General features: G+C 35.8%; 44 protein-coding genes and 1 tRNA gene (1 of these 45 cut by a window edge). 26 read left to right on the top strand and 19 right to left on the bottom strand.

Going from position 1 to position 57,671, the window contains the following annotated elements; translation table 11 throughout:
* The 4 genes from AC1RNE_RS17485 to AC1RNE_RS17500 all read right to left on the bottom strand — a co-directional run.
* Positions 1-1,003, bottom strand: partial view of a hypothetical protein gene (locus AC1RNE_RS17485; protein ID WP_492802630.1) — the 5' portion only. The gene continues 347 nt to the left of window position 1, outside the view; 1,003 of the gene's 1,350 nt are visible here — the first part of the coding sequence; it begins with the start codon at positions 1,001-1,003; the stop codon falls past the left edge of the window.
* A 95-nt stretch (positions 1,004-1,098) separates the two neighbouring features.
* A complete protein-coding gene (locus AC1RNE_RS17490) occupies positions 1,099-1,842 on the bottom strand; it encodes a phosphatase PAP2 family protein (RefSeq protein ID WP_492802631.1) in 744 nt (247 codons plus the stop codon).
* Between the two features lie 108 nt (positions 1,843-1,950).
* A complete protein-coding gene (locus AC1RNE_RS17495) occupies positions 1,951-6,030 on the bottom strand; it encodes a hybrid sensor histidine kinase/response regulator (RefSeq protein ID WP_492802633.1) in 4,080 nt (1,359 codons plus the stop codon).
* A gap of 52 nt (positions 6,031-6,082) precedes the next feature.
* Entirely contained in the window at positions 6,083-6,724 is a 642-nt protein-coding gene (locus AC1RNE_RS17500) for a hypothetical protein (RefSeq protein WP_492802634.1), read from the bottom strand.
* A gap of 240 nt (positions 6,725-6,964) precedes the next feature.
* Between AC1RNE_RS17500 and AC1RNE_RS17505 the strand changes: the two genes are divergently transcribed.
* Entirely contained in the window at positions 6,965-7,471 is a 507-nt protein-coding gene (locus AC1RNE_RS17505) for a metallophosphoesterase family protein (RefSeq protein WP_492802635.1), read from the top strand.
* A 298-nt stretch (positions 7,472-7,769) separates the two neighbouring features.
* On the opposite strand, the gene AC1RNE_RS17510 is transcribed toward AC1RNE_RS17505, so the two are convergent.
* Positions 7,770-8,684 (bottom strand): sugar phosphate isomerase/epimerase family protein, encoded by a 915-nt coding sequence (locus AC1RNE_RS17510; protein ID WP_492802637.1) that lies wholly within the window; start codon positions 8,682-8,684, stop codon positions 7,770-7,772.
* Positions 8,685-9,009: 325 nt separating this feature from the next.
* Here AC1RNE_RS17510 and AC1RNE_RS17515 point away from each other — a divergent pair, with 325 nt between their 5' ends.
* Positions 9,010-9,648, top strand: coding sequence for an NAD(P)-dependent oxidoreductase (locus AC1RNE_RS17515; protein ID WP_492802639.1), 639 nt, complete (start codon positions 9,010-9,012; stop codon positions 9,646-9,648).
* Between the two features lie 36 nt (positions 9,649-9,684).
* Here the strand turns inward: AC1RNE_RS17515 and AC1RNE_RS17520 are convergent, their stop codons facing one another.
* Positions 9,685-10,641, bottom strand: coding sequence for a sulfite exporter TauE/SafE family protein (locus tag AC1RNE_RS17520; RefSeq protein ID WP_492802640.1), 957 nt, complete (start codon positions 10,639-10,641; stop codon positions 9,685-9,687).
* A 136-nt stretch (positions 10,642-10,777) separates the two neighbouring features.
* Between AC1RNE_RS17520 and AC1RNE_RS17525 the strand changes: the two genes are divergently transcribed.
* Entirely contained in the window at positions 10,778-11,641 is an 864-nt protein-coding gene (locus tag AC1RNE_RS17525; protein ID WP_492802641.1) for a chromate resistance protein ChrB domain-containing protein, read from the top strand.
* A gap of 64 nt (positions 11,642-11,705) precedes the next feature.
* A complete protein-coding gene (locus AC1RNE_RS17530) occupies positions 11,706-12,221 on the top strand; it encodes a hypothetical protein (protein ID WP_492802643.1) in 516 nt (171 codons plus the stop codon).
* Positions 12,222-12,284: 63 nt separating this feature from the next.
* Here AC1RNE_RS17530 and AC1RNE_RS17535 read toward each other — a convergent pair whose 3' ends face one another.
* A complete protein-coding gene (locus AC1RNE_RS17535) occupies positions 12,285-12,875 on the bottom strand; it encodes a DUF4202 domain-containing protein (RefSeq protein ID WP_492802645.1) in 591 nt (196 codons plus the stop codon).
* Positions 12,876-13,232: 357 nt separating this feature from the next.
* Here AC1RNE_RS17535 and AC1RNE_RS17540 point away from each other — a divergent pair, with 357 nt between their 5' ends.
* The 4 genes from AC1RNE_RS17540 (at position 13,233) to AC1RNE_RS17555 (ending at position 21,125) form a co-directional block, all read left to right on the top strand.
* Positions 13,233-15,812: a PAS domain-containing protein gene (locus AC1RNE_RS17540; protein WP_492802646.1), complete on the top strand. Its 2,580-nt coding sequence runs from the start codon at positions 13,233-13,235 to the stop codon at positions 15,810-15,812.
* Positions 15,809-16,210, top strand: coding sequence for a response regulator (locus tag AC1RNE_RS17545; RefSeq protein WP_492802648.1), 402 nt, complete (start codon positions 15,809-15,811; stop codon positions 16,208-16,210). Before AC1RNE_RS17540 ends, AC1RNE_RS17545 begins: the two co-directional genes overlap by 4 nt.
* Before the next feature lie 574 nt (positions 16,211-16,784).
* Complete coding sequence (locus tag AC1RNE_RS17550) at positions 16,785-17,147, top strand: hypothetical protein (RefSeq protein WP_492802649.1); 363 nt, start codon at positions 16,785-16,787, stop codon at positions 17,145-17,147.
* 540 nt (positions 17,148-17,687) lie between these two features.
* Positions 17,688-21,125 (top strand): sensor histidine kinase, encoded by a 3,438-nt coding sequence (locus tag AC1RNE_RS17555; RefSeq protein ID WP_492802650.1) that lies wholly within the window; start codon positions 17,688-17,690, stop codon positions 21,123-21,125.
* 83 nt (positions 21,126-21,208) lie between these two features.
* Here the strand turns inward: AC1RNE_RS17555 and AC1RNE_RS17560 are convergent, their stop codons facing one another.
* Both AC1RNE_RS17560 and AC1RNE_RS17565 read right to left on the bottom strand, forming a co-directional pair.
* A complete protein-coding gene (locus AC1RNE_RS17560; RefSeq protein WP_492802652.1) occupies positions 21,209-22,423 on the bottom strand; it encodes an MFS transporter in 1,215 nt (404 codons plus the stop codon).
* Positions 22,424-22,501: 78 nt separating this feature from the next.
* Positions 22,502-23,155, bottom strand: a complete 654-nt coding sequence (locus tag AC1RNE_RS17565) for a FadR/GntR family transcriptional regulator (RefSeq protein ID WP_492802654.1) — start codon at positions 23,153-23,155, stop codon at positions 22,502-22,504.
* Positions 23,156-23,380: 225 nt separating this feature from the next.
* Between AC1RNE_RS17565 and AC1RNE_RS17570 the strand changes: the two genes are divergently transcribed.
* From AC1RNE_RS17570 to AC1RNE_RS17600, 7 genes are all read left to right on the top strand, one after another.
* Entirely contained in the window at positions 23,381-23,731 is a 351-nt protein-coding gene (locus AC1RNE_RS17570) for a VOC family protein (RefSeq protein ID WP_492802655.1), read from the top strand.
* A gap of 541 nt (positions 23,732-24,272) precedes the next feature.
* On the top strand, positions 24,273-24,848 hold the full coding sequence (locus AC1RNE_RS17575; RefSeq protein WP_492802657.1) for an RNA polymerase sigma factor: 576 nt from the start codon (positions 24,273-24,275) through the stop codon (positions 24,846-24,848).
* Positions 24,849-24,855: 7 nt separating this feature from the next.
* Positions 24,856-25,152 (top strand): hypothetical protein, encoded by a 297-nt coding sequence (locus AC1RNE_RS17580; protein WP_492802659.1) that lies wholly within the window; start codon positions 24,856-24,858, stop codon positions 25,150-25,152.
* A complete protein-coding gene (locus AC1RNE_RS17585; protein WP_492802660.1) occupies positions 25,149-25,634 on the top strand; it encodes a hypothetical protein in 486 nt (161 codons plus the stop codon). Before AC1RNE_RS17580 ends, AC1RNE_RS17585 begins: the two co-directional genes overlap by 4 nt.
* A 21-nt stretch (positions 25,635-25,655) precedes the next feature.
* Positions 25,656-26,402, top strand: coding sequence for a YHYH protein (locus tag AC1RNE_RS17590; protein ID WP_492802661.1), 747 nt, complete (start codon positions 25,656-25,658; stop codon positions 26,400-26,402).
* Between the two features lie 39 nt (positions 26,403-26,441).
* Positions 26,442-26,999, top strand: coding sequence for a toxin-antitoxin system YwqK family antitoxin (locus AC1RNE_RS17595; RefSeq protein WP_492802662.1), 558 nt, complete (start codon positions 26,442-26,444; stop codon positions 26,997-26,999).
* The gene (locus AC1RNE_RS17600; protein ID WP_492802664.1) at positions 26,989-27,615 is read left to right on the top strand and encodes an SCO family protein; all 627 of its coding nucleotides are present in this window, start codon (positions 26,989-26,991) and stop codon (positions 27,613-27,615) included. Before AC1RNE_RS17595 ends, AC1RNE_RS17600 begins: the two co-directional genes overlap by 11 nt.
* Positions 27,616-27,714: 99 nt before the next feature.
* On the opposite strand, the gene AC1RNE_RS17605 is transcribed toward AC1RNE_RS17600, so the two are convergent.
* From AC1RNE_RS17605 to AC1RNE_RS17615, 3 genes are all read right to left on the bottom strand, one after another.
* Complete coding sequence (locus AC1RNE_RS17605) at positions 27,715-28,392, bottom strand: hypothetical protein (RefSeq protein ID WP_492802665.1); 678 nt, start codon at positions 28,390-28,392, stop codon at positions 27,715-27,717.
* 12 nt (positions 28,393-28,404) lie between these two features.
* The gene (locus tag AC1RNE_RS17610; RefSeq protein WP_492802667.1) at positions 28,405-29,043 is read right to left on the bottom strand and encodes a hypothetical protein; all 639 of its coding nucleotides are present in this window, start codon (positions 29,041-29,043) and stop codon (positions 28,405-28,407) included.
* A 256-nt stretch (positions 29,044-29,299) separates the two neighbouring features.
* Complete coding sequence (locus tag AC1RNE_RS17615) at positions 29,300-30,265, bottom strand: hypothetical protein (protein ID WP_492802668.1); 966 nt, start codon at positions 30,263-30,265, stop codon at positions 29,300-29,302.
* Positions 30,266-30,691: 426 nt separating this feature from the next.
* On the opposite strand from AC1RNE_RS17615, the gene AC1RNE_RS17620 reads away from it, so the two are divergent.
* The 3 genes from AC1RNE_RS17620 (at position 30,692) to AC1RNE_RS17630 (ending at position 34,398) form a co-directional block, all read left to right on the top strand.
* Positions 30,692-31,915: a TCR/Tet family MFS transporter gene (locus AC1RNE_RS17620; protein ID WP_492802669.1), complete on the top strand. Its 1,224-nt coding sequence runs from the start codon at positions 30,692-30,694 to the stop codon at positions 31,913-31,915.
* Positions 31,916-32,508: 593 nt separating this feature from the next.
* Positions 32,509-33,243 carry an outer membrane lipoprotein-sorting protein gene (locus tag AC1RNE_RS17625; RefSeq protein ID WP_492802671.1) on the top strand — a complete coding sequence of 245 codons (735 nt, stop codon included), beginning with the start codon at positions 32,509-32,511 and terminating at the stop codon, positions 33,241-33,243.
* Between the two features lie 129 nt (positions 33,244-33,372).
* A complete protein-coding gene (locus AC1RNE_RS17630; protein WP_492802673.1) occupies positions 33,373-34,398 on the top strand; it encodes a quinone-dependent dihydroorotate dehydrogenase in 1,026 nt (341 codons plus the stop codon).
* Between the two features lie 34 nt (positions 34,399-34,432).
* Here AC1RNE_RS17630 and AC1RNE_RS17635 read toward each other — a convergent pair whose 3' ends face one another.
* The 5 genes from AC1RNE_RS17635 to AC1RNE_RS17655 form a co-directional block, all read right to left on the bottom strand.
* Entirely contained in the window at positions 34,433-35,407 is a 975-nt protein-coding gene (locus AC1RNE_RS17635) for a hypothetical protein (protein ID WP_492802675.1), read from the bottom strand.
* Positions 35,408-35,423: 16 nt separating this feature from the next.
* Entirely contained in the window at positions 35,424-36,440 is a 1,017-nt protein-coding gene (locus AC1RNE_RS17640) for a glycosyltransferase family 2 protein (protein WP_492802677.1), read from the bottom strand.
* A gap of 129 nt (positions 36,441-36,569) precedes the next feature.
* Positions 36,570-36,641: transfer RNA gene (locus AC1RNE_RS17645), tRNA-Arg, on the bottom strand.
* A 100-nt stretch (positions 36,642-36,741) separates the two neighbouring features.
* Positions 36,742-38,004 carry a GTPase HflX gene (gene hflX / locus AC1RNE_RS17650; RefSeq protein WP_492802678.1) on the bottom strand — a complete coding sequence of 421 codons (1,263 nt, stop codon included), beginning with the start codon at positions 38,002-38,004 and terminating at the stop codon, positions 36,742-36,744.
* Between the two features lie 529 nt (positions 38,005-38,533).
* On the bottom strand, positions 38,534-39,370 hold the full coding sequence (locus tag AC1RNE_RS17655; RefSeq protein ID WP_492802679.1) for a DUF2911 domain-containing protein: 837 nt from the start codon (positions 39,368-39,370) through the stop codon (positions 38,534-38,536).
* A 253-nt stretch (positions 39,371-39,623) separates the two neighbouring features.
* Between AC1RNE_RS17655 and AC1RNE_RS17660 the strand changes: the two genes are divergently transcribed.
* Positions 39,624-40,490 (top strand): Rpn family recombination-promoting nuclease/putative transposase, encoded by an 867-nt coding sequence (locus AC1RNE_RS17660; RefSeq protein WP_492802681.1) that lies wholly within the window; start codon positions 39,624-39,626, stop codon positions 40,488-40,490.
* A gap of 65 nt (positions 40,491-40,555) precedes the next feature.
* Here the strand turns inward: AC1RNE_RS17660 and atpG are convergent, their stop codons facing one another.
* Both atpG and atpA read right to left on the bottom strand, forming a co-directional pair.
* Positions 40,556-41,440 (bottom strand): ATP synthase F1 subunit gamma, encoded by an 885-nt coding sequence (atpG, locus tag AC1RNE_RS17665; RefSeq protein WP_492802682.1) that lies wholly within the window; start codon positions 41,438-41,440, stop codon positions 40,556-40,558.
* Positions 41,441-41,542: 102 nt separating this feature from the next.
* Positions 41,543-43,120, bottom strand: coding sequence for a F0F1 ATP synthase subunit alpha (atpA, locus tag AC1RNE_RS17670; protein ID WP_323252552.1), 1,578 nt, complete (start codon positions 43,118-43,120; stop codon positions 41,543-41,545).
* 442 nt (positions 43,121-43,562) lie between these two features.
* Between atpA and AC1RNE_RS17675 the strand changes: the two genes are divergently transcribed.
* From AC1RNE_RS17675 to AC1RNE_RS17705, 7 genes are all read left to right on the top strand, one after another.
* On the top strand, positions 43,563-45,056 hold the full coding sequence (locus tag AC1RNE_RS17675) for a catalase (protein ID WP_492802684.1): 1,494 nt from the start codon (positions 43,563-43,565) through the stop codon (positions 45,054-45,056).
* 233 nt (positions 45,057-45,289) lie between these two features.
* Positions 45,290-47,716, top strand: a complete 2,427-nt coding sequence (locus AC1RNE_RS17680) for a TonB-dependent receptor (protein ID WP_492802686.1) — start codon at positions 45,290-45,292, stop codon at positions 47,714-47,716.
* Positions 47,717-47,761: 45 nt separating this feature from the next.
* Positions 47,762-48,898 carry a DUF4249 domain-containing protein gene (locus tag AC1RNE_RS17685; protein WP_492802687.1) on the top strand — a complete coding sequence of 379 codons (1,137 nt, stop codon included), beginning with the start codon at positions 47,762-47,764 and terminating at the stop codon, positions 48,896-48,898.
* A gap of 138 nt (positions 48,899-49,036) precedes the next feature.
* Positions 49,037-50,101, top strand: coding sequence for a ferrochelatase (hemH, locus tag AC1RNE_RS17690; protein WP_492802689.1), 1,065 nt, complete (start codon positions 49,037-49,039; stop codon positions 50,099-50,101).
* A 485-nt stretch (positions 50,102-50,586) separates the two neighbouring features.
* The gene (locus AC1RNE_RS17695) at positions 50,587-51,480 is read left to right on the top strand and encodes an EamA/RhaT family transporter (protein WP_492802691.1); all 894 of its coding nucleotides are present in this window, start codon (positions 50,587-50,589) and stop codon (positions 51,478-51,480) included.
* A 165-nt stretch (positions 51,481-51,645) separates the two neighbouring features.
* The gene (locus AC1RNE_RS17700; protein WP_492802693.1) at positions 51,646-53,118 is read left to right on the top strand and encodes a M28 family metallopeptidase; all 1,473 of its coding nucleotides are present in this window, start codon (positions 51,646-51,648) and stop codon (positions 53,116-53,118) included.
* A gap of 983 nt (positions 53,119-54,101) precedes the next feature.
* Positions 54,102-57,596 (top strand): amidohydrolase family protein, encoded by a 3,495-nt coding sequence (locus AC1RNE_RS17705; protein WP_492802695.1) that lies wholly within the window; start codon positions 54,102-54,104, stop codon positions 57,594-57,596.
* The last annotated feature ends 75 nt before the right edge of the window (positions 57,597-57,671 follow it).

Consider the following 57,671-nt stretch of genomic DNA (forward strand, 5'->3'; position numbering starts at 1 on the left):
TTACTACTTCTTCTGATTCAAAAAGACTCTTATCAATTCTTTTATAGACAAATTCTACGAAACGATTAATCGTTGCTTCAACATCAGAACCATCTATTTCTTGGACTTTGATAAATGGGAAAGTGACTACTTCTGAATAATCCTTTACTTGTCTGATTGATTTCATCAGTTCAATCGGTAGGGTCATTAAGCAGTTTGCCCGAATACTTTTGATACTTTCAGCATTTTCAATGATGATTTCCCTTCTTCTTTCTGCCGTTGTTGTTTTTTCCAATCCATCAACAATAAACAAAATATCACGAGCCTCAGAATGGTCACGAAGCCATCTAGCAGCATCTTCTACGAAAATGTTAAATTCTTGTGCAAAATCTATAAAGCGATTCCGAAATACTTTTCTAACAGAATCAGCTCTTTCTTTTGAGCCTGTTACTCCGCCTTTTAACTTGCCAACTAACGATAAAAGCCAAGGAAGTCCCCATTTTCCTTCTAATTCTATTTCAATACTCGCAGATTTTTCGATGGAACTATTAATCTCTAACGTTCTTTCCTCGAACCATTTGCTAAGTGACTTTACAACATTCTTATCTAATTGTAAACCTTTCTCTTGTGCTTTCTTGATAAGATTTTCAATCTGACAAATCAAAATGTCCATGTACTCAACATGGTCCATATTCAGTTCAATGTCTATATTACAAACTACACAGAAAAAACCATCTTTATGTTCAATTTCCTCAACAATACGTGCCAATTCCGTGGTTTTACCACTTCCACGCATGCCAGCCAAAAAAACCTTTAGTTTGTTAAATTGATTTGCCTCGTAATTATATGTAAGGTTTGAAGGGTTTAGATTAAGGGTTCTATAAAGCTTTTTTTCTTTAAAGTCGCCTCTTAACCCTGTAAAGTCAGTATAAAAAGGATGTTCTTTTCCTGGTAGAGGTGCATTGAATTGTAATACACTATCTATCTCGTCTAACTTTATCGCTTTTTTATTGGGTAAATTCATTCTCTACTCTTTTTATCAAAAATAGTCTATTTTGAAAGAATATTAAAATAGAAGGTTCAAATGTTTATTTAATCATAAGCTTTTTAACTATCATCTTAAAACCCAATCACCAAATTCCCTCCAACAACCCTACCATCATACATCGGCGTAAAAGCCATTTTGGACGGACTATCACTTGGCTTTTTTCCTAATTTTTGTTTCAACCAAGGATAGATTACATAAGCCGCTTTCGCAGATAGAATCCCGACACCAGCACCTACGATTACATCTGAAAACCAATGTCTGTTATTCAATACTCTCATCGTTCCAGTAGCCGTAGCAATGGTATAAGCCCCCACACCATACCAAATACTTTCGTCATTATATTCCTCCGCTAAAACAGCTGCACCAAAAAAAGCATTGGCAGTATGGCCCGACGGAAAAGAATCTTGCCCAGAAAGATCAGGACGAAGCACTTTAGTAGTATGTTTTAAGGTAAACACCGTTCCCGACATGATAGTGGCGCCAATCAATAAAACACCAACACGGTCACCCACAGTATGTTTTGCTTTAATGCCCATTAAATCTAACCCGAACACTGCTACATAAGGCGTATATTGAATGATATCATCTACGTGTGTACTAAAGTTGCTATAGTATTTACCATGCCATTCTAATTGTTCTTGCTTTAAACTAAAACTTTTCAACGTATAGCCTCCAGCAAGTAGGGCGGTAGGAACAATCAGTTGTTTGATGGTTAATTTACGAAAGGTAGAATCTCTTTGTTGCGTAAAAGCAGTAGGACATATACTTAGGTAAAGTAAAAAAGACACTAAAAAACTTTTTTTAATATTCATCATCAGACGGAAATGTTAAGTGCTTACGCACAAATTTATCGTAATAGTATTGGTTTGGCACAACCAAGATACCTAATAAATCTGAAGGAAACTTGAAGATAGTTATAGATATTATAGTGGCGTTTTTTCTAAGTATTCAGATGGCGATTTACCAAACTCCTTTTTAAATATTCTAGTGAAATAAGAAGGATCATTAAAACCAACCTTATAAGCAATCTCTGCAATGGTAAAGCTATCGGTTTCAAGTAATTGAATAGCCTTTTTCAAGCGAACATTTTTGATAAACTCGTTTCCTGAAAAGTTGGTTAAGCTTTTTAGTTTTCGATACAACTGCATCGTACTCATGTTCAACTCTCTTTCTAAAAAAGCAATATCCAACGAAGTATTCATCATATTTTCCTCTACAATCCTAACTGCTTTTTCTAGAAAATGTTCATCTGAAGAATTTAAAGTAATTTCCTTTGCATTTACTTTGACTTCTTTACTAAACCTTTCTCTGAGTTTTCTTCTGCTTTCCAATAGGTTCTTAACCCTCGCTTCCAACAAGCTAGCATTAAAAGGCTTGGTAATATAATCATCAGCACCAATTTCTAGTCCTGCTAATTTACTTTCGTTACTACTTCTAGAGGTCAAGATAATTACAGGAATATGGCTCGTACCTTCTTTGGTTTTGACATGCTCGCAAAGCTCACCACCAGTCATTTCAGGCATAATCCAGTCTGAAATGATTAAATCAGGCACTTGTTCTATGGCAATATCAAGGGCTTTCTGACCATTGTTTGCTTCGATGATATTGAAATTTTCAACGAAAATCTCTTTGATATAATTGCGTAAATCGTCGTTATCTTCTGCAATTAATAAAAGCGGAACATTCTTTTTAGGATGTTCGTTTTTATGAGGCTCAATCAAATTATCATGAACATTAATCGGAGGAAGTTCTAGGGCAATCGCATTATCCCGAATCCAATTACTATCGTAGGCATCTTTGTTAATAGGCAAGTGAATGGTAAAGGTACTTCCTTTGCCCAATCGACTACTAACTAGAATCTCTCCTCTGTGTAACTCTATCAACTCTTTACACAGCGCTAACCCTACACCAGTACCTACCACATGTTTCTGAGGGTCTTTCCCATGAATCTGGTAAAAACGATTGAATACGTTTTGTAAATTTTTACTGTCAATCCCAATACCCGTATCGCTTACGGCAATAATAATTCTTTGATTATCGGCTGGATTTACCGATACTTTTACCACAATTTCGCCATCATTGTCTGAGAATTTGAAGGCATTGGAAAGTAAGTTAGTAACAATTTTCTCTAGAATATCTGTATCAAAATAAGCCAATAAATAAGGGGTCGATGGTTTGAAAAGAAGGCTGATATTCTTTTGTTCAGCCAATCCTCTAAACGATTCTGTAATCTGTTGAACAAAATCAATTACATCGTTTTGCGTAATTTCTGGCGATAATTTGCCTGCTTCTAATTTAGATAAATCAAGTAATTGATTAATCAGTTTTTGCAATTGCTTTGCATTTCTATAAATAGATTCCGTCCTTTTGCGTTGAGAGTCTGGAATGTCTTTGCTGTCGGCTAAATATTTTTCTAATGGACTGATAATCAACGTAAGAGGTGTCCTGAATTCATGAGAAATATTAGTAAAGAAATTAGTTTTTAGTCGGTCTAATTCCTGTACTTGTTCTTTTTCTCTTTCTTGTAATTGTACATCCAATTTCAAACGTTCACGAATGAGCACGACTCTTCTGGTGAAATAAAGCCCAATACCCACAATAATTAAATAAAAGAAATACGCCCACCAAGTTCTGTACCAAGGGGGTAATATCGTAATGCGTAGCATGGCTTCCCTTTGATTCCAAACGCCATCATTATTGGTCGCTTTTACCCTGAACAGATAGCTTCCTGCATTCAAGTTGGTATAGTTGGCTGTTCTTTGTGTGCCTACATAGTTCCACTCTTTATCAAAGCCTTGGAGCACATAAGCATATTGATTATTCTTGAACTGTTGGAAATCTAAGGCAGTGAAATCAATTGAAAATACATTCTGATCTGATTCTAGTACTAATTCCTCTGTTTGTGAAATATCTTGTTGCAAAGGTGAGCCAGGCTGTCCCACTACCACGTGCTTATTGAACAATTTTAAGCCAGTAAGGTATACATTGGGTACTATATTACTTTCTATCAGACTGTCTGGATGAAAAATGTTGAGTCCTTCTGTACCACCAAAAAATATTTCACCACGATTATTTTGAGCATAAGCATTCAGCAAAAACTCTGAGCCCTGAAGCCCATCAGCTTTTGTATAGTTCTTGAATGAATTGCTATAGGTAATGAATTGTGAAATACCTTGATTGGTCGATAACCACAAATGATAATGACGGTCTTCAACAATACCCTTAATCGTGTTATTGGGTAATCCATCTTCTGTTCTCCAAACTTTAAAAGTTCGTGTAGCTGGTTGGTAAAGGTTCAGTCCATCACCATTCGTGCCTATCCAGATTTGTTTGCGGGAATCCTGAAATATTTTATTGATTTGATTAGCACTTAATCCATCCGAACGATTTGATTTGCGGATATGCACAATTTGCCTTTTCTTTTGATTATAACAATAAATACCATTGTTGTAAGTACCAATCCAAAGTGTGCCGTTTTCTTCTTCTAAGATAGAATTAATGTGCATCCCCAATAACACACCTTTACGGTTGAGGTCTGGAACAGGGCTGAATTCGCCCGTTTGTTTGTTGAATAACAAAATGCCTTCCTCTTGTGTACCTATCCACAAATGTTTTGGTTTTCTGGCAGGGCTCAAACAGGTAAGGTGTGTAGTATTGCTACCATCATCATAAGGATAGAGTGTAAAAGAGCTACTACCTTTTTTCATAATCCTAAGCCCAATTTCCCACGTTAACACCGATAGGTCTCCATCACGATCATAATATAAATTATTGATGTCATTTGTACTCGTAGTAGCATGAGAAGGGCTGATAAAATAATGTGAAAAGGTATTTTTAGCCCTGTCAAATAATGTCAGTCCATTATTACTACCAATCCAAACTCGGTTAGGGTCGTTTTCACAAGCAATGGCTGTTACTTTATCACGTAATAAATTTTGTGTAGAGTTTACCTTATGACGGTATAATTTGAAGTTATTCCGATGTCTGTAATGTACGTTCAATCCTGCTTCCCAAGTACTAATCCACACATTATTATCTCGGTCTACAAAAATACATTGAATCGCATGCGAACTTAACCCTGTTTCAGAATCAGGATTGGACTCTATATAACTAAGCTGGGAATAATTGTTATTTTTTACGAGAAAAACTCCATTGTCCGTACCAATCCAAAGCGTACCATCTTTGTCATACACCAAATCTGTAATCAAATTAGCTCGATTATTCTGATTAGGACTGTATAGCACCTGAGTAAATACATTCGTTTGTGGGTTCAGTCTATACAAACCATTACCACGTGTTCCTACTAGAATATTTCCTTGTGGGTCTTCCACCAAACAAGTGATTTGATTTTTACGAGGAGGAAGATTGCTCTGAAGGCGAACAGTATTCGCATGGTTGTTTTTATCAATATGGGTTATTACGCCATAATGCCCACCCAACCAAAGCGTATTCTTTTTATCTTGAAAAACCAATGAAATATCATTAGTTGTCAGCAACTCAGATTCCACCAAACGCCATTTGATGGTTTTTTGTTGGTTATCAAAACAAAGCAAGCCATAACCATAAGTAGAAACCCATATTTTATTATCGGGCGATGCAATGATAGACGAAATACTAAGCCCGCCGATATTAGTTTTATCGTCCGCTTGTTTGAAATGAATAAAATTTCCTGTGGTTTTGTCGAGTTTATTTACGCCACCATCAAAAGTACCTACCCAAAGGTTGCCTTCTTGGTCTTCGGTAATACATGAAATCGTACTACTACTGATAGAATTGGGGTCGTTAGAGATATGTCGATAAACGGTGAACTGATAGCCGTCGTATTTATTAAGGCCGTCTTTCGTAGCAAACCAAATAAATCCTTTTTTATCTTGAAAGATTTGCCCTACCGTACTTTGCGATAAGCCTCTTTGTGTACTAATACGGCTGAATTTCAGTTGTGCCACCAAAGGTGTAAGCCAACTGTTACAGAACAACAATATGAGTACAATGCGTAATTTCATCAAAAAAATAATCTTCCTTATGCAATTTAGGAAAATTTCAATAAAAGCTGGTTTAATTCACAGAATGGTATAACAGAAAACTTAGTAATCTTTCGTAAGTAAGTAGTTCATCAGGACTAGAACCATTGCTCGTCAAAATATCTCGGTGTTTGTTCGATAAATCTAAAAAGTGTTTATCGTGTGTCAATTTTGCGGTGATGATGCCCTTATAACTACGATGTAATTGATTGTATAAGTATTTACAAGGCTTAGAAAGATGTAGATTAAAAATATTATTTAATGCTGGTAAGCTATCCGACTCATTCATAAAATGAAAACCTCTTTGTTCCAGAAACTCTTTCACGATTTCACAAACATCATCCAAATCGTTTTCATCCAAAATCTTATATCTAAAATATTTGGCATCGTTAAATTTCCCAATTGAGATGACTAAAGTATTAGAATCTGACCAGAAATCACGCGTATTCCCCAGAAACTGTTGGGCTATCTGTTCTACTTGGTTGTTTCTACAGCCAATATTTACTTCTAGCCAAGTTTCATTGTCATAAGGAGTTGCCGTAAAAATTACGTTCTGAAAGCCTGTTGGGGTAATTTTTCGAAATTGTTTTTTATCTGCCAACAGCACAAAATTGTGCATACTGAAAAACGGTTTAAGTTTTTCATAAAGGGTAGTTTCAAATGGTTTCACTGGCATAAAGCAACAAATTAGCTGGTTTATTTTTCTATTTTTCTCAAGTAAATCTCGAAATACTTACTTGGCAGTCTTTTGATTTAAAAACATTTATACAATGTATATTCCACTATTTTTGTTCAATCTTTGCGAAAGAATTTATGTATGCAAATATACATATTCAAGAGATTTAATCTTTAATAATCAATATTCCTCTATGTTTCCTTTAATGAAAACGGAAGATTTGGCGACTTAGTGAAAATTATGCAAAAAATTTTAATTATTTCCGATACTCATAGTTTTCTTGACGAACGTCTTTTCCCTCATATCGACTGGTGCGACCATATTTGGCATGCGGGCGATTGGGGTATCGTAGCGGTTTCGGATACCCTTGAGGCCTTAAAGCCCATCCAAGGCGTATATGGCAATATTGATGATGCTACGGTGAGGCAAATCTATCCAAAAATAAATCATTTTACTTGCGAAGAACTCAATATTGGTATGACGCACATCGCAGGCGCACCATCAAGTTATAAGCCTGATGCATTGGAATGTTTTAGGATAAAAACACCTGATATTTTTGTGTGCGGACATTCGCATATTCTTCAAGTAAAAAGAGATTTGCATAGAAATGGAATGCTTTTTATCAACCCCGGAGCAGCAGGAACGCATGGTTTTCATAAAGTGCAAACAGCAGTGAGGCTAAAGATAGAGGGCAAAAGAATCTTTGATGTAGAAGTGATAGAGATGAGTAGGAAGGTGAAGGAGTAAAGTGGATATAAGTAGTTGATAATCAGTGTTTTTTCACTAGCGAGGGACTTAAGTTCCTCGCTAGTGAAAATGGTTGAAAGCTCATCTTTCCCCGTGTTCTGTGGCACACAGAACACAAAGCTAATTTTGATATTAGGATAGTCAAGTAAGTCAAGTATGGTGGTCTGTGTGCCACAGACCGCGGTTTAGGAACACCAATAACTTAAAATCCTTACTATTAGCGGGTGACTTAAGTCACCCGCTAATAGTAAGGATTGGAACTTAACAACGCTGATTACTATAAGAGACAATCAAAAAGCTAAATCTTAAATCCGATTTTATCTTTTAAAAATGCTTTGCTGATTTCTGCTGATTGTAATGGAGTACGTGTTTTTTCAGGTACGCCATCCAATTCTACAATCGCCCATTTTTTATAATTTATCTTTTGAAGATTATCGAATACTGCTTTCAAGTCGACATTCCCTTGTCCTAATTCTACAAACTTATACGCTTTAGGCTCGTTTGGCTTATCAGCTAGAGGACTTTTCACATCCTTGATGTGCAATGCCCCGATGATGTCTTTGTATTGTAATACCGCTTTGGCAGGTATGCCACCTCCTTGATGATAATGGGCTACGTCCAATAATAACTTCATGTATTTCGGATTCATATCCTGAACGATGATATCTACTTCTTCTGGCGTTTCGCCCAATTGGTGCATGTGGTTATGATACACAGCCTGAATGCCCAAATCAGCAGTTTGTTTACCAATTTCGTTCATTACGAACGCCAAACGTTTTAATTCTTCCGTACTTGGTAATCTGTCTTTCGGACGAACCGAATTGGTTAATTGAATAGAAGTGCCACCTAACGCCTTTACAAAACTGGCATGAGCCACGTGATAATCTATCGTACTAGCTTCTTTCGCTGGGTCAATTTCAACATTACCACTTGAAAACATCGGTAGAACTAAACCATTAGCTGCAATAATATCTTTTAATTCTTGCACTTTAGTTTTGTACGTATCATAAGCATTGGCACGCAACTGTACCCCTTTGAAACCCAATGATGAAATATCTTTCATCGCATCAAGGTCTTTGCCTCCCCACGTAATAGCAGAATAGGCTAATTGAAGATTAGGAACTTTAGCAGCCAAACTTTCAAAAGAAAACAAAGAAGCAGAAGCTAGTAAACCTGCTTGATAAAGGAAATCACGACGAGATATTTCAGACATTTTCTTAGTTTATTATAAAGGTTTTAATACGTTTTCTTCAAAAGAACAAAGCTATGTTAAACTACTGTGATTCGCTTGAAAATTTGTATTACTTCATCGAAAATTTATTCATTTGCTTTCACTAAACAAACCTGCTAAAATGTTGTGTTTAAAATTTTACACATAAACTTTGTCACATTATCACGCTATTTTACTAATTTCACGTATTAGACTCTTTGTTTAAAATATTGATTTAAACCCTCGCCTTACAAAAACGTAAGCGAACAGATTGTTTTCTTTTGAAGACAGTCTGAATTTATATTTTCAATTTTTAATAAAGAGTAATATGCAACAGTCTATAAAACTTGCCATCATCGGTGGTACAGGTAAATCAGGAAAATACCTTGTTCAAGCGTTATTAAATCAAGGTTTTCATTTCAAAATACTGCTTAGAAATCCTGATAATTTTCATATCCAGAGTGCTCAAATTGAAATCATCAAAGGCGATGCCCGCGACTATCATGCTATTTTGAACCTTGTTGAAGGCTGTCAAGCTGTCATCAGTACCATAGGGCAACCAGTGGGTGAAAGCTCTATTTTTGGAGATGCTACCAGCAACGTATTGCAGGCAATGAAGGAATGTAATATCAAAAGGTATATCGTTACAACAGGCTTAAACGTTGATACGCCGTTTGATAAAAAAAGTCCTAAAACCAAATTTGGGACAGACTGGATGAAGCAAAATTATCCGAAAACTACTGCCGACAAACAGAAAGAATACGAAATGTTGGTAGATAGTGATGTCGATTGGACGCTGATAAGATTGCCATTAATAGAACAAACAGACGCTAGAGGCAATACTGATGTCAGTTTGGAAGATTGTACAGGAGATAAAATAAGTGCCACCGATTTAGCTGATTTTATCATCAAACAATTGTTTGAAAATCAGTATGTTCGAGCGGCACCTTTTATTACTAATATCTAAAAACTAATGAGGTAACTTAGTTAAGTTTGAAGGAAATTATCCAATAAGTTTCTTCAAACTTGCTAAGATTACTACAATACCCACCATAATCATCAACGCTTTTACTGGCAATTTACTTGATAAGCGAGCCGCAATTGGTGCTGCTACGATACCTCCAAGAATCAAGCCCAGAATGACCTGCCATTGCGAAAAGCCAATCACAAAAATGAAGGTTAACGAAGACGAAAGTGAGATAAAGAACTCAGCTAAGTTTACTGAACCAATCGTATATTTTGGATGACGTCCCGAAGCAATCAATGTTGAAGAAACGATAGGTCCCCAACCGCCACCGCCGATAGAGTCCATCATACCACCAAACCATGCTAATGGCCCAATCATTTTGATGTTTTTCTTTTGTTGTCTTTTTACTAAGGCTTTTCGGATAATAACTATCCCCAATATTAAAGTATAAACAGAAACGGCAGGTTTTACATATTGCATATAGCTTTCGGCCAAAGTAGAAAGTGCATAAGCCCCCAATACTGCCCCGATTACTCCTGGAATTAATACAGCTTTAAACAGTTTGGAATTAACATTGCCAAATTTTAAGTGCATATAGCCCGACACGCCACTCGTAAAAATCTCAGAAGCATGAACACTCATTGAAATTACTGCTGGCGACACCCCAACGTTCGCTAGAAAAGTAGAAGCCGTAACGCCATAAGCCATTCCCAAAGCTCCGTCAATCATTTGAGCGATAAAGCCCCCCAAGATGTAATAAAGGATATCTGAATTGATTTCGTGTAAACCTGTAGTAATATTTTGAATGGTTAGATAGGTAAAAATAAAATACCCTACAATCATCAAAGCTAGTGCATTAAAGAAGTGAATGGCTACTTCATAAGGTGTTCTTTCACGTTTCCAAATCTTAATAATGGCTTCTTCAAAAGGGTTTTTGGATGACTTCTTTTTCTCAACAACTTGTTCAAGATTAGTCGGTGATTCTATTTCCATAAAAAATTAAATTCTTAGTTTCCTACAAAGTTAATAGAGTTAAATAAATCTACAAAACAAGTAGAGTATTTATTTTTGAATTTAATATTAAGAGAATAAATTCTTATTTTGGCGTCGCATCCCAAAATCGTTCATTATGAAATGGATAACCCGAGAAAAACCAAAAATTGATAGAATAGCTTGCCCGTGGTTGATTAAAAAATACATTGACTCAGAGGCAGAATTTATTTTTGTTCCTTTTGATGCCGTAATTCAGCAAGCGGAAGCAATAGGAGCTATACCTTTTGATGTTCCGAACGTAGAATTATCCCATAAATTGGGCTTATGTACTTTCGACTGTTTGATTGAAAAATACAATATCAATGACGAACCTGTTCATACAATGGCGGTAATAGTACGTGGTGCCGATACTGACCGACATGATATTGCACCACAATCAGCAGGATTATGGGCAATCGCCTCGGGCATGGCTCATAATATTCAAGATGACCACGAATTATTGAAACAAGGCATGGTGATTTATGATGGCTTGTATAGTTGGGCAAAATACCTGCAAGCAGTAAAACATTTTCAGAATCCTTTTGAAAACCTTTTAGTGGATGTCTTTCAGAAAGTTTTTCAGCCCACTACCAAAAGTAATCGTAAGACGCCTGTATGGGCCAAGGAATTAAAGGATATTATTCAAGACCAAATAGACACGAATCTGACTTTAAGCCTGAAAGAAATTTCAAAAGAGTTGGATGTAAATCCTGCTTATCTTTCCAGAGAATTCTCTAAATATTTTGAAAACCTATCTTTTGGAGAATACATCCGCAAACTGCGGATTGAAAAAGCGATAGAGCTATTGAGTAATACCAATCACTCATTAACAGAGATTGCCTATTTAACAGGTTTTTCAGACCAGAGCCATTTTACTAGAATCTTCAAAAAATATACAGGCGAAAATCCATCGATTTTCAAAAAAAATATCACAAAAAGTAAGTTTGATACAAAAAGTTAATTATGTGCTATTTTGAGGAGGATTATTCTTGAAATTTTGTCAGGAACAATCCTTAATTCTTACAATGAAAAACAAAATTACTTACCTCATCTTTTTACTTTCTTTGTCTTTTAGCTTTTTTGCACAACAACCTTCGCCAGAAAATACCTATCCCAAAATTGTAGGCTATATGGGCATTTTGCATCCCATTACTACTTGGTCGGCTGATGGCACGAGCACATCAAATTTTGGGTCAAGTTATACGATTGGCTTCCCGACGGGCATTAATATCCTGAAAAGTGATAAAATCGGATTCAGTTTTGAATTTGTCCCAACGATTCGTTCAGAAAATGGAGTGAGTAAGGTAAACAATTTCTTGTTCCATCCAGGTGTAATGTTTCGATTTAAGCATGGACTTACTTTAGTAACAAGAGCAGCCTTTGAAACGGGCGGAAGATACGGTTTTACGCCAGTGCTAAATAAAGTAGTTAAAAAGAATAAGCATTCCAACTACTTTATAGCTGTCCCTTTGCCTGTTCGTTTTGGTAATGATAAGCCTACCTCTTATACCATAGGTTTTCAGTTTGGAGTAGGCTTTTAAAAGCATATAAAAAATAAAGACTATTTCAAAAGGAATATTAACCTATTGAAATAGTCTGTAATATTATTCAGCCAATAATTTCAAAGCCTCCTGAATATAAGCCAGACCTTGGGGCGAATAAGTTAGGTTCAATGCAAATTGATGTCCGTGGGCATCCATTTTTAATAAAGATTTTTTCAAAATATTAATTACCTTTTCTGGTGAATATTTGGGATGAAAATCTTCATATTGGAATTGTAAAAAAACTAAGCAAAGTGCATTTTCCATTGTCTGAACCTCTGGGTCAGTTTTTATTCTTTGTTTAAGAATAATCCTCTCTACTTTCGCAATGTCTTCTGCCTCATAACCTACCTCAATTAATATTTCTTTCGCTTTTTTAGCATGAAAAAATGATAAATCCTTACGCCACGTTAAATAACCTACTCTTCCGTCTGGATATGTTTCTCGGGCAATTTCCCAGCGACCAATATGCTGGCTTCGTGAAGCGAGTAACAATGCTTCTGTAGCAATAGGGTCTAATTTCAACACCCATTGATATAATTGTAGTGCTAAAAAATACTCCTGTGGATATTCCTTTTCTTCCCACACGAAAATATTATTATCAGCTTTATTATATTCATCAAATTTTTGAAAAGCAATTTCAAGTTTTTCCATTATCTTATAAATTGATTAGTATATTGTCGCTCTTTTTTCTGTAATGTTAAGGGTAAATCTTTCAAATAAAAAATTTACTTGCCAGAAGGCTCTATGATAGAATCTTTAAATAGTTATATTTTTAATTTATTGTATTAAATAGAATTTTATGATAAAATGAACTTTTAAACAAAATTTCCATTATTTTTTTTCAATAAAAATTTACGCCTGTGCTATTAATTATGAATTTAAGTGATGAAAAATCTGCTTAAATACAATAAAGCGTATATTTTTCATTTTTTTTGATTAGTTTGCATTGAGATTGATTTGGACTTACCCTACTATTTTAGTCTTTTTAAAAACTGCTTTCAATTCGATATGAATAATTTCACTCCGCCAAATGAATTTATTACAATTCAAGTTGAAGCACTACAGGAAAACGATTTCGATTTTGTTCTTGATGTAGCTTCAAATATATTTGATTCATCCGTCATTTGTCTATCTTTTGTGGAGACAGAAAGGCAGTGGTGTAAGTCAGCTAAAAATATTCAATTTAGCTTAGATTTACCTATAAGCCCTCTTTTGCTTAAACATGAAGGAGGAGATTCAAAGGAAATTTTTACGATTAATAATCCCCAAGATGCATGGTTGTTAGCAAAAGGGATTAAGTCTATCTCAAGTATAGCACTATATCTGCCTTCAGGTCTGATGTTAGGACATATTACTTTGCTCCATCCATCTTTGGTAGAGCTTACAGAAAAGGAGCAAAAAATCTTCAAAACATTTGCTAAAAAAACGATTGAATTAATTGAACAAAATCAACTTAATTTAGACGAATTACTTTTCGAAAAAAACCAATTAAAGGTATTATTAAGTGCCACCAACGATTATATATGGTGTGTAGATAGAAATCTAAACCTGATTTCTGCTAATAAAACCTATGTTGATGCCATCAAAAAACATACTGGAAAGACGTTAAAAGTAGGAGAAAGTTTTTTGTTGAAAAACTTCTATACCGAAGAGCTAATCCAACTGTTTAAGACACAAAGCCAGAAAGCATTTTTAGGAAATGCTTTTTCAGTAGATATTTATATGCCCGCTACTGAATGGTATAATGAGCAATGGATGGATATTACTTTTCATCCGATTTATGAAGATGGCAAGGTAGAAAAACTGGTACTAAATGCCCGAAATATTACCAAAAGAAAGAAGGATAAAGAGAAAATTAAAAAAAGTAAAGAACAATATAAGTTACTCTTTCTTTCAAATCCACAGCCCATGTGGATATATGATGTTGAAACGTTTGCTTTTTTAGAAATCAACGAGGCTGCCATACAGCATTATGGATATACTAGAGAAGAGTTTTTGAAAATGACATTGTTGGATATTCGTCCCAAAGAAGATGCTTATAAATACCTCGACTATACGAACGCTGATGACGAATTTGAGGCTAATCAATACGAGTGGAGGCATATAAAAAAGAATGGAGAAACGATTAGTGTACTAATTACGACTCATAACATAAAATATAATGGCAAAAAAGCCAAACACACCCTAATCAACGATATCACTGAACAAAAACTTTACTTAAAATTACTTGAAACAGAACGGGCTAATACGGCAGCCTTAATCAATAGTACCGATGATTTGGTTTGGAGCATTGACGAAAACCAAAACTTGTTGGCAGCGAATGATGCTTACTTGAATTTTATTGACAAAATCGCAGCTTGGAAACTTGAATCTGGCGATTCAATGCATCAAAATCAGCAATTTTTAGCGGAGCTAAAGCAGCATAGACAACTTCAATATGAAAGAGTATTGTCTGGTGAAACTTTTACGGTAGAGACTTATTCCCCAGCACTTGATTCAATATGGGGGGCATGGAGTGAGACCACCTATAACCCTATCAAAGATGGGGATAAGATAAGAGGGGCGGCAATGTTTTCCAGAAATATTACCAATCGTAAAAAGATTGAATTAGCGCTGGAGACTAACCAAAGGATTTTATTAGAAACTAGCGAAGTAGCACGTGTAGGGGGATGGGAAGTAGACTTGGTAAATAATACAGTTTCTTGGTCTAAAATCACGAAAGAGATTCATGAACTTCCGCTGGATTATGATTTGAAAGTGGATGAATTATTGGATTTTTACAGAGAAGGTGAAAATAGAACTAGGATTAGAAAGCTAATCGATACGGTGATAGCAGAAGCCAAAGACTTTGATTTTGAAACCCAGATTATTACTGCAAAGGGGCATGAGAAATGGATAAGAGTAAAGGGTGGAGTAGCGACTTTAGAAGGAAAATCTGTAAGATTATATGGCATGATTCAGGATTTAGAAGACTTGAAAAAGTTTGAAATCCTGCTAAAAGAAACAAGCGAGATTGGCCGTGTAGGTGGTTGGCAATATGACCTATCGACCAAAAAAGTAACTTGGGGCTCAATCACAAAAGAAATTCATGAAGTGCCGATAGATTATGAACCTACTTTTGAAAGCAGTATGTTGTCCTATAGAGAAGGGACAAGCAGGGATGCCATTGTAGAAGCGGTAAATAAGGCAATCAATTTTGGTACTCCTTATGACCATGAAGTACAAATTGTGACAGCTAAAGGGAAAGTACGTTGGGTTAGGGCCAAAGGACGAGTAGAATTGGCACAAGGAAAACCTATTCGTATATACGGGATGATTCAAGATATTAATGATCAAAAGAAGCATCTTGGAGAAATAGAAACTCAGAACAAACAGCTCAGAGAAATTGCATGGATGCAATCGCATATCGTTAGGGCTCCCGTGGCTAGAATTATGGGAATTATCAATTTATTGAATGATTTTGATAATATTGAAATAAGTAGGGAAGAACTTCTTCAAAATATTCTTGATTCAGCTTATGAGCTCGATGGGATTATAAGAAAAATCAATAACACAATTAAAACAGACCACAATAATATTTTAATATGAAACTCAATTTATTAATTGTTGATGATGACAAGATGGTGCAAACCCTGCACTCAATAATTGCAAAAAAAAGTGGGCTTACTGATGCTCCTATCAACTTTGCTGATGGGAAGCAAGCGTTTGATTTTATTATCAATAACAATGGAGATGATGCTTATTTAATACTACTTGATATAAATATGCCTGTGATGAATGGTTGGGAGCTATTAGAAGCTTTGCAAAAACAGGCGTTGAAAAATCAAATCTACGTCGTAATGGTAAGCTCTTCGATTGACCAGCACGACCTCGACAAGGCTAGTACTTATGAACAAGTAATTTCTTATGTTTCAAAACCTCTTACCAAAGATATTCTTGAAGGCTTAAAGTCTCAACAACAAGTAAAACGTTTTTTTGAAAATTAATTATAAGTGTTTTCTCTGCAAGAATCCCGAAAAATAAATTAAGTATTAATGCTTAATTTATTTTTCGGGATTCTATGTTTTATACACCCTTAGATGCTTTATTTTAAGTAGAAATCGAGTTGTTTTAGGTTGAATTTAATACTTAAATACTTTAAAAAGTATAAATTGTTATATTTCTTCGTCTGATTTTAAACCTACTGAATAATGGTAACAATGAAAATATATTTTTTTCATGATTATACGTATTTAGGTATCAATCCGATAGTATTATTGATGAAAACCAACTATTTGCTCAAAATTAGCTTCTAATTTCATATTTATTCTTTAATAAAAACAAAATATCATTAATTTTTGCTACTAAAACTCACTCATCTCGCTCAAAATCGAACATTTGTTTGTCAAAATTTTTGTGTGCATCTTACGTTTAGAATAAAAAAGCAACACAGTTTTGAATGTAAATAATACAATTTTCTAAGGTTTTTAATAATTGAAATTGATACTAGTTATTTATACTCAATTTTTTAGAGCAAGTAAATTCTGAAACAAAACATACAAACTTAAATCACATAACATCATGAAAACAAAAGTTTTTTGGGCGACCTTGTTAACATTAGCAAGTTATGGTTCGTTCGCTCAGGAGATTACGGCAAGTGATCCTGGGTATAGCACACACAATTACAAACATCCGAATAAAGCTGCTGCGGCAGCCAAAAAAAATAAAAAGTCATTTCCTATTAGCGAAAATGTAGCTATAAACAGGAATTATAAACAACAAGCATCAAACACTGCTGAAAAAGGGTTGAGCATTATCAGAAATCAACCAAAAGAAGAGTATCTGACATGGCAAAATGCTAAAATGCCTTATACTAAAGCAGTAGTAAAAGACCAACAAATGGCTAGTGATACTGCCAAAAAGAATGATTCAGTAATTGATTAAAGTCAATCACCTTATAATTGGCTATCTCTCGTATTTTTTACAAAATATAGGAGGTAGCCAATTTTTGTAATAATTAACATATGATAAAAAAATTAAACTTAATTGATGAGGTCTTGTATTATTTTAATTTTTTTGACCGTAAACTAAAAAATGAATTATAGTTTAAATTTTATATCATAAATTCAGGTAATAAATAGTTCTACACCACCTTATAATACTGCTATTTCTTAGATTAATACACCTTAATTATCTCTACTAAAAATTTGTATTACTTTATTGAATTAAAGTAATACAAAAAAACTTCTTCGTTTTCAAAAGCAAAAAAAAAACATAACCCGTTCAGAATTGATTTATTGCACTGGTAAATTGCCAGTAAAATATTGCCGTTTTTTTGTTGTTATTATCACAAATTAAGTAATCTTTCAGGTAAATAGTATTGGTGTTAAAGATGGTATAATCTTTGATTATAAATGTTTTAGGTCGAGTAACCACTTTACTCGCAATAAAAGATGATTTGTATAGTATAACAATCAAGTACCGATGAATATATTGGAGAATGAATCAAGAGCCCCTCAAGATTTTGAAAATATAAATGATAACTTGCTGGTAGCGATGTTCCAGTTAGTGCTATCCCCTGAAGGAGATATTTCTTTTCCTTATGTCAATAAGGTAATTGAAAAGATATTTTTTAATGTTGATAAAGATATTTTTCAGAACAATCCTTTAATATACTTACAATCTATCATCAATGATGATTATGAGGGCTTTTTTACTTCACTACAAACATCTCAGAAACAACTTAATAATTGGCTTTACGAATTCAGAATATGCAAGGATGGTATTGATGTTAGATGGCTACGGGTATTTGCTAGCCCAGAAAGTAATTCGGATGGCTCAACTATTTGGCATGGTTACTTCAAGGATATTTCAATCTTAAAAGCGAAAGAAGAACTTATCATCCTAAAAGAAAATAGATTTCTATCAATTATTGAAAATTGTCATGAAGGCTATGTTTTGTTGGATAGTGATGTTAATTTTCTTGAAATAAATACTACGGGTAAAAAGATTTTAGGTTTTGATGCTGATGATAGTATCGACTTTATCAAAGATAATATCAACATACATTATGAAGACCGACAATTATTAAATCAGGCTTTTAGAAAATCGTTTACAAACCCTGATGAATTAAATAAGGTAGAGTTTTGCATCAAGCTGGCTGATAATACGGATAAATGGCTTGAAGTATCAATACATAACCTACAACATAATCAGGGAATAGAGGCTATTTTGTTGAGTTTTAGAGATATCAATGACCAAGTGATTGCTAGAAAACAAAAAGAATTTGATGCCAAAAATTTAAAATCATTAATTGATAATACCCCTGAAATTGTATGGAGTATAGATACGTCATTTCGTTTAATATCCTATAATGCTGCCTTTGAAAAACTAATATTTGATTATTGTGGGGAGAGTGTTTATACAGGAAAAAACGTGTTAGATACGCTTAGTTCTATGCCAGCCCATCTAGCTCTCTACACTGCTTATTATGAAAGAGCAATGAGAGGAGAAACCTTTACTGAACAGTATAATATCTCATATAAACAAAATTTATGGAGAGAAGTGTCATTTTATCCCATGAAAATGGAAGATAAAATTATTGGAACGGCTTGTTATGGTAAAGATATAACGGAAAGAAAGCTCAGTGAGTTTGCCCTTCAGAAAACAAATGAACAATTATTGGCTGCTCAGAATATTGCTAGATTAGGCTATTGGGAAATAGATTTAATGGAGCAAAGTAATCACTGGTCAGAAGAAATGTATACTATTTTCGAGATAGCCACTGATCAAGCACCCCTCAACCTCGACGATGCCCTAAACTATGTTCATGAAGAAGATAAGGACAAGTTAGTAGAACAACACGGCTTGATGATGAATGAGGATAAGTACTTGAATGTTGATTTTCGTATCAACATGATAGATGGTAGGATTAAATACATCGTAATGAATGCCAAACTTATCAGAGATAAAGAAGGGAAAGCAAGTCAAATAAGAATTACTTCACAGGATGTCACAGAAAAGAAACAAGCAGAAAGAGATATTATAGAAAAGGAAAAGCGTTTTAAAGCCTTGATAGAAAATAGTTTAGAAGGAATTGCGATTGTAGATATAAATAACAATATGACTGATATCAGTCCTGGAGGGAAAAAAATATTTGGTATAAGTACACTTGAAGAGTACAAAGTAAATAGTATCCATCCTGATGATTTACAAGAGCTTAGTAGAATTTATCATGAAGTATATAATAAACCAAATTATAATCCGACGGCATCTTTTAGATACACAAGACCTAATGGAGAATTATTATGGATTGAAACTCATTTTAATAACCAACTAGCAGAGCCTTCTATTAAAGGAATCGTCATGAATTTTAGGGATATTACTGAACGAAAGAAAGCAGAACAATTGCTTAAAAGTGAACAGTATTTACTCAGAACAATAGTTGATAATTTACCCTTGAACGTATATGTAAAAGATTTAGCGTCAAGAAAGACTTTAATTAACAAAGCCGAGCTTGAATACTTAGGTTTTAAAGAAGAAAAAGAAGGGCTAGGCAAAAGCGATTACGAAACTTTTACAGAAGAATATGCTAAAATATTTATAGAGGAAGATCAAACTGTATTCAAAACGGGCAATGCTATTATTAACAAAGAAACATTAATTGATGACCCTAGCAAGAAAAGAGTATGGTACTTATTATCTAAGATACCGATGGTTAACGAGCAGGGAGAAGTGGATAGATTGATAGGCATAAGTATTAACATCACCGAGCTAAAATTAGTAGAAGAACAATTGCGCGAAAGTGAATTAATGTTTAAAAACTTAGCCAAGAGTGTTCCAGGGGTTGTTTATCAGTTATGTGTTGAAGCAGACGGGTCAACTCATTTCCCTTATTTAAGCTCTAAAATGGCTGATATTTTCGGAATTGAATTTGATATTAACGAGACAGATTTATCAAAACACATCTATTATGAAGATAAAAAAGCTTTTTTATCTTCTATGTATGTAGCTGTTCAAACGCAATCTGATTGGCATTTTGAAGGAAGGATTCTGAATGAAAAGAATGAAATTAAATGGTTTGAAGGCATTTCAAGCCCTACCGCTATTGGTCAAAAAGTTATTTTTAACGGCATTCTAATCGATATTACTGAAAGAAAAAATGCAGAGGAAGCCAAAAAACAACTTCGTCAATTAGAACTTTCGTTAGAGAAGGAAAAAGAAATCAATTTACTAAAATCACGCTTTATTTCTTTTGCTTCACACGAATTTAGAACACCCCTTGCAACCATCGTTACCAGCATTGATATTTTGGGTATTTATACTAATATGCTTAATAATATCGACATTAAAGATAAAATACAACATCATCTTAATAGGGTAACGCTTCAGTCTACTCGTTTGACCGAAATGCTAAAAGATGTTCTTTTATTAGAAAAAACAGCGAATGACAAGCTCAATTTAGAATTAGAGTATATCGATATTGTAGCGTTAGTAAATGAAATCAACTCACAATATTTTTCAGATAGAAAAGACCTTAGAAAACTTGATTTATCTATACCCTTAGCAAGCAAAGTGATTTATTCAGATGCCTCTTTGTTAAATCATGCTATCAGTAATTTGGTTGATAATGCCTTTAAGTATTCAAAAGGAGCGGCTAATCCTAGTCTAGCATTGAATTTTAACGAGCATAATTTTACCATAATTATCAAAGATTATGGCATAGGTATTCCTTTAGAAGACCAGAAGAATTTATTTGAGATATTTTTCAGAGCCAATAATGTATTGGCGATAGAAGGAACAGGTTTGGGGCTGAATATTACCAAAGAATTTACCAATAAATTGGGTGGAACAATAACTTTTGAAAGCGAAGAAGGAAAAGGTACAGCATTTACATTAACCTTTCCGTATCAATATTGTTAAGTAAACATCCATCAAAAAAGCAGTCAGAAAACTAATTTCTGACTGCTTTTTTGATGGATGCGGATTATAATTCCGTTAACCCTTTATTTTACATGTGGCTTTTGGTTAGGTAATAAGCTAGTAATAATGCCCATTAACGGCAGGAATGCACATATTTTAAAGATATAGGCAATACTTGTAGAGTCTGCTAAGGCTCCTAATACCGCAGAGCCAATACCGCCCATCCCAAAAGAAAACCCAAAGAATAGTCCCGCTACCAAACCAATTTTATCTGGCATCAAGTCAGTAGCATATACTAATATTGCTGTAAAGGCTGAGGCGATGATTAGCCCGATGATTACTGCAAAAGCAATCGTCCAGAACAACGATAAATAAGGTAAGAAAAGCGTAAACGGAGCGGCACCTAATATAGACACCCAAATGATTTTCTTTCTACCATAACGGTCACCCAGTCCACCACCTAACACTGTTCCAATAGCAACAGCGCCAAGAAACATAAAAAGATATAATTGTGACTCTTTTACAGAGATATGAAATTTATCTATCAAGAAGAAGGTGAAATAATTGGTCATTGAGGCTAAATAGATGTATTTAGAAAACACAAGCGCCAATAAAATAGCGATAGAAAATATTACTTTTTTGCGAGGTAATTCTGATACTATTACTGATGAATTATCCTTAGCAATTGTTTTTCTAGCAGCAATTTTCTCTCCATACCATTTCCCAATGCGTAGCAACACAATAATACCGACGAAGGCTGCAATGGCAAAAAGACTTACATAATTTTGTCCTAAGGGAAGAATAATTAAAGCTACCAATAAAGGCCCTACAGCACTGCCAGCATTGCCACCCACTTGAAAAATAGATTGTGCTAATCCCTTCTGACCACCCGAAGCCAATTGTGCCACGCGCGATGCCTCAGGGTGAAAAACAGATGAACCCATGCCAATAAAACTAACCGATAACAGGATTAAATAGTAATGATTGGCAAAAGCCAGACAAATCAATCCTATTAATGAAAGCGTCATGCCTATGGCCAATGATTTTGGATTAGGCTTTTTATCTGTATAAATCCCCACAAAAGGTTGTAGGATAGAAGCCGTAAGCTGAAAAACTAATGTAATAACGCCTATCTGGGCGAACGTAAGTTTGAATTCACCTTTCAAGATAGGATATAACGAAGGAATGGTTGATTGAATAAGGTCATTTAAAAAATGAGTAAAGCTTATAGCAAACAATATCTGATAAACGATTTGTTTGGTAGCAGGGGAGGCTGTTTTTGTTAGCGTACTATTCATCGGTATTAAAGTTTATTTTCATCATATCATCAGATGAATTTGAATAAAATTAAAGTCAATTATTAATAAGGGTGAAAATTATAATCTTGAAATAATGCTGTTGGCAGCGGAGGCTGCTTTTTCAGGATTTTGAAGTTCAATCCATTGTAATAGGTCTTCGTGTAGTGAATGTGATTCCTTGAAGTTGTCAGTATTTTGATTAATACTTGCAAACGATTTTGTCACTTGAATACTCGCTGTTTTATAAATCTCTGTTAGTATCGGATTCCCACAAGCTTCGGCGATAGAGATATGAAAATTTACATCTGCATGAATACAATTTTGAACATCATTTTCTGTTGCAAACTTTTTTCTAAGACTTAGCCATTTACTACTTGTTTTTAATTGACTAGGCGTACGATTTAAGGCGGCTTTTTCGGCAATCTTTACTTCTAGTAAAGAGCGAACTTCAATAACATCCGCTATTTCTGCACGACCCATTTGGTCATTGAGCGACTCTTGAATTTTATCGGATGCCACAAATGTACCAACGCCCTGTTGAACAGCTAATAAGCCTTGGATAGATAAAATTTTGATAGCTTCACGAATACTAGAACGCCCGACACCAAAGAGTTTCATTAATTCAGACTCAATTGGGAGTTTATCACCAATTTTATAATTGCCCAAAGAAATTTGCTCAATTAGCCTATCGGCTACTTCTTCTGCTAATGTTTTTTTATTAATTAAGCTCATGTTATTATACATCATATCATCAGATGATTACAAAGGTAAGATTTTTAAGGTTGATACAAAAAAATATTCAATATTTTAAGCGTAGTCATAGCTATTTAAGGAAACAATAAAATAAATTCTATTATAAATAATTGAATATGAATGTTTTAAATATTTAATGGTTTCTCATGCTTAGCTATTAGTATTCTTTCTAATTTTAAATCAACAAACAACCCAACAGATACTATGAAATTTTTATCGCTTGAACCATTTGTTCCTTCGGGAAAAGAGTTTGAAAAATCAAAGCAATTTTTTCAAGAATTAGGTTTTAATATCAACTGGCAGGAATCAGATTATGCTGGTTTTGAAAGAGACGGCTGTAAGTTTATTTTACAAAGATTTGATGACATTGCTTTTGCCCAAAACTATATGTTGAGTGTGAAAATAGATAATGCAGAAGCATTTAGAATAACAGTACTAGAAAAGAAACTGCCAGAGAAATTCGGTATTAAAATAGGAGAGGTATCCAAACAACCTTATGGCATAGAAGTTAATATCATAGATATCGCAGGTGTTTGTTGGCATTTTGTAGAGTAAAATCATTGATAATATAAATTATCTCAATTTTCTCATAAAATAGCGAGTTTTTCAAGATTTCAAAGTCTTTTTGATTTATTCTCGTCCTTACTTTTTGTCTTGATACAAAAAGTAACCGCGACGGCGGACCGTAAAAAAATCAAGAATTCCTAAACTCGCTCCGCTCAAACAGTAGGAATTCGTTGTCTCTCAATCACAAAAAGCGGTCTAACAACTTATTAGACCGCTTTTTGTGATTTTAAAATTCAGGAGGACTCCTGTTTATGATTGATGAATATCGAATTCCTACTGTTTGAGCGGAGCGAGTTTAGGAATTCTTGATTTTCTTTTGTTACTTTTCTTTTATCAAGAAAAGAAAAGTAAGGACAGAACGATAATAAATATTAAACTTCTAAAACTTATTAGTCTAAAGAAAAACTCAGTATGTCTCACATTTTCGCTACAATACCTTAATTCAACTTTAATAAAATTTTTTTAAAAAAGACCGCAAGTTTTTTTTAAAAACAACATCTAAAGAATAAATGAACCTCGATTATTGCTAATGATTGAAACCGAACTGTTAGAAAAGTTAAAAAATGCTGATGAAGCAGCTTTTCGATTTTTAGTGGAAAAGTACCAAGACAAAGTATTTAATACTTGTCTGGGCTTTCTGCGGAATGTCGAAGAAGCTGAAGATTTAGCACAAGAGGTTTTTATTGAGCTTTACGAATCGATACATTCTTTTAGAGGCGAAGCCAAGGTTTCTACTTTCTTGTATAGAATTGCGGTGACTAAATCATTGGATTATCTGAGGAAACAAAAAAGGCAGAAGCGATTGAGCTTTGTTTTATCCTTATTTGGACTAGAAGACCAAATCAACACTGTAGGCAGTATCGAAACAGACCACCCTGGTGTATTGCTTGAAAATAAGGAAAGAACCAACCTAATGTTTAGTAAAATAGATGAACTGCCCGAACGCCAAAGAGTTGCGTTTTCACTTCATAAGCTTGATGGATTGAGTTATCAAGAAATTGCAGAAGTGATGGAACTGAGCGTTTCATCCATTGAGTCTTTGATTTTTAGGGCAAAACAAAGTTTGCAGAAGAAACTAAAACAATATTACGAAACTGAAAAATAAGGGCCATATGAAAAATATAGAAGAAGAAATATTCAAAACACTGGAGAGTATTGATAAGATACAACCAGTATCGTCGAATCCATATTTGTATGCCAAAATCAAAAATCGTATTAATCAGCGTCCTTTGCCAGTGATAATGCCTTGGATGAGTTATGCAAAATTAGCGGTATGTATGTTCATTGTGGGTTTTAATATAGTGACTATCAGTAAAATTTACATTAGTAATAGCCAGCCTACCATGACTAAAGAAGAATTAGGCAATTATTTAGGCATATCAGGCACTCAAAATGTGTATGAACCATGAAAAATAAATATAATTGGATAATCGGCTTCTTGGTGGTGATGAATATCATGCTATTAGGAACGGTTTGGTTTTCTCACCGAAGACCTCCACATCATGATAGACAGGAAGTCAGAAAGCTGGTAGAGAAAACCCTTCAATTTACCAAGGCTCAGAGCGAGCAGTATGATGTACTTATTAATGAACATCAACGTGACTTGAGGGCAATTAATGAGGAAATATTGCCATTGAAAAATAAGCTATTCCAAATGGTTGGTTCGCCCGAAGATACTGTAAAAACACAGGTATTATCTGAAAAAATAGCCCAGCTCATTGTCAAACAAGATTTAGTAACGGTAAATCATTTTAGGAAAGTAAGAAATACGATTTGTAATAAAGACCAAAAAATATTGCTAGACCATCTACTATCAGAGATTTTAGCAAAAATGAGCCATCAAGGTGGCCCTCCGCCACCAAGAGGTGAAGAAGGAAGAAGACCAGAATAATTAACTTAACCCATTAAAACTATGAAGTATTACTCATTAATCGTGCTTTCAATTATTTTTCTAGCTTGTAAACAAAGCGATGATACTAGCGTCACACCAACTACTACAACATCGGATGTGGATATTTCAGTCATTAAAAATAAGTTCTCGGGTGTTAGCGTTACCGCCACTGTGGAAGGAGATTATCTGGTGATTCGGAGCAATGGTATTCCAGACCATAAGAGTCCGTATTTTGCCAAAACCGATGCGCGTTATGAAGCCTATAATGGCACCAATACTAAGTTTAGTATAAATCCGAATAGCATTTCAGAGCAAGCATTGGTTTTTAAAATACCCTTACACCCAACCAAAGCTAGTGCTTCAGCAGCTACGCCTTTAGGACCAATAGGGGTTTCATTGAATGGTATTCCTTTTTTCAATCAATATGCAGGGCCAAATCAGCCTTTGACCAACGAAATAAATTCTTTTGACCAATATTTGGGACATCCCCAGCAAACGGGTCAATATCATTATCATCAAGAACCTGCTTACCTAACCACTAAAAATGGAAAAAGTGCTTTTTTAGGATTACTGCTCGATGGATTTCCTGTATATGGGCCAGTAGAAAATGGAAAAGCCGTAACCAATGCTGATTTAGATAATTTACATGGGCATTCGCATGCTACTACCGAGTTCCCCGCTGGTATTTACCACTACCATATTACCGATGCTGACCCTTATATCAATGGAACAGGCTTTTATGGAACATCTGGAACAGTGAGTAAATAAGTTTAGCAAGGCTATTAAACCGATGATTGTTTTATTTCAATGGTAAAATTTATCACTTTATTGCTTTTTATTACAGTGGCATGCCATTCATCCCAAGAGGAAATTTCTTGGGATGATAAACTATTCCATCAAAAAGAAGAATACCTGTATTATCAAGACAAGCCATTTACTGGAGCCGTTTTAAAGTTTTATACAAACCATACAATACAATCAAAACAATATTTTTCAGCAGGAAAATTAGATGGCTTGTCAGAGAAATGGTTTGAAAATGGGCAGATACAAGAGCGTAGGTACTTTACAAAAAATCATAAAACAGGCAAACATGAAGCTTGGTGGGAAAAAGGACAACAACGATTTGAATATGAATTTGATAATGACGTACCTATCAAAACACATAAAGAATGGTATCCTAATGGTCAGCTTTTTACAATAAGCAATTATGATGAAAATGGACAACCGATGGGTGTACAACAAATGTGGTTTGATGATGGCAAGATAAAAGCGAACTATGAAGTGAAAAATGGTCGACGATTTGGCTTATTGGGTGCTAAAGGCTGTATGAGTAAGAATGAAAAATCAGTTACGAATGAAAACTAGCTACATTATCGCCTTGTGTATGGCTCTAATTTGTTGGAGTTGTAAAAGCCCTAAACAAGAGCAACTGCCTTTTTATAATACGCCTGATTTTACGGCTGTTTGGAAGGCTGAGGAGGTCTCGCATAAACTTGCTCCTTTTCAATTTCAGAATCAAGACAATAAGAATATCAACGAAAAAGACTTATTAGGTAAAATCCATGTAGCCAATTTCTTCTTTACGATTTGCCCAAGTCTATGTCCAAGGTTGATGGAATCTATGCAAAAAGTATCGCAAGCTTTTCCTAATGATAGTAGCGTGTGGATAATGTCTTATAGTGTCATGCCTAATCGTGATAGTGTAAGCGTTTTAAAGAATTATGCTATAACCCATAAAATTAACACACCAAAATGGAATTTATTGACAGGCGACAAGAAAGCCATTTACCAACTTGCGAGGAAATCATATTTTGCAGATGAAAATTTAGGCGTTCAGAAACAAGAGAATGATTTCCTGCATACTGAAAACTTTATATTAGTAGACAAGCAACTGAGAATCAGAGGAATTTATAATGGAACAATTCCCTTAGATATCGAGCATTTGATTGAGGATATTAAGGTATTGAAAGGTGAGGAGTAAAATTGAGTTATTCTGAATATGTCCTTATAATAAGTTTTGTATTGATTATTATTTTCCTTTTAGGGTGCGACTTAAGTCGCACCCTAAAAGGAAAAACACTTACTTTATTACATACCTAATACCCAACCCATAAGAGAATGCAAGGCTAGGAGTAAAGCTATAATTAAATTGTTTTTGGGTGAAGTTTTCGGTGGTTCCTCCTTGAAGAGGAGATATTCTCCCGTCTGTCCACGCATAATTTAAATTAGCAACATTCAAGTTAAGTAAATTACCCGTAAATGCCCATTTATCATTTAAACGATACATTATTCCTCCATTTCCAAACAAATTTAATCCAAGACTATTAGTAGTTTGTTGGGTATAATTGACTGAACCGCTATTTTGGAGTGTTTTAGATTGCAAATTTCCATAATTTACACCTCCCATAATACGACCATAAATACCGATTTTTCCAAAGATACTTTTATAGTATTCATGCCCTTTGTTCAAACCAATATTCAGAACCTTGTTTTGAAGTGCTGAAGTTTGATAAGATTGATCCGTGTAATTGATGTTCAATGAAAGAATACGGGCTGTATTTTTAGTGCTATATTTCCCCCAGTCTACCCCAATTGCATAGGTCTTTTGTCCCGCCATATTACTGCTTGAACTCAAGGATTGATTAACATTCAATGAGCCTTGCAGAAAAGAATCGCCAGCATTAAACTGGGCTTTTGAATAAGTATTCGCTAACAATATGATAGCAAAAATGTATATAAATTGTATGTTTGATTTCATCTTAATAGGGATTTAGAATGTTTTGCCAATTGAAATAGATAATGAACTTACATTCATGATACTATTGAGCATTAAATTCGTCTGCTGTTCTGTACCTATCTTATAATGTTGTAAATTCAAATTTACCAAAGAGGTTTGCCCGTTGATAAATAGATTTTTCTTTAAGAAATAACGTGCTCCGAAGTTCACACCTGCTTCTAGCTGATAAGTATTGTAGTCATAAGTATAGGTAATATTGCCCGTTCTGAATCCATAGCCAACCTTCCCTACGATTTCTCCATAAATCGCTAATGATTTATTCAATGGCTTAAATTTATCTACAAAATAACCTGCTTTTATGGTATGAAAATAGTTGTTGTTTGTAGATGAATTACTACTAGAGTAAGTGCTTGATTGTAGGGTATAATCCAACAACCAGCCCTTTGCCAAAAAATCCTCACTGAATTTAGCTCTTTTAAAGCCAATCGCTATCGTGTGGTTTGCGTGGTCAGTAGTCAAAGATGTTGCCCCTTTAGTGTCGTTAGAGGTAATATTTCCACTGAAGGTACCCTCTACTTGCCAAAATTTAGTGTCTTTTTCATACTGGGCTTTAGAGAGGAGGCTGACCATGAGAAAAATCATTATCAGCAAAGAGGTTTTTTTATGAAACATAATTTAAGAGTTTAAGTAAGTGTTTATTATTTAATGACGAAAGTACTAGCTTGTGTTAAAACAAGCAAATAAGTGAAAATAGTCAGTATCATATTTATTTAAAGCGTATGGAAACCTTTGTTGATGTTGATAATCAACGATATAATAGTGGCTTATACGTGGCTATGACAATTGATGTTGTGATAACCCCTACAAAAAAAACGGTTGTAGTAAATAAATACTACAACCGTTTTTTAAATAAAGAAATATCCTCGCTTTACTTCTGTACTTTAATATCGAAATTAATAGTGCCTGCTACACCCGCTACGATACTATTGATTTTAATAAGCCCCTTTTTACCTCTACCATTCAAGAAGGCATATACTTTGCCTGATTCAACAGCAATAAATTGAGGAGCAGTATTAGAGATACTCAAAGCTCCCAATGCTACATCATTAGCAGTGGCAAAGTCTACAGCAGTAGGTGCTACCGCAAAATAAGTAGGTGAACCTCCGCCCGTATAAGAACCTGAACAATCAGTTGCAGTTGCTGTGGTACTTAAACTAAAGCTAGCACTTCTGGCTGGGTTAGACATCAACGTTGATTTGACAGGTGAACCCACAGATGCATACGTAATATCTACATACTTCATGTTTGAATCTAAATCACACACTTTATAAATATCGCCTGTAGCTGAAGTTACCCTTGAACCTGCTGCATTCGATTGCGCCCCCAAAGTAAGGGAAGTCCAAGAAGCAATTTGGGCTTCAGAAGAAACATTCACGACTAAGGTTCTACGCGTTACATTCGCAGAAGTACTATTGGCATCTGTTGACGTATTATCATATACATCAAAATGGATATAAACTTTTCCTGACGTTGGCGAAACAGTATAGTCAATCGTTTGTGTTTGTTCGTCTTTATTTTTCAATTTAATTTCAAACAAAGGTGTGGCATTGGCAGGACGATAATTCGCAGTAGTTTCTACAAAAACCCGAAGGATTCGAGGTTTTCCTCCTGATGCTGTTTTCTTGATTAACAACGATACGTTTACATTATCCCCATTTGCCGCTACAACCGATGATGTTGAGTTGATAGTTGGGTCTGTAAAGGTGACATCTAGTCCGCCCGTTGCAGCAGGTAAAGTATTATCCACAGTTGTTGGTTGAATATCTGGCGTAACACCACACGCCGAAACCAAAGCCACTAAAATGACTACAAATAAGTTTGATAGTTTTTTCATGTTTTTACAGAAAATAATAAGCAAGGAATTAGTTAATTATGTTTAGTTTACAGAAGCTTGAAAGGACTTACACCGCAAAACAAAAAAGGAAAATAGATTGGTTTTTAAATCTATTAGTAACAAATAATATTAGCCGATTTTCACAAAACTATGCAACCTTTAACGCTTAAACAAGCTGGGTACATCATCATGTGAGGCTAAAAAATAATGCTGACACAACATTGGTATTGAATTTCAAGCAGTTCTGGCTATCTATCAAAATGAAAAATAATGAATTGACTTACATAATTTATGATTATTACACATATAAAGGATATATTAAAATCATGCCAGTGATAGAGAGCCTTCAAAGCAAAAGGCTGTCTCTTTTACAAAAAATGCTTAACTTGCTACATAATTATTATCTGTGAATTCACTTCTTTTCTCATGTCAGCAAAACGAAACCCTGCTATTGTATTTATTTTCCTTACTATATTGATTGATGTTTTAGGAATAGGAATTATTATGCCTGTTTTACCTAAACTATTACAAGAACTTACTGGTAAAGGTCTAAGCGAAGCATCACAATACTCTGGTGTTATGATGGCTGCCTACGCTTGTATGCAATTTATTTTTTCACCCATTCTTGGTGGACTAAGTGATAAGTATGGTCGTCGTCCTATTATTTTAGGCTCACTTTTTGGCTTTGGATTAGACTACATTCTGCTGGGTTTTGCACCAACTATCGCATGGTTGTTTGTTGGGCGAATCATTGCAGGTATCACAGGGGCAAGCTTCACCACAGCCTATGCTTACATAGCTGATATTTCAGATGATGAAAACCGTTCTAAAAACTTTGGTATGATTGGCGCTGCCTTTGGGGTTGGTTTTGTAATAGGTCCAGTAATTGGGGGAGAATTAGGTGAAATAGGAGCAAGAGTTCCATTTTTTGTAGCAGCAGCTTTAACGCTTTTGAATTGGCTATATGGTTATTTTGTATTGCCTGAATCATTGAAAGTAGAAAATAGAAGAGATTTCGATTGGAAACGTGCTAATCCTATTGGTTCATTAAAAAATTTAGGACGATATCCAGTTGTATTAGGCTTGGTTGGTGCATTTTTTTGCTTGCAGTTGGCAGGACAAACACATCCAAGTACTTGGGCATACTTCACCATGAAAGAGTTTAAATGGAGTGCCGCTGAAGTAGGGCACTCACTTTCTTTTGTAGGGTTGGTTGTTGCTATCGTACAAGGCGGTTTAAATAGGATTATTAATCCAAAATTGGGTAATAGAAACTCTGTCATGGTAGGTTTATTGTTCTATGCAGCAGGCTTTGCCTTGTTTGCTTTAGCTACCAAAGGCTGGATGATGTATGCTTTTATGATTCCTTTTGGCTTAGGCGGTATTGCGGGACCAGCGTTACAAAGTATGATTTCTAAACAAGTACCTGCTAATGAACAAGGTGAATTACAGGGAGGGTTAACCAGTTTACAAAGTGTAACAACCATCTTCGGTCCATTGTTAGCGTCTAATTTATTTGCTTATTTCTCAGCAAAAAATGCACCTGTTTTCTTCCCGGGAGCAGCCTTTATGATGGCAGCAGTTTTAACGATTATTGCTTTATTAATAGCCTTGAAATCTTTTCCTAGAAAATCTGTAGCAAAAGCGTAGGGAGTTGTGGATGAGGAGTTTTGAATTGTGAGTGGGGAATTTTCTGCCCTTATTCACCCACCTTGTTAGTCTGGGAAATCCTATAAAAACCTCAATAAGTGCAGAAGTACAGGATATTCCTATTAGGGTGTGACTTAAATCGCATCCTAATAGGAAGGAGAGATTTTCTAGGCTTCTGCTTTGTTGGTTTAGGCGGTTCCGTAAAAATACCAACAAGAGTAGATAAAGTGGGAAAAACTTAATCTTTCGGGAACTACCTATACAAGATTCGAATTTTCCTTAGCTCAAAGCTCAAAGCTCAAAGCTCAAAGCTCAAAGCTCAAAGCTCAAAGCTCAAAGCTCAAAGCTCAAAGCTCAAAGCTCAAAGCTCAAAGCTCAAAGCTCAAAGCTCAAAGCTCAAAGCTCAAAGCTCAAAGCTCAAAGCTCAAAGCTCAAAGCTCAAAGCTCCATTCATCCTCTAAATTCACTGATTATCATGATTATATTTTGTCATGAATATAATACTCGCTACATTTCAAGCGTAATTACTATTATACATAATAGTATATCATTAAACCAAGCAATTATTAGTTAAGAACATTAAAAAAACAACGATGAAGATCTCAAAAATTATTACTTCGGCGCTAATTGTAATAGCAACTACTGCTAGTGCATTTGCCCAAACTACAGATGAAATTGTGGCAAAACACATTCAAGCAATGGGTGGATTGGAAAAATGGAAAGCTTTGAAGGGCTTAGAGATGAAAAATAAATTCTCGGTTCAAGGCATGGACATTGATAGTAAAACAATCATTGTGAATGGGAAGTCTTTAAGAAGTGATGTTTCAGTAATGGGGCAATCAATTATTACGGCTGTAGATGGAGAAACGGGTTGGTCTGTTAGACCAGCAATGATGGGCGGTACAGGAGAACCTGAAGATATGCCTATTGCCATGATTAGAGAATCTCGTAAACAAGTAGATTTAGGAGGCTCTTTATTGTATTATAAAGAAAAAGGTTCTACAGTAGAATTAGTGGGAACTGAAAAAGTAGATGGTGCTGATGCTTATAAGTTGAAACTAACTGAAAAAAATGGAGATGTTACCTACTTATATGTGTCAACATCAACATACTATACCTTAAAAACAACAGGAAAACGTAAAGTACAAGGGCAAGAAATTGAAGCAGAAGTGACTTTCTCGAACTTTAAACAAATTGATGGGCTAACTTTTCCTTATACAATGGAAACTGCAAACCCAATGGGAGGAACGATGACTATTGAAACAGAATCAATTAAATTGAACCCAACTATTGACGAATCGGTTTTTAAAAAACCAGGTAAGAAGTAATTTTGAAAGCTAAGTTATAAGCTTTACGTTAGCAGATATTGAAAAACCTCTCAAGTTATTTAATACTTGAGAGGTTTTTCTTTGGGCTTTTAGTAATTTTGCCATTATTTTTCATGAAAAACGTAATCCATGTACAAATTTTTTCTCCAGCCTCTTTTATTTCAATTTGATGCTGAAAAAGCCCATCATATTACTTTTAGTTTAGTAAAATTCTTGTTTAAAATCCCTTTTGTTCCTTCGATTTTCAAAGCATTGTATCATTATGAAAATCCAGTATTGGAAAGAGAAGTATTTGGATTGAAATTCAAAAACCCCGTAGGTTTAGCCGCTGGTTTTGATAAAAATGCTCTCTTGGTTGACGAGCTTTCTACCATGGGTTTTGGCTTTATTGAAATCGGAACACTAACACCAAAACCACAACCGGGTAATGATAAGCCTCGTTTGTTCCGTTTGAAAGAAGACGAAGCCCTTATTAACAGAATGGGTTTTAACAACGAAGGCGTAAAAGAAGCCGTTATCAAATTAAAGCAAAGAAAATCTACAATCTTGATTGGCGGAAACATTGGTAAGAATAAAATAACGCCCAACGAAAATGCAGTGGATGATTACCTAATCTGTTTTCACGAATTATTCGATGTCGTTGATTATTTTGTGGTAAATGTAAGTTCGCCGAATACGCCTAATCTTAGGGCTTTACAAGAGAAAGAGCCGTTGAAGAATTTACTACAAACATTGCAAACTGAAAATGAAAAACGGGCTAAGTCTAAACCCATTTTGTTGAAGATAGCACCAGATTTGACAGATTCTCAGTTAGATGATATCATCGAGATTGTCCAAGAAACGCATATTGCAGGCGTGATTGCTACCAATACTACCATTTCAAGAGAAGGATTAGTTTCTGCGGAGGCATTAAAATCTGAAATGGGAGGATTGAGTGGGAAGCCAGTCGAAAAGCGTTCTACAGCAGTGATTCGTTATTTATCAGAAAAATCAAATAAAGCATTCCCGATTATCGGAGTAGGAGGGATTCATTCTTCGGAAGATGCCATCGAAAAACTTAATGCAGGAGCTAGCTTAGTACAAATTTACACAGGCTTTATTTACGAAGGTCCTGCTTTGGCAAGTGAAATTAACAAGGACATCGCAAAGGCTTAAAATGGTATAGAGAGGTTAATTACATAGAAAATCCTTAAAAATTTTCTATGTAATTAATTACTTTCCAAGCCGACTTCTCAATCAATTTTCCAACAATATGCTTTTCTTTGGGAGGCACCACATAAATACCATAAGCAGGTATAATGCCTTTAAAGTAATTGAAATGATTTTTGATTAAAGCAATTCTATATTGTTGAAGGATTTGTTTTAAAGCCTGCTGATTTTTATTGCTTGATAATTTAAGATGTTTTGAAACCAACTTTGGCTTCTCAGGATTATATCCGCTAAAATGAAAGAATACTAAAGGGCTAGTGTCATTCACAAAATAGCTACCGTTTTTAACACTTAACTGTCGTTCTTGTAAATTCCAATAAGCTATATTCAGGCTAGGATTGTAATCAATCAATACTTTATCATAGAATACGGGCACAAAATTCAAACATAACTGGTCGACAAACATTCCTTTGCAGTAGTCTACATAGCCGTATTTGTTTAAATGCGTTTGCCACCAATCCAAGAATTTCAACGTATTTTCCGTTCGCTTAAAAGCGATAAAACCTGCATTATACAAACCCGCATTCAAGTACTGCTTTTCGTTCCAACGTTCAGATAAGGCAATTTCCTTCGTAATATGCGGGGTAATGATAATATCATGCTCATCAAGATTATTTTCAACACCTTCTAGCGACTCGTACAAATAAATATCCGTGTCTAAATAAATCAGTTTCTCTAAAGCTGGATATATCGCTAACAAATGAAGGGCAAAAATAGGCTTTAATGCACAGGCAAGCTCAAGGGTGATAAATTTATTGCTATAGTCTTCCAGCGCAGGAAAGTTGATGCTTTCTACAGGAATAATTTGATAGGGAATTTCGAAATCAAGTACGGGTATTTTATCAGCAAGACAGATGATAAACTTGTAATCAGGGTTAGTCTTTTCGATAGATTCTCCCAAGGTAAGGGCTTGATATAGATAATTAGAAGTACAAACGGTATATATTAATTTCATGGGTAAGGGTTTTTCATTATTCAAATAAATCACCAAAAGCCGCAATATAAGGGGCTTTCCATGAAGCCTCTTGGTCTTTATAGCGATGATATGCGCCCGTTATTAATAATCTCATAACAGGTAAAATTCTTAATAAATGAAATATAGGTAGGGTAGCTCTGGTTTCATAAAAATCTATGACGGAATCTATCTTTTTTAAATTATTACTTACTATTAAACCATCTTTTTGACCTAAATATTGTTTAATGATGGTGCTTAAATAGCTATATTCATCTCTTTTCTGGATAAAAGGAGCAATTTTTTCAGCCCTTGGGCGTGCTAGTCGTTCTTTTAGACTTAATACCTTACCTTGTTGTACAGCCCTAGTGCCTACCTGTTGCGCTTCATGCTGACGGTACGAAATTAATGGCTTATCAATCAATCCAATGCCATTAAACATACAAGCTATCAACGTTAGCCAGCCATCGTGAATCATGGGTGGTTTGAAGGTAGGAAATGGTTGACAAAATGTTAATAATTCTTTTTTAAAAGCCAACATACACCCTGCTACTCTATTACCATGTAAATTCACTTCAAGCGCTTCGCCTTTTTGCCACGCTTCAATTTGCGGAGCATTTAACCTTACTTTTTGCCAAAAGGTTTGCCCTAAATCCTTTCCTTTTTCATCAATCAATCTAGCATTAGAGAATACGGCTAGTTTTGAAGGATTTTTTTGAAAGTAATTATAAATGGTGGATAATTTTTCAGGGTGCCAAAGGTCATCTTGGTCACATAAGGCAATGATATCACTGGTACAAAGGGAAATAGCTTTTTCGAAATTTTTACTAACCTTCAAAGGCGTTGAATTCCGAATGAAGGTAATGTTGAGGAGGCTTTTGAAGTCATTTACAATACTTTCTGTATCATCAGTAGAGCAATCGTCTGTAATAATGATTTCGTTAGGTAAAAGCTTTTGATTCGCAATGCTTTGAAGTTGTTCTCTTAAAAACTTAGCACCATTATATGTACACAAAGCTATTGAAATGGTCTTCAAAATGTATAAATTTAGTTCGTAAAACGTTGTATATGAACGATTTGTGAGTTGATGATTGTGAGTAGTAAGCCATCGAAGGTTAAAGTATTAATACAACTCATCATTCACAATTCATCATTCTTAACGCTGTGGCCCCAGTGGGAATCGAACCCGCATCTAACGTTTAGGAAACGTCTATTCTATCCGTTGAACTATGGCGCCTTTGTAGAGATTACAAGGAAAAAATTCCTTGTAATCTCAATAACTGCAAATTTCTCTAAAAACTCTTTAATAATCAAGGCAAGCGAGGAATATTCGCTTGTTATTCTTCTTCCTCTTCAACCTCTTCAGTTGGATAATGTACTTCATTCAGCCAATTTGGGAAAATAAGAATGTGCTTTTCTTTTACTGCTTTCACAATAGTTTCTCTTAGCTCTTCTATATTTTCTTTTTGTTCAGCCGAAATGAAAACCGTTTGAGGTTGAGGATTATTCATGTACGAATTTTTCAAGAAAGCCGTTACTTTTTCAATCCTGCTTTGCTGATTTTCAGGTTCATTCCCAGACCCAATCTCCCAATCATTGATAACAACTTCTTCTGACGAGAACAAATCTATCTTATTAAAAACAAGAATTGTCGGCTTGTCGGCTGCACCAATTTCTGTTAAAGTTGAATTGACAACCTCGATGTGTTCCTCGTAATTTGGATGAGAAATATCAACAACATGTAATAAAATATCAGCCTCTCTTACTTCATCCAAAGTCGATTTAAATGATTCAATCAACATCGTAGGAAGTTTTCTGATAAACCCTACAGTATCTGAAAGCAGGAAAGGAATAGTATCAAAAGTTACTTTTCTAACCGTAGCATCCACCGTAGCAAAAAGTTTATTTTCTGCAAATACTTCTGCCTTTGCTAGGCGACGCATCAACGTAGATTTACCAACGTTGGTATAACCTACTAAGGATACACGTACCATTCGGTCTCTATTTTTTCGCTGTGTAAACGCTTGCTTATCAATTTGCTTGAGTTTCTCTTTCAAGAAAACGATTCTATCATTAGCAATACGACGGTCAGTTTCTAGTTCTTTTTCACCCGGACCACGCATACCCACGCCACCTCGTTGTTTAGAAAGGTGAGTCCACATCCTTGTTAATCTTGGCAAAATATACTGTTGCTGTGCCAGTTCCACTTGCGTTTTTGCCTGCACTGTTTTGGCACGCATCGCAAAGATGTTTAGAATCAATAAGCTACGGTCAAGAATCTTTACTTCATGCTGAAATTTCGCAAATTCAGTTTCAATATTTCTGATTTGAACAGGCGAAAGATCATCATCAAAAATTACCATGTCTACATCATTATCTACTACATAAGCGATAATATCTTGCATCTTACCTTTCCCCACATAAGTACGTGTATCAGGTTTTTCTAATTTTTGTGTAAAAGTATAAAGCGTATTGATTTGTGACGTATCTGCCAAAAAAGCTAATTCGTCTAGGTATTCTTTTGTTTGTTCTGCTGTTTGTTTTTGTGTTTGTACAGCCACTAAAACGGCTGTCTCTTTTACTTCTTCGGTAGTATGCATAATATCTTGATGTTCAATATTGGAATTTTATAAATAGCCTAAAATCATCAGGCTTTTACATGATTACCTTTCAATAATGATTGTTTCTAAATCCTGTTGTTGAAGGAATGCATGTACAATTTTGCGAGTGTTATCTTATATTGACATTGTTGTTTTCGTTAATATTGTTTCTATTCGTCCTAATTACTGTCTAGCTAAAAGCCGACGATTAAACTGATTGAGTATTTTTAAAGATACGCAATTGGTTTTATCTTACAGAAATTAAAAACAAGTTTAAACAGAAATGGTTGATGTTGAAATTACTGCCCTTTCGGAGGGCAATATCCATGAAGACTGGATTTTGCAGAGCCGAGAGAGGATGTTAGCAGAAAATTTGTCTTAGCTTCATGTTAGTAATGATACTGAAAGAATCGTTTTAAAGTTAGTGGTGCAAAGGTATAATTATTTTTCTGATTTCTATCGTTTTATGCATAAAAAAACCTGTAAGCGTTAAATACTCTTACAGGTTCAAAAAAAGAAGTCAATGATATTACTTCATTGAAGCAATTAACTTCTCATTTAACGCTACATAATCCATATTATTGGCTTCTTTAGCAAGTTCTATTGATTTTTTGGCTGTTTCAATCGCTACAGCTTTATTTCCTAGCTTTGCTTGAATCTTTGCCTTTAAGTGCATAATCCAGAATGCTTTAGGTGTTTGCTCAACGGCTTTATCTGCCCAAGCCAACGCTTTGTTTAAATCTTTGCCTGTTTCAAAATAATAGCTAGCTGCCTGAAAGTACGGACGACTATCAACAGCTAATGCCGTTTCAATGGCTTTGGTGATTTTGCCATCAATATCAGCGGTCACTGGAATAGCAATGGCTGTTTTTTCCCAACTGATTTCAAGGTCTGCTGACGAAGCCGTTAGGTTGGCAATCTCAATCGTAAACGTTTCAACAGAATTTGCTAAGGCTATCGGTTTTACTTTGAATTTGGCAACATCTTCTTCGGCTTTATAGCCATCAATGCCCCAATTGTTCAAACCTTTGTTGAAAATCACTTCCCATTCGTCTTTGTTAGGAATAGTGTACAACACATACGTACCAGCTTTTAAAGCTACGCCACCTACTTTTACATCCTCGCCAAAAGTTACTCTGGTAGCAGCGTTCGCACCTGTTCTCCATAGCTTACCGAATGGTGCTAAATCACCGAAAACTACTCTGCCTCTGATGTTTGGTCTTGAATAAACCACCTCGATAGAAGATAAAGCAAAATCTTGTTTGATGGTCTGTGTAGGACTTGGTGCAGGTGTTTTAATTCCCTGAGCGTTTAATGAAGCATTTAAGGTAAAAATTGCAAGAATTGAAATAATAAAGTTTTTCATGAGAAGAATATTTGTTAAAGTATATCCTACAAAGTTAAGGATAGTTACATTAACAATTCTTTAGCTTTTAGTTATCAACTTAAAATTTTCGATAAACAGTAAATATTGGTGGGTGAAAATATTTCACCTTCGATGAATTCTTTTTTCTTAGGATATACATTTTATTGAATTTCTATATAAGAGGCTTTTAACTAATAAAAATTTAATCTATCAATTTTCCAAATGATGTATATTTGTTTAAAATTATATGTAAATGGCAGAATTTGTAGAGAAATATATTAATCCTTTTACCGACTACGGTTTCAAGAAATTGTTTGGCGAGGAGCTAAATAAAGACTTGTTATTGGATTTTCTGAACGAATTATTAAAAGAAGAGCAAGGACAAATCACAGCCTTAAACTATCTAAAAACTGAAAATCTTGGTCTGACAGAATTAGATAGAAAAGCCATTTTTGATTTGTATTGTGAAAATGAACGTGGAGAGAAATTTATCGTGGAGTTACAAAAGACTAAACAGAATTTCTTTAAAGATAGAACAGTTTACTATTCAACTTTTCCGATACGTGAGCAAGCTAAACGAGCAGATTGGAATTATGAATTAAAGGCAGTTTATACCATTGCCATTCTTGATTTTGTTTTCGATGCAGATAAAAATGAACCCAATAAATTTAGGTATGATGTAAAGTTGAAAGACACAGAAACAAATAAAGTATTTTATGACAAACTGACTTTCATCTACTTAGAAATGCCTAAGTTCAAGAAAACAATTGATGAATTAGAGACGAGATTCGATAAATGGTTGTATGTAATTAGCAACCTAAATAAGCTAGATAGAGTCCCAGATAGTTTGCGAGAACAAATTTTCGAGAAAGTATTTGAAACCGCAGAAATAGCGAAGTTTACCCAAGAGCAAGTATTATCTTATGAAGATAGCTTGAAGTATTACAGAGATTTAAAGAACTCATTGGATACTGCCAGAGAAGAAGGAGAGATAGAGGGAATATTGAAAGGAAAGTTAGAAGTAGCCCGAAACATGCTTTCATTAGGAATTTCAATCGAAACAATTATGCAAGCTACTGGTCTTTCTGAGGAGGAAATTAATCATTTAAGAGATAATTGATTTGAGCAAGAACAAAAAAAAACTCATTCCTTTTAAGAATGAGTTTTTTGATAAAATATCGTATTTTATGCCGCTGCCAAAGCTTCTGCACCACCAACAATCTCAAGGATTTCGTTAGTAATCGCTGCCTGACGAGAACGGTTATATTGTAATTTCAATTCTTTCAATAATTCACCAGCATTATCTGTTGCTTTATCCATCGCTGTCATTCTAGCACCATGCTCAGAAGCATTTGATTCAAGAACGGCTTTGTAGATTTGTAACTTCAACGCCTTAGGAATTAATTCATTGATGATTTCTTCTTCAGAAGGTTCAAAGATATAATCCACAGAAGAAGCCTTCACTTTGTCGTCTTTTTGTTCAACGATTGGTAATACTTGTTCTGTCTTTAAAATCTGAGTCGCTACGTTTTTGAACTCGTTATACACCAATTCAACAACATCGTATTTGCCTTCTTCAAAACCTTTCATCGCTGCTTCTGCCGCAGTACGCACGTTAGTGAAACTTAGTCTTGTAAAGATATCAACATACTCAGTGTTTACATTATATCCACGACGCGAAAGGTATTCACCACCTTTTTTGCCAAGTGCCAAAATTTCAACATTTCCAGCGACTTGTTGCGCTGCATATTTTTCGCTGATTAAGCTAACAGCTGCTTTACCGACGTTGGCATTGAAAGCACCACACAAACCACGGTCTGAAGTAACAACAATGATTAATACTTTGTTGATAGCACGAACGATAGTGTATGGGTTTTCTTTTGCTCCTTCTGCATTAGCAGAAACGGTAGCAATCATTTCAGTCAATTTTCTTGAATAAGGACGCATCTGAACGATAGCATCTGTCGCACGGCGAAGTTTTGCTGCCGACACCATTTTCATGGCTTTGGTAATCTGCTGAGTAGAGTTTACCGAGACTATTCTGTTTCTTACTTCTTTTAATGAAGCCATTATCTTTTCTAATAAATGAATGATAGAATGAATGAATGATAGTGAATTAATCTACTTTGTAAAATCACTATCATTCTATCATTCAAAATTGAAAATTATTTTTTACACGTATTTCGGTGCTACTTCTTTCGATACTCTTGTCAAGACATCTGTCAAAGAATCATCAAATTTACCTGCTTTCAAAGCATCCATTGTTGATTTTTGCGTAGCGTTCATTACGTTAATGAAATCTTTTTCAAATTCACGAACTTTGCTTACCGCTACCGTGTCAAGAAGACCTTTTGTTGAAAGGAAAATCATAGCGATTTGCTCTTCAACTCTTTGTGGAGCACCGTTTGGTTGCTTCAACATTTCAAGGTTACGACGACCACGTTCGATAGTCAATTTCGTAGCAGCATCTAAGTCAGAACCAAATTTAGCAAATGCTTCCAATTCACGGAATTGTGCTTGGTCAAGCTTTAAAGTACCTGCTACCTTTTTCATCGACTTGATTTGAGCATTACCACCCACACGTGATACCGAGATACCTACGTTGATAGCTGGACGAATACCCGCGTTGAAAAGGTTTGATTCCAAGAAAATCTGTCCATCCGTAATTGAGATTACGTTTGTAGGAATATATGCTGAAACGTCACCCGCTTGTGTTTCGATGATTGGAAGTGCTGTTAATGAACCACCACCTTTTACCAAATGCTTGATAGATTCAGGTAAATCGTTCATGCTACGAGCAATTTCGTCAGATGAGTTAATCTTAGCAGCACGCTCTAATAAACGACTGTGAAGATAGAATACGTCACCTGGGTAAGCTTCACGTCCTGGAGGACGACGAAGTAATAATGAAACTTCACGGTAAGAAACAGCTTGTTTAGATAAATCATCATAGATGATCAATGCTGGACGACCTGTATCACGGAAGAATTCACCAATTGCAGCACCTGTAAATGGAGCAAAGAATTGCATCGGAGCAGGATCTGAAGCACCCGCCGCTACAATTACAGTATAGTCCATCGCACCAGCTTTGCGAAGTGTTTGTTCTATTTGTTTGATAGTAGAGGCTTTCTGACCACAAGCTACATAAATACAGTAAACAGGGTTTCCAGCTTCATAATATTCTTTTTGGTTAATGATAGTGTCGATACAAACAGTAGTTTTACCTGTCTGACGGTCACCGATTACCAATTCACGTTGTCCACGACCTACTGGAATCATCGCATCAATCGCTTTGATACCTGTTTGAAGGGGCTCAGTTACAGGTTGACGGAAGATTACACCCGGAGCTTTACGTTCCAAAGGCATATCATACAAATCACCTGTGATTGGTCCATTACCATCAATAGGCTCGCCAAGTGTGTTTACAACACGACCGCAGATACCGTCGCCAACTTTAACAGATGCGATTTCGTCAGTACGTTTTACAGTGTCTCCTTCTTTGATTTCAGACGAATCCCCTAATAATACCGCTCCTACGTTATCTTCCTCAAGGTTCAAAGCTAGAGCTTTTAAGCCGTTATCAAAAACGAGCAATTCACCCGCCTGTACTTTCGATAGTCCGTAAATACGGGCTACACCATCACCGATTTGTAATACGGTACCTACTTCTTGAAGTTCAGCCTCTGATTTTGCTCCTGAGAGTTGTTCTCTCAAAATTGCTGATACTTCATCTGGTCTGACTGATGCCATTATAATAAGTTTGTTTTGTGATTTTGAATTTGGAATAGTATTTAATCTACTAGATAAGAATTAGTTAAATATCAATTAGAGATTAATTATTAAAGACTTACAATATTAATAAATACTCTATCGTTGCTCGCTGAATTCTTTAATTAATAAATTACTTATTTTTCAGGTGCAAAATTAGGGAACAAATTTCACAATTCCATGAAATGTTTAACAATTAGTGCTTAAATGTTATACTTTTTTGGGATTCATTATTCCTTTCTTCCATGAAATCTGCCACTTTTTGGGCTTTTATCTTCAAAAAATCCTTTTTTAGTAGTAAAATAGATATGTTGTATAGTTATTTTCTATTGGTAAATAAAATTTATCGATTTGATTTATATATCTAAAAATTCTAAGTTTGTGACATCAAATAATAATCTTCACATATAAATAGCTTACTATCATGTCTGAATCAACTAAGAAATTAACTACTGCTTCTGGGAGACCCTACTATGAAAATGAAAACTCTCAATCAGTCGGTCCGCGTGGTCCACTTTTATTGCAAGATTTTATCCTGCATGAAAAAATGGCTCACTTCAACCGTGAGCGAATTCCTGAACGTGTTGTACACGCCAAAGGTTCTGGTGCATTTGGTACTTTTACTGTTACAGAGGATATTACAAAATATTCACGAGCAAAGGTATTTTCCGAGATTGGAAAGCAAACACGCGTGTTCCTTCGCTTTTCAACAGTAGGAGGTGAAAAAGGTTCGGCAGATACAGAACGTGACCCACGGGGTTTTGCGTTGAAATTTTATACTGAAGATGGCAATTGGGATTTAGTAGGTAATAATACACCCGTATTTTTTATCAAAGACCCTAAGAAATTTGGTGACTTTATCCATACTCAAAAACGTGACCCTCATACCAACTTAAAGTCTCCAACCATGATGTGGGATTTTTGGTCGTTAAACCCAGAATCATTGCATCAAGTATTAATCTTGATGTCTGACAGAGGTACACCTTATGGATATCGCCACATGCACGGCTTTGGTTCACATACTTTCTCATTTATCAATTCAAATAACGAACGCTTCTGGATTAAATTCCACTTCATCACCGCACAGGGAATTAAAAACTTTACTGCTGCCGAGGCCAATGATATGAAAGCGCACGATTTGGACTTTGCCCAAAGAGATTTGATAGAACACATAGATGCAGGTGATTTCCCAAGATGGAATGTAAAGATTCAAGTGATGCCTGAGCAAGAAGCTAAAACGTATAGATGGAATCCGTTTGATTTAACCAAAGTATGGCCTCATGCCGACTATCCTTTGATTGACATTGGCGTATTGGAATTGAACGAAAACCCTGATAACTATTTTCAAGATGTTGAGCAGTCGGCTTTTGCCCCAGCTCACGTAATTGATGGTATCGGTTATTCGCCTGACAAGATGTTGCAAGGACGATTGTTATCATACCCAGATGCGCATCGTTATCGTTTAGGAGGCAATTATGAACAAATCCCTGTCAACCGTTGTCCATTCGCGGTAAACAATTATCAACGTGACGGACAGATGAGGGTAGATGGCAATGGTGGAAAAGGACCAAACTATTTTCCTAATTCATTTGACGATATTGTGGCAGATGAAAGCTATCGTGAACCAGCTTGGGAACTAGAAAGCGCTACTGCTAACTGGTATGATAGAAATGCCGAAGGAGAGAACGACCATTATACGCAACCGGGTAATTTGTGGCGTTTGATGACTGATGATGCCAAGGCGAGAACTGTAGAAAACATCGTAGGCGCGATGTCAGGCATTACTGGCCCAATGAAAGATAAAATTACCAATTTGCAATTATGCCATTGGTTCAGAGCAGACATTGGTTTAGGTATGAGAATCGCTCAGGGGCTAGGCATTGATGCTGCTGCGGTTATGCCACAGAAACATCAGTAGTGTGAAGTAAGTTTTAATAGTTTTTTAGATGCCAAAAGCGTCGGAACGAGTCGGGCAGGACTTTGTTTCGACGCTTTTTTTAAGTATTCTGTCTTGAAATTTTAGCACATTGTCAGTATTTGATACAATATGTAATAATAAGGTGACAAATCATGCTATAGATTTCTGTTAAAATGCCGTTCTTTGTAAAACCAGTTTATCTTGATGACTGGCATCAACTTTAAAAATAAACTATGAAACTAACTTTACGAACATTAATCCTTAAGAGCTTATTTTTTTGCTGTATTTACATTTCTTTTACTACACAAATTTTTGCACAAAATACAGAATTTAAGTTGCCTTTATTATCAGGAAAAGTGCGAGATTCCAACACAGGGGAATCAATTACGGGTGCAACGATTTTTTTGGATTTCAAAAAATCAGGTATAATCACCGACTCGCTGGGCAATTACCAACTGTATTTACCACAAGGCGAATACATCATTAAAGTTAGTCATGTGGGGTATAAGCCTTATCGTACAAAACTAATCATCAAAGCAGATACTCAATTGGATGTTATTTTAGAGGATGTCTCTAAAACACTTGAAGAAGTAATTGTTTCTAGTCAGGCTACCCGCAAAAGCATACAGACACCTTCTTTGGGGGTTACTTTGCTGAGTATAAAAGGTATCAAGAAATTGCCAGCGATGATGGGTGAGGTAGATATTATCCGTTCGTTACAAACCTTACCAGGGGTGTCGTCAGTAGGTGAAGGTTCAAATGGTATAAATGTGCGTGGAGGGAATGTTGACCAAAACTTAATCTATATAGACGAAGCTCCTATTTTTAACCCTACCCACCTTTTTGGATTATTTTCAGTATTTGCTTCCGACGCTATTCGTGAATTAGAGCTATACAAAGGAAGTATTCCGTCTCGCTTTGGTGGTCGGACGGCCTCTGTATTGGACATTAAAATGACAGACCCTAGCTTAGAAAAATTTAAACTTTCGGGCGGAATTGGTTTGGTATCTAACAGAGCGATGGTTGAGGTACCCATTATCAAAGAAAAATTATCGGTTGTAGTAGCAGGAAGAGCATCCTTCAATGATTTTTTGTTTAAATGGATTGGGCCAGATAATATGAGAAATACGCGTGCTAATTTTTATGACGTAGCAACTAAAATATATTTCAGACCGAATAAAAATAATACCATTTCGCTTTCTACGTATATGAGCAAAGATTTTTATCAGGTAGATTCCTTGTTTAGTTTAGAAAACGTAGTGGCAAAACAAACTCAGTTTGATTATGGACATTTGAATTTTTCTGCTCGTTGGAGCCACTATTTTAATACAAAATTGAGTTTAGATGTAGTAGGAGTAGTGAGTAATTATAAAACTAGAACGTATGCACCCGATAGTGTCAATAGAATAGATTTGTACAACAGTATTGATTATAAAAACATCAAGGTAAATTTTGATTATAATCCAGACGAGCAACACAAAATCAATTTCGGTGCTAGCGGAATCAATTACCAGATTTCACCAGGTAAATTGAATGAAAATATAAAATCAAGGATTTCGAGCGTTTTATTGCCAAGGGAACAATCGTTAGAATTAGGATTGTATGTGGATGATGAATACAAAGCCAATGAAAAGCTAACGATACAAGCTGGCATTAGGTATGCACAATACTTAAGCTTAGGGCCTACTACTACTCGGAAATATTTAGATGGAGAGCCAAGAACAACCTCATCACAAATCGGGGAAGAAATTATTTCTAGTGGTGCTGTAGAGAAAACCTATGGCGGTTTTGAACCTCGTTTAGCCATAAAATATTCTTTGGGTGAAAACAGTACCTTGAAAGTAGGCTACAATAGAATGCAGCAATTCATTCAATTATTATCTAATAACACCACGCCACTGCCTACGGCACGCTGGAAAACCGCGGATGAATATATTAAACCTCAGATTAGTGATTTTGTATCTTTAGGCGTATTCAAAACCTATAAAGATAATGTGTGGGAGTTTTCAGCAGAGGGATATTATCGTTCAACACAGAATGTAGTGGATTATATCTCAGGAGCAAACCTACAATTGGCTAAAGCCATAGAAACACAACTAATTTCAGGCAAGGGCAAATCGTATGGATTAGAATTGATGTTGACTAAAAAAAGAGGCGAGTTGAATGGTTGGGTGAGTTATACATTTGCTCGTTCTTTGCAACAAGTAACAGGCGATTATCCTCAACTCCAACAAATTTCTGATGGTAATTGGTATGCCTCAAATTATGACAAGCCTCATAGTTTGAATATTATGATGAACGTACAGCCAACTATTCACCATAGTTTCTCTTTTACGTTTGCTTATAATACAGGTCGTCCGTTTTCGTCACCATCAGGTTTCTTTCAGATTGATAATAAAAGATACCCAGTGTATGAAGCCCGAAACAATGATAGAATTTCGGATTATCACCGCCTAGATTTTTCATGGACAATTACGAATCCAAGTATGAAAGAAAAACGCTGGGAGGGAAGCTGGACTTTTACCGTGTATAACCTTTATGGCAGAAAAAATGCCTATTCGGTGTTCTTCAAATCTGCTGGTGCTGCCTTGAAACCTTATGAGTTAAGTGTTTTCGCTAACCCATTGATTTCATTGACTTATAATTTTAAATTTTTATAAAAAGACTTGTATTGCTTTCGTTTAGAAAGATTGAAATATATTATCATGAAAACTAAATTTCCAATATTTTCCTTACTTTTCTGTATACTGGTAGCCTCGTGTATTACCCCAATTACAGACTTTGTACAAGTATCTTCAAAAAGCTTTCTTACGATAGAAGCTACCTTAACAGACCAGCCTGGCCCACATAAAGTACATTTATATATGTCTTCAGATAAAATTTCGGGAGGATATTTTTTGCCAGTATTAAAAGCCAAGGTTTATTTAACAGATGAAAAAGGTGTTGTTGAAAACTTGACAGACCCTAAATCTACAGGTTATTACCAGACTTCCGATGGATATACTGGACGTGTGGGTGGAACTTATACCTTATCTATCGAAACGTTAGATGGTAAAAAGTATGTTTCTGCGGCTGAAACGATGAGACCAGTTCCAGAAATAGAAAATGTGATTACAAAATTTGACGTACAAGACAATTATGCCAAAGGAGACCCTCGTCGTGGAGGTTTTAATATCTATGCAGATTTTCAGGATTTTGCTACTACAGGAGATAACTATCAATGGTATTGGAAACATTATGAACGTGCTTTTATTTGCGAGACTTGTCCGAATGGCTACTATGATTTTACCAAGAATACCTGTACTTTCCCTAAAGTGCCAACAGACGTAATTTTGAATTATAAATGTGATGGAGATTGTTGGAACATAACCTTTTCTAATGAGTTAAACGTTTTTTCAGATTCGTATTTGAATGGACAAAGGATTACAGGAAGAAAGGTAGCCCGCATACCATTTGATGATATTAGCCCTTATTATCTTCAGTTTGAACAGCGTTCTATCACCAAAAATACGTATAACTATTATCAAAGTCTGGTAGCACAAACACAAAATAGTGGTACTTTGTTTGATGTGCCTGCCGAAACACGATTTAGTTATAATATCAAATCAACAACCAATACTAGCGAAAAGATACTCGGTATTTTTGATGTACATTCATTGAAGAAAAAGATATTTTATATAGATCGTTCCGTAGGAGTTCCAGCAGGAGAAGCTCCTGTTCCTGTAAGGATTGTCGGTGATATATTTGCATGTCCTGCGGGTTCTGCCAACTGTAAAGAGTACGTTCAGTGTGCTGATGGTTTATACAGAACGCCATTTAAGCCAGTAGGTTGGAAAAATTAATTAGAAAGTTTCTCGAAAATAAATTCATAAAAGAGCGGAAGAAATATTAAAATCGAACAAATTTGCATTTTAGATTTTGTCTTCAAACAATCTCGTGAGCGAAGAGTTACGTAAATAAGAGAAATTTAATTTATAAAAATGCAAGTACAAGAACCATACACGTTGTCTGATAAATCGTTGACAGCTAAGCTTAAAACAGGGGTATTAATCGTTAATTTAGGTACTCCAGATTCCCCCAATACACCAGATGTACGTAAATATTTACGGGAGTTTTTGATGGATGGACGGGTAATAGATATCCCTTACGCTTTCAGATGGATGTTGATAAACCTTATCATCGCACCCTTTAGAGCACCAAAATCTGCAAAAGTATATAAAGAGCTTTGGACTGACAGAGGTTCGCCATTAAAGTTTTATGGGGAGGACATCGAGAAAATGCTTCAAGTGCAGTTAGGAGAAGATTATGACGTGAAATTGGCCATGCGTTATCAAAACCCTAGTATGGATGTTGCCTTGGAACAATTCAAGAAATCGGGCTATAAAAAAATAGTTGTTGTTCCATTTTTCCCACAATACGCTTCGGCAAGTACGGGTTCTGTGTATGAAAAAACGATGAGCATCGTGAAAGATTGGCAGATTATTCCTGAAATAAGCTTTGTCAATACTTTTTATGATCATCCGAAGTTTATTGAATATTTTGCTAATGCAGCGCGTAATTATATGGCAAAACATGAGTATGATTACTTTATGTTCAGCTATCACGGACTGCCACAAAGCCAAATTAAGAAAGGAGATTGTACGGGTAATACATGTAAGTTTGGGTCTTGTTGCGATACTATCCATTCAATGAACCAATATTGCTATCGTGCGCAGTGTCATGAAACGACTCGCTTGTTAGTAAAAGAATTAGGCTTGAAAGAAGATACATATACGACTACTTTCCAGTCGAGGTTAGGAAGCGACCCTTGGGTAAAACCTTATACAGACGTAGTTATCAAAGAATTAGCCGCCCAAGGCAAAAAGAACATCTTGGTATTCTCGCCAGCTTTTGTGGCGGATTGTTTAGAAACAACCATCGAGATAGGAGAAGAATATCGTGAAATGTTTGAAAGCTTTGGCGGACAACATTGGCAATTGGTAGAAAGCTTGAATAACTCACCGATGTGGGTAGATTTATTGGAGGACTTGATTAAAAAGGCGTGATAGAGCTGTGAGCTTTAAGCGATGAGCTTTTTTTGTTTTCGCCGTTGTTTCGCCCTTGTTGGTGTTCTTCACCAACAACTCGTGCTACAGCAACACTCCAGCCCAATAGTTAGTTTTTGTTACAATTGTTAGTGGTGCATTGCTGTCGCACCCCTTGTTGGTGAAGACACCAACAAGGGCTTAAACCGAGCTTTGGTCGCCTCATGTCACAGCCTGAATACGTGAAGTTCTTATCCCTAGTGAGGGACTTAAGTCCCTCGCTAGGGATATATTTATATACTTGTGGGTAATCAGTAGGACTTAAGTCGCACCCTAAAGGAAAGATAACATCGCCCCAATCATAGCTCAAGGCTCATAGCTCACAGCTCAATTAAATTCGAGAATATTTGTTTAAGCTTTTGATGGATATTCTTACATTTGGGTAATTACCTGTTTTCAAACCTAAACAGTTTAATAAATCCCAAAATATTTAATCATCATCAGCTATGATACATTTGCTACTTAGTATAATCTTCTCGGTTTTATTATTGATTAATTTCCGTTTGCATCCTCGTTTTGGCATCAATACTTTTCAAACCATCATTTTCAATTATCCAGTTTGTATCATTACAGGCTTATTGTTTTTGCCAGAAAATCAGCACCTTAACTTAGATTTATCCGAAACCTCCACCATTTTAGCCATGCTCTTAGGTGTTGGTTTTGTGATTACTTTTATGCTTTCGGGTATCTCTACTCAGCGAATCGGGATGGCTACTACTTCGTTAGCAAACAATATGTCGTTGGTAGTACCCGTGATTTTTAGCTTAGTAATCCTGAAAACGAGTACCAGTTTTGATGCCTTTAATTATCTGGGATTGGTACTAGCCGTAATAGCCGTGGCGTTGAGTACCTTTAAAAAAGATGAAGGGGGCAATCAAAACAAGCAACAAACGGCAGATTGGTTATTGCCCATTGCAGTATTTACGATGTACGGCATTACCAATACCACCTTTAATTACCTCAATGCCAAATACGTTACTGCAGCAGGTACTACTATTCCTTTTACATTAACAATCTTGGTAGGCTCTGTCGTGATTGGGGGAATAGTATTGATTATCAGGATGATACAAGGAAAAGAGAAACTAGAAGCCAAGAGCCTGTTAGCGGCAATTCCATTAGGCATTCCTAATTTCCTATCGTTTTATTATTTACTCAAAGCCCTTGATGCTTATCAGAACAATGGTGCTTTTGTATTACCCATCTATAATATTGGTGTCATTGTAGGCTCGGCATTGGTCGCTTTTATTTTCTTTCAAGAAAAATTTACTTTGCTCAATAAAATCGGCTTGCTGTTGGCGGTAATCGCCATTGGGTTGATTTCGTATCAGAGCTTGTTTTAAGCCAATTCAAAATAATTCATTAAGGAGTAATTAGTAAATAGTGATTGGTGAACGGTCTATCGTTGCGATAATGTTTTAAGTTGTTAGTTATCAGTTGTTTGTGATAAATGAAAGCGATGCTTAAATTGTAATACTTATTTAACAAAACTTAGCCATAAATAGAAAATGAAAAAAAGTAATTTACTATTCTTGTTCCTGCTTGTGACAAACACAGTGTTGGCACAACTGAATAATCCTCCTGCATTGAATGCCATAACAACACAGGATTTGAAAAAAGATTTATATGCCTTTGCAGATGCCCATTTTAATGGTCGTTCTGCTGGAACGTTAGATGAACTAAAGGCTTCTATGTGGTTGGCTGATCAATACAGGGCTATTGGATTAAAACCAGCAGGTGATGATGGTACCTACTTTCAGTACTTTACCTTATGGCGAAATCATATTGCAGATAATTCTAGTGTTGTGATTAATAATACAGCCTTCTCGCTTTGGAAAGACGTTGCTGTGGCACAGATGGCCAATATTTCGTTAAATGCACCCATTATGTATTTAGGGAATGCCCTTGATATTGATACCAGTAAAGTAGATGTAAAAGGCAAAGTAATAGCGATAGAAGCCAATGCAAAGGGCATTAATTTGAATGTGTCGTTACCAACTTGGCGATACAACCGATATATTTTCACGAAGTATGGCTTGCCTTTGATAAAAAAAGGAGCAGTAGCCATTATTTTTATTGCCGACGACGTAGCTGAAAATGCGTGGGAAGATGCCGCTGAAAACTTTAAAAGGGGTACGTATGATATAGACGGAGGCGTGAATGAAAATGTTACGACTACCGTGCCTGTTTTGTGGTTCCATGCTAGTGCGAAAGCATTATTACAGCAAAATACTGCTACGATAAAAGCCAACTTGATAGTCGCTAAATATCCATATCCTTCAGTAAATGTAATTGGTAAAATTGATGGAACAGATGCCAAGTTAAAAGCAGAGTACCTGTTATATAGTGGACATACCGATGCACATGGTATTAGAAATGAAATCAAAAATGATTCTATCTATTATGGTGCCGATGACAACGGTAGTGTAGATGTAGCAATGCTTGCCAATGCCAGAGCATTTATTAAAAAACCTGCTAAGCGGTCTGTGATTTTTGTGATTCATGGGGCAGAAGAAAGAGGTTTATTAGGGTCGAGGTATTTTTCGTCACACCCTACTGTTCCTATTAAGAATATTGTAGCGGTATTGAATGGAGATATGATTGGTAGAAATACCACTGATAGTGCTGCCATTTTAGGCATGAAACCTCCTCACAGAAATTCCCTTGATTTGGTAACGATGGCACTTGATGCCAATAAAGAAGGCCCTAAGTTTAAATTAGATGATACTTGGGACGACGTAACGCACGTAGAAGGTTGGTATTTTAGGAGTGACCATCTACCTTATGCAAGGCTAGGCATTCCTGCTATCATGTACACCAGTCTTCTGCATCCTGATTATCATACACCACAAGATAATGCCGAAAGCATCAACTATCCAAAGCTTAAAAAAATGGCTGATTGGATGTACCGAACAGGGTGGAAGGTAGCCAATGCAACCAACAGACCAGCTACTGACAAGGGGTTTAAATTAGAGAGATAAAATTTGAGCTTTGGTTTACAAAGCAATCTTTCTATTAATGGGCGACTTAAGTCGCCCACTAATAGAAAGCATCGTTGCTCCTCGAAGTCTCTGACTTCGTAGTACAGATAAACGACAATCTATGATTGTCCGAGCTATTTTTAGAAGAATGCAACGAGGTGATGAGGTCGATATGTTGACTTTTTTGGATTAATATCCTTTTTATCATGCTTCGAAATGCCCTTTGGAATATCTCGAAGAGCGGGGAGAGCAATAGTATTATTATGTAGCGTATAATATAATCGTTATGTAAACAAGCTTCAGTTTTCCCCAAAAAAGGCTACATTTTTCCTATCAAAAAGAAACAAATTAGTTAAGTTCGTTTGTCAATAAATGGTGAAGGAAGTAAAGAGAAATGAGCGCTAAAAAGGAGTAGCTTTGCTTTGGTAGTTGCTTCTGCAGTGCTGTAGCATTTTTTACCACAGCACTGCAGAAGCAACTACTAAAGCAGAGCAGGAGCAAAGCGAGTATAATAAAACTATATAAAACTTAAGAAAACTATATAAACCTAATAACAACAACAGCAATGAAAAAAGTTGTTGTTGTTTTGAAGAATTGATATTTAAGTTTTTAAAAATCAAAGATAAGCTGAGGGCATATTTTTTATAAAAAGTGAAAAAGCTTTTAAAAAAAGTCTTTCCGCTCTCCAAAAATCATGAGGAAAGATTTTGTTTTTTAAAGAAAAAACGCTATATTGCTTAAGAGTTTCGATGCCTGTTATCTCCTATGTTCCTGTTAAAATCAAAAAATCTTTCCCAGTTTTTTATCAATGGAAATGTTAAACGTTTTCTGATTGATTTTGTGTGCTGGATAAATACCGATAGCATAGCACTAAGTTATATCGTCTGTAAAGAGTGGGTGCGAAAAAACACCTCTCCAAAATATTTATCCTAAAAAATAATCATTATTTTAGCTTAACAATTCAACAACATTAAATCAACAAAATGAAAATCACTTTTCCACAAACTAATCCTAAAAACCTATTGATATGCCTAGCCGTCACTGTATTTGCGATGATAGGAATGGCTAACTCAATCACTAAAATGCCACTGTTGCGCAATACTGCTGGCGATACCCTCAAAAAAGACACTACCAAGTATGTTGGTTACAAAGACTTACCCCTAAAGGCTACCCGTAAATTCAAACTCAATACCGACGAAGGTACATGGCTGTCACTAGATGTTAGTCCAGATGCTAAAACCATCGTTTTCGACTTGATGGGTGACTTATACACCATGCCTTTTGCAGGTGGCAAGGCTACGAACATTACCAAAGGCTTGGCGTTTGATACCCATCCACGCTATAGTCCAGATGGTAAAAAACTGCTTTACATCTCTGATAAAAGCGGTTCTGATAATGTTTGGGTGATTGATTTTGAGAAAAAAGATACCGTACAAGTTACGAAAGACCGTGACCAAAACTTTGAAGCTGCAGAATGGACACCCGATGGTAATTATATCGTTTTTGCCAAAGGACGCATGAACGTGCAGTTATGGATGGTGCACAAAGATGGTGGTGGAGGTGTTCAGTTAATCGACCAACCAGCTAATTTAAAAACGATAGACCCTGCTGTAAGTCCCGATGGACGATACATTTATTTCTCGCAAAGAAGTGGTGCTTGGAACTACAACGCCATGATGCCACAGTACCAAATCGGCGTGTACGACCGTGACAATGCTAAACGCACTACGATTACCTCAAGATATGGCTCGGCATTTTCTCCGACATTATCAAGTGATGGAAAGTGGATGGTGTATGGTTCACGTTTTGAAGAAAAAACGGGCTTAGTATTAAGAAACTTGGAAAGTGGGGATGAAAAATGGTTGGCTTATCCAGTACAAAGAGACGAACAAGAATCCATTGCTACGATGGGCGTGTTACCTGCGATGTCTTTCACACCCGATAATCAGGCTTTGATAGCATCTTATGGAGGTAAGATTTACAAGATTGCCATTAATGGCGGTACGCCAGTACAGATTCCGTTCACGGTAGATATGGAAGTAGAAATGGGACCAAGATTAGAATTTAAGTACCCAATCTCAGACACTACCCAAACCTTGATTTCTCAAATCCGTGATGCGGTGGCTTCGCCAGATGGGAAGAAATTAGCCTTCACGTCATTGAATCGCTTGTATGTGGCGGATTATCCCAATGGTACACCACGCAGAATCACGAATAATGAATTTACAGAAGCACAGCCTGTGTGGTCGAATGATGGCAAGCAATTGGCTTTCATTACATGGACGGCTCAAGGTGGAGACCTTTATAAAGTGAATGTAAACGGTACAGCCAATTTGCAAAAACTAACGACTGTTTCAGCCTTGTACAGTCAACCCGTTTGGACACCCAAAGACGATAAAATCGTATTTATTCGTACCCAAAAGAGAGCCTTCAAAGAATCGGTTGGTCCTGTTGCTCCGAGTTCAGAAGATGAAGTTTGCTGGATAGATGCTAAAGGAGGAGCTATTACGGTGATTGATAAAGCACAGGGACGAGGAGCACCACATTTTGTTAAAAACGTCGATAGAATTTATTTGAGCGGAGGTGATGGTTCACTAATCTCTATTAAATGGGACGGTACTGATGAAAAAGTACATGCTAAAATTACAGGGATTACCACCTACGGCATGAGCATAGAAGGCGAAGAATATGTACACAACTGCATGATTTCGGAGAAAACAGCCGAGGCCATGGAAGTAAACAGGGCAACGAATGCTTCGCAAGTGATGATGTCGCCAGATGGTGAAAGGGCTTTGGCACAAGTAAACAATGATATTTATGTAATGACGATTCCTAAAACGGGTAAGACCGTAAATATCTCTGTTTCTGACCCTGCTTCGTCACAATTCCCAGCACAAAAATTAACAGAAATAGGAGGAGAGTTTCCTTCATGGTCTAGCGATGCTAAAAAAGTACATTGGTCGTTAGGACGTTATCATTTTGTGTTTGATTTAGACAAAGCCAAAGCTTTTGAAGACAGTGTGAAAACGGCTAAAAAAGCGTTAGAAAAAGCCAAGGCAGATTCGTTGCATAAAGTGAAAACTGATACGTTGAAAATCAAGGTAGATAATAAAGTAAAGGCGGATTCTGTTGCTAAAAAAGTAGCTGTTAAGAAAGCTGATGCAACGTATAAACCTGAGGAGGTAGAAATCAAGCTTTATTTCACACGCGATATACCTACAGGAAATGTATTGTTGAAAGGAGGGAGAATCATTACGATGAATGGTAATGAGGTGATTGAAAACGGAGATGTACTGATAGAAAACAACCGAATAAAAGCGGTAGGCAAAAGCGGAACGTTGAAAGGAGTCGGCAATGCCAAAGTAATTGATGTGAAGGGCAAAACCATCACCCCAGGGTTTGTTGATACTCATGCGCACATGTGGCCACAATGGGGTATTCAGAAAAACCAAGTATGGATTTATGCCACCAATTTAGCTTATGGCGTAACAACTACACGTGACCCTCAAACGGCTACTACCGACGTATTTACATATAGCGATATGGTAGATGCGGGTAAAATGGCAGGCCCAAGAATTTATTCAACTGGTCCGGGGGTTGGCTTCTGGTCGTATAATATCAAAGACTCGACAGGGGCGATTAATGCGTTGAAACAATACAGCAAATATTACAACACAAAATACATCAAAATGTATTTGACTGGTAATCGACAAACCCGTCAGTGGATTATTAAAGCGGCAAAAGACCAAAAATTGATGCCTACGACGGAAGGTGGTTTGAACTATAAGCTGAACATGACTAATATGCTAGATGGATATCCTGGGCACGAACACGCTATTCCTGTATATCCCTTGTATAACGATGTGGTGAAATCTATCGCTTTTTCTAAAATGGCAGTAACTCCCACTTTCTTAGTTGCTTACGGAGGACCTTTTGCAGAGATTTTTTATTTTGAAACCGAAAACCCGTACCACGACAAAAAGATGCAGTATTTTATGCCTTACGAAGAGTTGGCAGAAAAAACACGTAGGGTATCTGGCTGGTTTTTACCAGAAGAACACGTTTTCCAGAAACATGCTAAATCGATGAAATCGATGGTAGAAAATGGTTCATTGGCAGGTATTGGTAGTCACGGAGAATTCCAAGGGTTGGGTTATCATTGGGAATTATGGTCGATGCAAAGCGGAGGGATGAAAAACCTTGATGCCTTAAAAGTTTCTACGATTTTAGGAGCAACAGCTTTGGGCTTAGACAAAGACCTTGGCAGTATCGAAAAAGGGAAATTAGCTGATTTATTAATCATGGATAAAAATCCTTTAGAAAATATTCGTAATTCAAATACCTTGAAAATGGTAATGAAAAACGGAAGAATCTATGACGCGAATACTTTGAATGAGATTTATCCGACGCAAAACAAATTGGTAAGAAGTGAATACGAATTTGAAAAGCCTGCGGAGAATACGGGAATAAAAGAATAAATAAACAGTCGCTTGAAGCGAGCTACTGCATATCAAAAATCCCTCTTATGAAAATAAGAGGGATTTTTTGTTTTA

The sequence above is a fragment of the Arcicella sp. GW822-FHT02H01 genome, from assembly GCF_058802005.1.

Coding starts and splice junctions, on each gene's coding strand:
- AC1RNE_RS17500 (WP_492802634.1), bottom strand. CDS start 6,724: ATGCCAGTGAAACCATTTGAAACTACCCTTTATGAAAAACTTAAACCG.
- AC1RNE_RS17675 (WP_492802684.1), top strand. CDS start 43,563: ATGTCTGAATCAACTAAGAAATTAACTACTGCTTCTGGGAGACCCTAC.
- AC1RNE_RS17575 (WP_492802657.1), top strand. CDS start 24,273: ATGATTGAAACCGAACTGTTAGAAAAGTTAAAAAATGCTGATGAAGCA.
- AC1RNE_RS17570 (WP_492802655.1), top strand. CDS start 23,381: ATGAAATTTTTATCGCTTGAACCATTTGTTCCTTCGGGAAAAGAGTTT.
- AC1RNE_RS17555 (WP_492802650.1), top strand. CDS start 17,688: ATGAATATATTGGAGAATGAATCAAGAGCCCCTCAAGATTTTGAAAAT.
- AC1RNE_RS17610 (WP_492802667.1), bottom strand. CDS start 29,043: ATGTTTCATAAAAAAACCTCTTTGCTGATAATGATTTTTCTCATGGTC.
- atpA (WP_323252552.1), bottom strand. CDS start 43,120: ATGGCATCAGTCAGACCAGATGAAGTATCAGCAATTTTGAGAGAACAA.
- AC1RNE_RS17605 (WP_492802665.1), bottom strand. CDS start 28,392: ATGAAATCAAACATACAATTTATATACATTTTTGCTATCATATTGTTA.
- AC1RNE_RS17550 (WP_492802649.1), top strand. CDS start 16,785: ATGAAAACAAAAGTTTTTTGGGCGACCTTGTTAACATTAGCAAGTTAT.
- AC1RNE_RS17595 (WP_492802662.1), top strand. CDS start 26,442: ATGGTAAAATTTATCACTTTATTGCTTTTTATTACAGTGGCATGCCAT.
- AC1RNE_RS17520 (WP_492802640.1), bottom strand. CDS start 10,641: ATGGAAATAGAATCACCGACTAATCTTGAACAAGTTGTTGAGAAAAAG.
- AC1RNE_RS17685 (WP_492802687.1), top strand. CDS start 47,762: ATGAAAACTAAATTTCCAATATTTTCCTTACTTTTCTGTATACTGGTA.
- AC1RNE_RS17510 (WP_492802637.1), bottom strand. CDS start 8,684: ATGTCTGAAATATCTCGTCGTGATTTCCTTTATCAAGCAGGTTTACTA.
- hemH (WP_492802689.1), top strand. CDS start 49,037: ATGCAAGTACAAGAACCATACACGTTGTCTGATAAATCGTTGACAGCT.
- AC1RNE_RS17700 (WP_492802693.1), top strand. CDS start 51,646: ATGAAAAAAAGTAATTTACTATTCTTGTTCCTGCTTGTGACAAACACA.
- AC1RNE_RS17585 (WP_492802660.1), top strand. CDS start 25,149: ATGAAAAATAAATATAATTGGATAATCGGCTTCTTGGTGGTGATGAAT.
- AC1RNE_RS17620 (WP_492802669.1), top strand. CDS start 30,692: ATGTCAGCAAAACGAAACCCTGCTATTGTATTTATTTTCCTTACTATA.
- AC1RNE_RS17530 (WP_492802643.1), top strand. CDS start 11,706: ATGAAAAACAAAATTACTTACCTCATCTTTTTACTTTCTTTGTCTTTT.
- AC1RNE_RS17695 (WP_492802691.1), top strand. CDS start 50,587: ATGATACATTTGCTACTTAGTATAATCTTCTCGGTTTTATTATTGATT.
- AC1RNE_RS17515 (WP_492802639.1), top strand. CDS start 9,010: ATGCAACAGTCTATAAAACTTGCCATCATCGGTGGTACAGGTAAATCA.
- AC1RNE_RS17505 (WP_492802635.1), top strand. CDS start 6,965: ATGCAAAAAATTTTAATTATTTCCGATACTCATAGTTTTCTTGACGAA.
- AC1RNE_RS17705 (WP_492802695.1), top strand. CDS start 54,102: ATGAAAATCACTTTTCCACAAACTAATCCTAAAAACCTATTGATATGC.
- AC1RNE_RS17490 (WP_492802631.1), bottom strand. CDS start 1,842: ATGATGAATATTAAAAAAAGTTTTTTAGTGTCTTTTTTACTTTACCTA.
- AC1RNE_RS17600 (WP_492802664.1), top strand. CDS start 26,989: ATGAAAACTAGCTACATTATCGCCTTGTGTATGGCTCTAATTTGTTGG.
- AC1RNE_RS17655 (WP_492802679.1), bottom strand. CDS start 39,370: ATGAAAAACTTTATTATTTCAATTCTTGCAATTTTTACCTTAAATGCT.
- AC1RNE_RS17580 (WP_492802659.1), top strand. CDS start 24,856: ATGAAAAATATAGAAGAAGAAATATTCAAAACACTGGAGAGTATTGAT.
- AC1RNE_RS17625 (WP_492802671.1), top strand. CDS start 32,509: ATGAAGATCTCAAAAATTATTACTTCGGCGCTAATTGTAATAGCAACT.
- AC1RNE_RS17590 (WP_492802661.1), top strand. CDS start 25,656: ATGAAGTATTACTCATTAATCGTGCTTTCAATTATTTTTCTAGCTTGT.
- AC1RNE_RS17560 (WP_492802652.1), bottom strand. CDS start 22,423: ATGAATAGTACGCTAACAAAAACAGCCTCCCCTGCTACCAAACAAATC.
- AC1RNE_RS17540 (WP_492802646.1), top strand. CDS start 13,233: ATGAATAATTTCACTCCGCCAAATGAATTTATTACAATTCAAGTTGAA.
- AC1RNE_RS17525 (WP_492802641.1), top strand. CDS start 10,778: ATGAAATGGATAACCCGAGAAAAACCAAAAATTGATAGAATAGCTTGC.
- AC1RNE_RS17680 (WP_492802686.1), top strand. CDS start 45,290: ATGAAACTAACTTTACGAACATTAATCCTTAAGAGCTTATTTTTTTGC.
- AC1RNE_RS17565 (WP_492802654.1), bottom strand. CDS start 23,155: ATGAGCTTAATTAATAAAAAAACATTAGCAGAAGAAGTAGCCGATAGG.
- hflX (WP_492802678.1), bottom strand. CDS start 38,004: ATGCATACTACCGAAGAAGTAAAAGAGACAGCCGTTTTAGTGGCTGTA.
- atpG (WP_492802682.1), bottom strand. CDS start 41,440: ATGGCTTCATTAAAAGAAGTAAGAAACAGAATAGTCTCGGTAAACTCT.
- AC1RNE_RS17635 (WP_492802675.1), bottom strand. CDS start 35,407: ATGAAATTAATATATACCGTTTGTACTTCTAATTATCTATATCAAGCC.
- AC1RNE_RS17630 (WP_492802673.1), top strand. CDS start 33,373: ATGTACAAATTTTTTCTCCAGCCTCTTTTATTTCAATTTGATGCTGAA.
- AC1RNE_RS17660 (WP_492802681.1), top strand. CDS start 39,624: ATGGCAGAATTTGTAGAGAAATATATTAATCCTTTTACCGACTACGGT.
- AC1RNE_RS17495 (WP_492802633.1), bottom strand. CDS start 6,030: ATGAAATTACGCATTGTACTCATATTGTTGTTCTGTAACAGTTGGCTT.
- AC1RNE_RS17545 (WP_492802648.1), top strand. CDS start 15,809: ATGAAACTCAATTTATTAATTGTTGATGATGACAAGATGGTGCAAACC.
- AC1RNE_RS17535 (WP_492802645.1), bottom strand. CDS start 12,875: ATGGAAAAACTTGAAATTGCTTTTCAAAAATTTGATGAATATAATAAA.
- AC1RNE_RS17615 (WP_492802668.1), bottom strand. CDS start 30,265: ATGAAAAAACTATCAAACTTATTTGTAGTCATTTTAGTGGCTTTGGTT.